This window comes from Kitasatospora sp. NPDC043950 (assembly GCF_056435345.1).
Genome location: NZ_JBWKER010000028.1, coordinates 1 through 47,829, shown reverse-complemented (window position 1 = coordinate 47,829; position 47,829 = coordinate 1). Strand labels below are relative to the sequence as shown.

41 protein-coding genes and 3 pseudogenes are annotated in these 47,829 nt (G+C 74.0%); 25 read left to right on the top strand and 19 right to left on the bottom strand.

The window, feature by feature from the left end; translation table 11 throughout:
* Positions 1-156: 156 nt before the first annotated feature.
* Positions 157-2,646, bottom strand: coding sequence for a Tex family protein (locus AC07BF_RS19985; protein WP_363630215.1), 2,490 nt, complete (start codon positions 2,644-2,646; stop codon positions 157-159).
* A gap of 167 nt (positions 2,647-2,813) precedes the next feature.
* Here AC07BF_RS19985 and AC07BF_RS19980 point away from each other — a divergent pair, with 167 nt between their 5' ends.
* From AC07BF_RS19980 to AC07BF_RS19950, 7 genes are all read left to right on the top strand, one after another.
* On the top strand, positions 2,814-3,233 hold the full coding sequence (locus AC07BF_RS19980) for a PPOX class F420-dependent oxidoreductase (protein WP_363584025.1): 420 nt from the start codon (positions 2,814-2,816) through the stop codon (positions 3,231-3,233).
* 64 nt (positions 3,234-3,297) lie between these two features.
* Positions 3,298-4,197: an aminoglycoside phosphotransferase family protein gene (locus tag AC07BF_RS19975; protein WP_363584027.1), complete on the top strand. Its 900-nt coding sequence runs from the start codon at positions 3,298-3,300 to the stop codon at positions 4,195-4,197.
* 148 nt (positions 4,198-4,345) lie between these two features.
* The gene (locus AC07BF_RS19970; RefSeq protein WP_478333677.1) at positions 4,346-4,846 is read left to right on the top strand and encodes a DUF6232 family protein; all 501 of its coding nucleotides are present in this window, start codon (positions 4,346-4,348) and stop codon (positions 4,844-4,846) included.
* The gene (locus AC07BF_RS19965) at positions 4,843-5,166 is read left to right on the top strand and encodes a hypothetical protein (protein ID WP_400334463.1); all 324 of its coding nucleotides are present in this window, start codon (positions 4,843-4,845) and stop codon (positions 5,164-5,166) included. Before AC07BF_RS19970 ends, AC07BF_RS19965 begins: the two co-directional genes overlap by 4 nt.
* Positions 5,167-5,280: 114 nt before the next feature.
* Positions 5,281-5,937 (top strand): TetR/AcrR family transcriptional regulator, encoded by a 657-nt coding sequence (locus tag AC07BF_RS19960; protein WP_363584033.1) that lies wholly within the window; start codon positions 5,281-5,283, stop codon positions 5,935-5,937.
* Between the two features lie 25 nt (positions 5,938-5,962).
* Positions 5,963-6,694, top strand: a complete 732-nt coding sequence (locus tag AC07BF_RS19955; protein WP_478333676.1) for a tyrosine-protein phosphatase — start codon at positions 5,963-5,965, stop codon at positions 6,692-6,694.
* A 148-nt stretch (positions 6,695-6,842) separates the two neighbouring features.
* Entirely contained in the window at positions 6,843-7,103 is a 261-nt protein-coding gene (locus AC07BF_RS19950) for a hypothetical protein (RefSeq protein ID WP_363584037.1), read from the top strand.
* An 87-nt stretch (positions 7,104-7,190) separates the two neighbouring features.
* Here the strand turns inward: AC07BF_RS19950 and AC07BF_RS19945 are convergent, their stop codons facing one another.
* The gene (locus AC07BF_RS19945) at positions 7,191-8,165 is read right to left on the bottom strand and encodes a pentapeptide repeat-containing protein (protein WP_478333675.1); all 975 of its coding nucleotides are present in this window, start codon (positions 8,163-8,165) and stop codon (positions 7,191-7,193) included.
* A gap of 160 nt (positions 8,166-8,325) precedes the next feature.
* On the opposite strand from AC07BF_RS19945, the gene AC07BF_RS19940 reads away from it, so the two are divergent.
* Positions 8,326-9,015, top strand: coding sequence for a GNAT family N-acetyltransferase (locus AC07BF_RS19940; protein WP_363584040.1), 690 nt, complete (start codon positions 8,326-8,328; stop codon positions 9,013-9,015).
* On the opposite strand, the gene AC07BF_RS19935 is transcribed toward AC07BF_RS19940, so the two are convergent.
* Positions 8,952-9,794: an SGNH/GDSL hydrolase family protein gene (locus AC07BF_RS19935; protein WP_363584042.1), complete on the bottom strand. Its 843-nt coding sequence runs from the start codon at positions 9,792-9,794 to the stop codon at positions 8,952-8,954. The two genes, AC07BF_RS19940 and AC07BF_RS19935, sit on opposite strands and share 64 nt — an antisense overlap.
* A 146-nt stretch (positions 9,795-9,940) precedes the next feature.
* Positions 9,941-10,294, bottom strand: a pseudogene (locus AC07BF_RS19930) (winged helix-turn-helix transcriptional regulator); the annotation flags it as partial.
* 97 nt (positions 10,295-10,391) lie between these two features.
* Here AC07BF_RS19930 and AC07BF_RS19925 point away from each other — a divergent pair.
* Positions 10,392-11,606: a pyridoxal phosphate-dependent aminotransferase gene (locus AC07BF_RS19925; protein ID WP_380429136.1), complete on the top strand. Its 1,215-nt coding sequence runs from the start codon at positions 10,392-10,394 to the stop codon at positions 11,604-11,606.
* Positions 11,607-11,624: 18 nt separating this feature from the next.
* Positions 11,625-11,957: a YnfA family protein gene (locus AC07BF_RS19920; protein ID WP_063347058.1), complete on the top strand. Its 333-nt coding sequence runs from the start codon at positions 11,625-11,627 to the stop codon at positions 11,955-11,957.
* A 99-nt stretch (positions 11,958-12,056) separates the two neighbouring features.
* Here AC07BF_RS19920 and AC07BF_RS19915 read toward each other — a convergent pair whose 3' ends face one another.
* From AC07BF_RS19915 to AC07BF_RS19905, 3 genes are all read right to left on the bottom strand, one after another.
* Positions 12,057-13,724 carry a purple acid phosphatase family protein gene (locus tag AC07BF_RS19915; RefSeq protein ID WP_478333674.1) on the bottom strand — a complete coding sequence of 556 codons (1,668 nt, stop codon included), beginning with the start codon at positions 13,722-13,724 and terminating at the stop codon, positions 12,057-12,059.
* Between the two features lie 195 nt (positions 13,725-13,919).
* The gene (locus AC07BF_RS19910) at positions 13,920-14,174 is read right to left on the bottom strand and encodes a hypothetical protein (protein ID WP_063347060.1); all 255 of its coding nucleotides are present in this window, start codon (positions 14,172-14,174) and stop codon (positions 13,920-13,922) included.
* Positions 14,175-14,324: 150 nt separating this feature from the next.
* On the bottom strand, positions 14,325-14,729 hold the full coding sequence (locus AC07BF_RS19905; RefSeq protein ID WP_363584044.1) for a (2Fe-2S) ferredoxin domain-containing protein: 405 nt from the start codon (positions 14,727-14,729) through the stop codon (positions 14,325-14,327).
* A 111-nt stretch (positions 14,730-14,840) separates the two neighbouring features.
* Between AC07BF_RS19905 and AC07BF_RS19900 the strand changes: the two genes are divergently transcribed.
* The gene (locus tag AC07BF_RS19900) at positions 14,841-15,191 is read left to right on the top strand and encodes an ArsR/SmtB family transcription factor (protein ID WP_063347062.1); all 351 of its coding nucleotides are present in this window, start codon (positions 14,841-14,843) and stop codon (positions 15,189-15,191) included.
* Positions 15,192-15,249: 58 nt separating this feature from the next.
* Here the strand turns inward: AC07BF_RS19900 and AC07BF_RS19895 are convergent, their stop codons facing one another.
* On the bottom strand, positions 15,250-16,905 hold the full coding sequence (locus AC07BF_RS19895; RefSeq protein WP_363584046.1) for an FAD-binding dehydrogenase: 1,656 nt from the start codon (positions 16,903-16,905) through the stop codon (positions 15,250-15,252).
* Positions 16,906-17,216: 311 nt separating this feature from the next.
* Here AC07BF_RS19895 and AC07BF_RS19890 point away from each other — a divergent pair, with 311 nt between their 5' ends.
* On the top strand, positions 17,217-18,155 hold the full coding sequence (locus AC07BF_RS19890) for an SGNH/GDSL hydrolase family protein (protein WP_363584048.1): 939 nt from the start codon (positions 17,217-17,219) through the stop codon (positions 18,153-18,155).
* A 60-nt stretch (positions 18,156-18,215) separates the two neighbouring features.
* On the opposite strand, the gene nicT is transcribed toward AC07BF_RS19890, so the two are convergent.
* Positions 18,216-19,337 carry a Nickel transporter NicT gene (nicT, locus tag AC07BF_RS19885; RefSeq protein WP_363584050.1) on the bottom strand — a complete coding sequence of 374 codons (1,122 nt, stop codon included), beginning with the start codon at positions 19,335-19,337 and terminating at the stop codon, positions 18,216-18,218.
* Positions 19,338-19,662: 325 nt separating this feature from the next.
* On the opposite strand from nicT, the gene AC07BF_RS19880 reads away from it, so the two are divergent.
* Positions 19,663-21,531, top strand: a complete 1,869-nt coding sequence (locus AC07BF_RS19880) for a CocE/NonD family hydrolase (RefSeq protein ID WP_400810765.1) — start codon at positions 19,663-19,665, stop codon at positions 21,529-21,531.
* Positions 21,532-21,579: 48 nt separating this feature from the next.
* Positions 21,580-22,272 (top strand): aspartate/glutamate racemase family protein, encoded by a 693-nt coding sequence (locus AC07BF_RS19875; protein WP_363584054.1) that lies wholly within the window; start codon positions 21,580-21,582, stop codon positions 22,270-22,272.
* Positions 22,273-22,321: 49 nt separating this feature from the next.
* Here the strand turns inward: AC07BF_RS19875 and AC07BF_RS19870 are convergent, their stop codons facing one another.
* Together AC07BF_RS19870 and AC07BF_RS19865 are read right to left on the bottom strand one after the other, a co-directional pair.
* Positions 22,322-22,720 (bottom strand): type II toxin-antitoxin system VapC family toxin, encoded by a 399-nt coding sequence (locus AC07BF_RS19870; protein WP_363619026.1) that lies wholly within the window; start codon positions 22,718-22,720, stop codon positions 22,322-22,324.
* Positions 22,721-22,787: 67 nt separating this feature from the next.
* Positions 22,788-23,246, bottom strand: a complete 459-nt coding sequence (locus AC07BF_RS19865) for a MarR family winged helix-turn-helix transcriptional regulator (protein WP_400844254.1) — start codon at positions 23,244-23,246, stop codon at positions 22,788-22,790.
* Between the two features lie 130 nt (positions 23,247-23,376).
* Here AC07BF_RS19865 and AC07BF_RS19860 point away from each other — a divergent pair, with 130 nt between their 5' ends.
* Entirely contained in the window at positions 23,377-24,633 is a 1,257-nt protein-coding gene (locus tag AC07BF_RS19860; protein WP_478333673.1) for an alpha/beta hydrolase, read from the top strand.
* 78 nt (positions 24,634-24,711) lie between these two features.
* Here the strand turns inward: AC07BF_RS19860 and AC07BF_RS19855 are convergent.
* From AC07BF_RS19855 to AC07BF_RS19845, 3 genes and pseudogenes are all read right to left on the bottom strand, one after another.
* A pseudogene (locus tag AC07BF_RS19855) lies at positions 24,712-25,431 on the bottom strand (putative Ig domain-containing protein); the annotation flags it as partial.
* Between the two features lie 213 nt (positions 25,432-25,644).
* Positions 25,645-26,241 (bottom strand): annotated as a pseudogene (locus AC07BF_RS19850) (S1 family peptidase); the annotation flags it as partial.
* Positions 26,242-26,518: 277 nt separating this feature from the next.
* Positions 26,519-27,469, bottom strand: a complete 951-nt coding sequence (locus AC07BF_RS19845; protein ID WP_363584064.1) for a hypothetical protein — start codon at positions 27,467-27,469, stop codon at positions 26,519-26,521.
* 156 nt (positions 27,470-27,625) lie between these two features.
* Between AC07BF_RS19845 and AC07BF_RS19840 the strand changes: the two genes are divergently transcribed.
* Positions 27,626-28,744 (top strand): alpha/beta hydrolase, encoded by a 1,119-nt coding sequence (locus AC07BF_RS19840; RefSeq protein ID WP_363584066.1) that lies wholly within the window; start codon positions 27,626-27,628, stop codon positions 28,742-28,744.
* Positions 28,745-28,878: 134 nt separating this feature from the next.
* Positions 28,879-31,404 carry a glycosyltransferase family 39 protein gene (locus tag AC07BF_RS19835; RefSeq protein ID WP_478333672.1) on the top strand — a complete coding sequence of 842 codons (2,526 nt, stop codon included), beginning with the start codon at positions 28,879-28,881 and terminating at the stop codon, positions 31,402-31,404.
* Positions 31,405-31,510: 106 nt separating this feature from the next.
* Here the strand turns inward: AC07BF_RS19835 and AC07BF_RS19830 are convergent, their stop codons facing one another.
* The 3 genes from AC07BF_RS19830 to moaA all read right to left on the bottom strand — a co-directional run bounded on the left by AC07BF_RS19830 (position 31,511) and on the right by moaA (position 35,017).
* Positions 31,511-33,082, bottom strand: a complete 1,572-nt coding sequence (locus tag AC07BF_RS19830) for an alpha/beta hydrolase (protein WP_363584070.1) — start codon at positions 33,080-33,082, stop codon at positions 31,511-31,513.
* Between the two features lie 60 nt (positions 33,083-33,142).
* Positions 33,143-33,901, bottom strand: a complete 759-nt coding sequence (locus tag AC07BF_RS19825) for an HNH endonuclease family protein (protein ID WP_478333671.1) — start codon at positions 33,899-33,901, stop codon at positions 33,143-33,145.
* 120 nt (positions 33,902-34,021) lie between these two features.
* Positions 34,022-35,017 (bottom strand): GTP 3',8-cyclase MoaA, encoded by a 996-nt coding sequence (gene moaA, locus AC07BF_RS19820; protein WP_363630234.1) that lies wholly within the window; start codon positions 35,015-35,017, stop codon positions 34,022-34,024.
* 146 nt (positions 35,018-35,163) lie between these two features.
* On the opposite strand from moaA, the gene AC07BF_RS19815 reads away from it, so the two are divergent.
* The 5 genes from AC07BF_RS19815 to AC07BF_RS19795 all read left to right on the top strand — a co-directional run bounded on the left by AC07BF_RS19815 (position 35,164) and on the right by AC07BF_RS19795 (position 40,314).
* A complete protein-coding gene (locus tag AC07BF_RS19815) occupies positions 35,164-35,775 on the top strand; it encodes a nucleotidyltransferase family protein (protein ID WP_478333670.1) in 612 nt (203 codons plus the stop codon).
* A 164-nt stretch (positions 35,776-35,939) separates the two neighbouring features.
* Entirely contained in the window at positions 35,940-36,791 is an 852-nt protein-coding gene (locus AC07BF_RS19810) for a hypothetical protein (RefSeq protein WP_478333669.1), read from the top strand.
* A gap of 243 nt (positions 36,792-37,034) precedes the next feature.
* Positions 37,035-37,937: a tetratricopeptide repeat protein gene (locus AC07BF_RS19805; protein WP_400810775.1), complete on the top strand. Its 903-nt coding sequence runs from the start codon at positions 37,035-37,037 to the stop codon at positions 37,935-37,937.
* Between the two features lie 168 nt (positions 37,938-38,105).
* A complete protein-coding gene (locus tag AC07BF_RS19800) occupies positions 38,106-39,041 on the top strand; it encodes a (2Fe-2S)-binding protein (protein ID WP_363584080.1) in 936 nt (311 codons plus the stop codon).
* 214 nt (positions 39,042-39,255) lie between these two features.
* Positions 39,256-40,314: a DUF2637 domain-containing protein gene (locus AC07BF_RS19795; RefSeq protein ID WP_350881565.1), complete on the top strand. Its 1,059-nt coding sequence runs from the start codon at positions 39,256-39,258 to the stop codon at positions 40,312-40,314.
* A gap of 6 nt (positions 40,315-40,320) precedes the next feature.
* Here the strand turns inward: AC07BF_RS19795 and AC07BF_RS19790 are convergent, their stop codons facing one another.
* On the bottom strand, positions 40,321-42,669 hold the full coding sequence (locus AC07BF_RS19790) for a SpoIIE family protein phosphatase (RefSeq protein ID WP_363584082.1): 2,349 nt from the start codon (positions 42,667-42,669) through the stop codon (positions 40,321-40,323).
* Between the two features lie 370 nt (positions 42,670-43,039).
* A complete protein-coding gene (locus AC07BF_RS19785) occupies positions 43,040-43,555 on the bottom strand; it encodes an ATP-binding protein (protein WP_107452835.1) in 516 nt (171 codons plus the stop codon).
* A gap of 590 nt (positions 43,556-44,145) precedes the next feature.
* Here AC07BF_RS19785 and AC07BF_RS19780 point away from each other — a divergent pair.
* Genes AC07BF_RS19780 through AC07BF_RS19770 form a run of 3 tightly spaced genes read left to right on the top strand, consistent with a single transcriptional unit; the run spans position 44,146 to position 47,665 of the window.
* On the top strand, positions 44,146-44,856 hold the full coding sequence (locus AC07BF_RS19780; RefSeq protein ID WP_363584084.1) for an urease subunit gamma: 711 nt from the start codon (positions 44,146-44,148) through the stop codon (positions 44,854-44,856).
* Positions 44,853-46,568 carry an urease subunit alpha gene (locus AC07BF_RS19775; protein WP_363584086.1) on the top strand — a complete coding sequence of 572 codons (1,716 nt, stop codon included), beginning with the start codon at positions 44,853-44,855 and terminating at the stop codon, positions 46,566-46,568. Before AC07BF_RS19780 ends, AC07BF_RS19775 begins: the two co-directional genes overlap by 4 nt.
* Positions 46,569-46,618: 50 nt before the next feature.
* Complete coding sequence (locus AC07BF_RS19770; protein ID WP_400844271.1) at positions 46,619-47,665, top strand: agmatine deiminase family protein; 1,047 nt, start codon at positions 46,619-46,621, stop codon at positions 47,663-47,665.
* Positions 47,666-47,829: the final 164 nt, after the last annotated feature.

The window sequence follows — 47,829 nt, the reverse complement described above, 5'->3', positions numbered from 1 at the left end:
CCGACCCCGCCCCACCCCACCCCCCCCCCAGCGCAGACGTGGCCCGGGGGCCCCACCCCCCCCCCCCCCCCCCCCCCGCGGCGATAAGCCGCTCAGCACCTCAGTACCTCAACCGCTCAGCCGCTCAGCCGCTCAGCCGCTCAGCGCCTCAACCGCTCAGCGCCGCCCGGAGCGGCGGTCACCCGAGGCGTCGCCGCCGGTCAGGCCCGCCCGGCGCAGCGCGTCCGCCATCGCGCTGTTCGCCAGCGGCGCGCCGCCGCCCGAACCGCCCGAACCGCCGGAGCCGCCGCCCTGGCCGCGCCGGTCCTGGCCGCCGCCCCGGCGCTCCTGGCGCGGCGGGCGGGCCTGCCGGTCGCCGCGCTCGCCGCCCCGGCCACGGTCGCCACCACGCTCGCCGCGCTCGCCCCGGTCACCGCGGTCGCCGCCCCGGTCGCGACCGACCTCGTCGTCCAGCCGCAGGGTCAGCCCGATGCGCTTGCGCGGCACGTCCACCGAGACGACCCGGACCTTCACGATGTCGCCCGGCTTGACCACCTCGCGCGGATCCTTGACGAAGGTCCTCGACAGCGCCGAGACGTGCACCAGCCCGTCCTGGTGGACGCCCACGTCGACGAAGGCGCCGAACGCGGCCACATTGGTGACCACGCCCTCCAGCACCATCCCGACCTCCAGGTCGCCGATCTTGTCGACGCCCTCCTTGAAGGTCGCGGTGCGGAACGCCGGGCGCGGGTCGCGGCCGGGCTTGTCCAGCTCGCCGAGGATGTCGGTGACGGTCGGGATGCCGAAGACCTCGTCGGCGAAGTCGCCCGGTCGCAGGGCCCGCAGCCGTTCGCCGTTGCCGATCAGCCCGCTCAGCTCCCCGCCGGTGGACGCCAGGATCCGGCGCACCACCGGGTACGCCTCGGGGTGCACGCTGGAGGCGTCCAGCGGGTCGTCGCCGTCGGGGATGCGCAGGAAGCCCGCGCACTGCTCGAAGGCCTTCGGGCCCAGCCGGGAGACGTCCTTGAGCTGCCGGCGGGTGCGGAACGGGCCGTTGGCGTCGCGGTGGGCCACGATGTTGTCGGCGAGCGTGCCGGTGATGCCGGAGACCCGGGTCAGCAGCGGCGCCGAGGCGGTGTTGACGTCCACGCCCACGGCGTTGACGCAGTCCTCGACCACCGCGTCCAGCGAGCGGGAGAGCTTCACCTCGCTCAGGTCGTGCTGGTACTGGCCGACCCCGATCGACTTCGGGTCGATCTTGACCAATTCGGCCAGCGGGTCCTGGAGGCGGCGGGCGATCGAGACCGCGCCGCGGATCGACACGTCCAGCTCCGGCAGCTCCTGCGAGGCGAAGGCGGAGGCCGAGTAGACCGAGGCGCCCGCCTCGCTGACCATCGCCTTGGTGAGCTTCAGCTCGGGGTGGCGCTTGAGCAGGTCCTCGGCGAGCTTGTCCGTCTCCCGGGAGGCGGTGCCGTTGCCGATCGCCACCAGGTCGACGTCGTGCTTCTTCGCCAGCGCGGCCAGCGAGGCGAGCGCGGCGTCCCACTTGTTGGCGGGCTGGTGCGGGTAGATCGTGTCGTACGCGAGGACCTTGCCGGTGGCGTCCACCACCGCGACCTTCACCCCCGTCCGGAAGCCCGGGTCCAGGCCCATGGTGGCGCGGGTGCCGGCCGGCGCGGCCAGCAGCAGATCGCGCAGGTTGGCGGCAAAGACGCGCACCGCCTCCTCCTCCGCCTCGGCCCGCAGCCGCGACCGCAGGTCGATGCCGAGCCGGACCAGGACGCGGGTGCGCCAGGCCCAACGGACGGTGTCGCCCAGCCACTTGTCGGCCGGGCGGCCGTGGTCGGCGATGCCGAAGCGGGCGGCGATCCGCCGCTCGTAGTCGTTCTCGCCGGGCAGATCGCCCTCCTCACCGTCGTACGGCGAGAGGTCGAGGTCCAGCACCTCCTCCTTCTCGCCGCGCAGCATCGCCAGGATGCGGTGCGAGGGGAGCTTGGTGTACGGCTCGGCGAAGTCGAAGTAGTCGGCGAACTTGGCGCCGTCCTGCTCCTTGCCGCCACGCACGGTGGCCACCAGCCGGCCCCTGGTCCACATCCGCTCGCGCAGCGAACCGACCAGGTCGGCGTCCTCGCCGAAGCGCTCCACCAGGATCGCCCGGGCGCCCTCCAGCGCGGCGGCCGGCTCGGCGACGGACTCGTTCAGGAACCGGGCGGCCAGCGCCGCCGGATCCTGCGAGGGATCGGCGAGCAGCGTCTCGGCGAGCGGCTCCAGGCCCGCCTCGCGGGCGATCTGCGCCTTGGTGCGCCGCTTCGGCTTGAACGGCAGGTAGATGTCCTCCAGCCGGGCCTTGGAATCGGCGGCCAGCACCTGCGCGCGCAGCGCGTCGTCCAGCTTGCCCTGGGCCTCGATCGACTCCAGGACGGCCGCCCGGCGCTCCTCCAGCTCGCGCAGGTAGCGCAGCCGCTCCTCCAGGGTGCGCAGCTGGGCGTCGTCCAGGGAGCCGGTGACCTCCTTGCGGTAGCGGGCCACGAAGGGCACGGTCGCGCCGCCGTCGAGCAGCTCGACGGCGGACTTCACCTGCCCGTCGCGAACGCCCAGTTCCTCGGCGATCTTGCGCTCGATCGCCTGCTGGGCCTGCCGGGCCACCTGTTCGACTGGCGTGGTCACGAAGCCGGTCACCTTCTCCTTCAGTGCTTTCGCCGTACGCCCTGCATTCTGGCAGGTACCGGGGACAGCTCCCGGCCGCGCCCGGGGCGCCCGGGCGTGGCGCCCTCCGCCCGCGGCCCCAACCAGACTCAAGCAGTGCCCCGTTGCGCCTTCCTACGCTGACGCGCATGGACACCTCCCCCGCACTGGACGCCTCCCGCGCGCCGGACGCCGCCGCCCGGCTGAGCGAACTCGCCGCCGCCAAGTACCTGCTGTTCACCACCCACCGCAAGAACGGCACCCCCGTGCCCACCCCGGTCTGGGTGGCGCGCGACGGCGACGCGCTGGTCTTCACCACCGTCACCCGCACCGGCAAGGTCAAGCGGCTGCGCAACCGCTCCGACGTGCTGGTCGGGCCGAGCGACATCCGCGGCACCCTGCTCGGCGAGCAGGTCCCGGCCACCGCCGTCCTCGACCCCGGCCGCGCGCCCGCCTACCGGAAGCTGCTGCGCCGCAAGTACGGGCTGCTGTGCGCGATCGCGCTGACCGCGAACGTGCTGCGCTTCGGCAGGGGCGGGACGATCGGCGTGCGGGTCACGCTGAGCTGAGGCCGGCCGTACGCATTCCGGGAATCCGCTGAAGGGCACCGATCCGCGCTGTACGCTGCCGGGCATGTGCGCTGCCACCCGGATGCACCCCGACGGACTGGTCATCGACGCGGCCCTGGTACGGCGGTTGATCTCCGCCCAGTTCCCGGACTGGGTCGGGCTGCCGGTCACGCCGGTCCCCTCCACCGGGACGGACAACGCGATGTTCCGCCTCGGGCCCGAACTCGCCGTCCGGCTCCCCCGGGTGGAATGGGCGGCCGGGGACGTCCGCCGCGAGAAGCAGTGGCTGCCCGCGCTGGCCCCCCGACTGCCGCGGCCGATACCCGCCCCGGTCGCGGTCGGCCGGCCCGCCGCCGGCTACCCCTGGGAGTGGTCGGTGCTCCGCTGGTTCGAGGGCGCCAACCCGGTCGTCGGCGCCCTCGCCGCTCCCGGCGCGCTCGCCCGTGACCTCGCCGCCTTCGTCAACGCCCTGCGCGCCGTCAACCCGGCCGGCGGCCCGGCGGGCCACCGCAGCGTCCCGCTCGCCTCCCGCGACGGCGCCACCCGCGCGGCCATCGCCCAACTCGCCGGAGCGGTCGACACCCACGCCGCAACCGCCCTGTGGGACAAGGCGCTTCGCCTCTCCGAGTACGCCGGCCCGCCCTCCTGGATGCACGGCGACCTCACCCCCGGGAACCTCCTGCTCGACCGGTCCGGCCGGCTCGGCGCCGTCCTCGACTTCGGCCTGATGGGCGTCGGCGACCCCACCGCCGACCTGATCGTCGCCTGGAACCTGCTGCCCGCCTCGGCCCGCCCCGCCTTCCGCGCCGCACTCCACGCCGATGACGCCACGTGGGCCCGCGGCCGTGCCTGGGCCTTCTCCATCGCGCTGGTGACGATCCCCTACTACCGTCACACCAATCCGGGCCTCACCGCCAACGCCCGTCACGTCGTCCGCGAGGTGCTCGCCGACCGCAGCACCTGACCGGCCCCGCTGCCGACCGGGCCCTGATGCTGACCGCGCACCGCCGCCTGACCAGCGGGGCGGCACTCCCGTCGGCACCGTCGGCGGCCGTTGCTATGGTTCTCCCCGCCACTACGGGTAGGGGGACGACTTGGCACGCAGAAGCAGTGTGATCGACGTCAGAGTCAGCCGGCGGGTGCTGTGGGTGGGCGGCGACGCCTATCCGCTCCACAACATCGCCCGGGCCCGGCGGTTCCAGCTGCTGCCGCCCAAGCGCACGCGGGTGATCATCCGGTTCGCCCGGCAGGTGATCGGCCTGCTGGTGGCCACCGCCCTCCTCGGTTCGCTGCTCGGGCGCGGCGCGAACCAGGAGACGACCAAGAACGTGATCGGCCTGGTGGCGCTCGCGCTCTTCGCGGCCAGCCTCTACCGGATGGTCAAGCGGCTGCAGATGCGCACGGTCTACCAGCTGATCATCGAGACCTCCAGCTCCTCGAACACGGCGGTGGTCAGCCACGACGCCCAGCAGGTCGGCAACCTGATCCAGCTGATCATGGAAGCGATCGACAACCCGCTGGCCGAGTTCGCGCTCCAGGTGGAGAACGTCCACATCGGCGACCAGATCAACCAGTACGGCGACCACAACACCGGGAAGAAGGTCAGTCTGTGAGCGGCGGCATCCACTTCGGGGACTCGGTCACCCAGCACGGCGACCACAACATCGGCATCATCAAGCACCAGGGCCCGGCCGACCCGCAGGCCGCGATGCGTGAACTCATCGCCGCCGTAGGCCAGTTGCGCGAGCAGGTGCCGGCCGAGGACCGCGAGGTGCTGGACGAGTCGCTGGCGGACCTCGGTGGCGGGCAGGCCACCCCGCCCGCCACCCTGCGCCGCGCCCTGCGCAACATCTCCGGCGTCGCCGCCCTCGCCGCCGCCGGCGCCCCGGTGGTGGAGTCGATCCGCCGCATCCTGGACTCGCTGAGCTCCTGAACTCCTGAACTCCTGAGCAGCTGATGGCGGGCAGCAGGCGACATCCCACCCGGGGTAAATGTCATACCGGGTCAGAAATCTGCCCGGGTCAAGGCCTGCTGCTAGCCTGACGCCATGAGCGGACTGCGGGAACGGAAGAAGGAACGGACGCGACGGTCGATCTCCGAGGCCGCGATCGCGCTCTTCCTGGAGCACGGCTTCGACCCGGTCTCGGTGGCGGACGTCGCGGCCGCCGCCGAGGTGTCGAAGCCGACGCTGTTCAGCTACTTCTCCACCAAGGAGGACCTGGTCGTCCACCGCTTCGCCGACCACCAGGACCAGGCCGCCGGCGTGGTCCGCGGCCGGGCGGCCGGCGAAACGGTGCTGGCCGCCCTGCACCGGGACTTCCTGGACGGGCTTGCCCGGCGCGACCCCATCACCGGGCTCAACGACGACCCCCGGGTCCTGGCGTTCAGCGATCTGGTGTACTCCACGCCGAGCCTGAAGGCCCGGGGCGCCGAATACCTCGCCCGCGCCGAACAGTCCCTCGCCCGGGCGTTGCACGAGGCCCCCGACCTGGCCCCGCCCCGGCGCCTCACCGCCCCCCTCCTCGCCGCCCAGGTCACCGCCACCCAGCGGGTCCTCGCCGAACACAACTGGCACCGGATCCGGGACGACGGCCGGACCGCCGACGAACTCCACTTCGAGGCCACCACCAACGCCGACCGCGCCTTCGAACTCCTCACCGCCGGCTACGAAGGCGCCGGGCACCCGGGCCCCACCGGGCGCTGAGGCCCCACTGGTTAGAGTGCCGCGCATGACAACGCGTCAGCTCACCTTCGAACGGCTGCACAACTTCCGCGACCTGGGCGGCCACCCCGCCGACGGCCGGTCCGTCCGCCGGGGCCTGCTCTACCGCTCCGACTCGCTCGGCAAGCTCACCTCGCCCGCCGACCTCGACCGGCTCCAGGCCCTCGGCGTGCGCACCGTGATCGACCTCCGCTACCCCTGGGAGATCGCCGCCAAGGGCCGGGTGCCCGACTACGAAGGGCTCGTCTACCACAACCTCTCGATCGAGCACCGCACCTACGACCAGGCCGAGATCGACCCGGACGTCGACCCCTGGCGCTACCTCGCCGACCGCTTCGCCGAGGTCACCGAGGACGGGGTGGAGGAGATCCGCGAGACCCTGGAGGTGATCGCCGCCGCCGAGAAGCCCGTGGTCTTCCACTGCGCCTCCGGCAAGGACCGCACCGGGCTCATCGCCGCCCTGGTCCTCACCCTGCTCGGCGTCTCCGAGGACGACGTCGCCGCCGACTTCGCCCTCACCGAGCTGGCCACTCCGCACCTCGTCGCCGAATGGCACGCCGCCCATCCCGGCCGCACCCTCCGCTGGCCCGGCTACGGACGCGCCCCCGAGACGGTCATCCGCCTCGCCCTCGCCGACCTGACCGCCCGCCACGGCTCGGTCGAGGGCTACGCCACCGGCACCCTCGGCTTCTCCCCCGCCCGGACAGCCGCCCTCCGCTCCCGCCTGCTCACCGCCTGACATCACCCGACGGACCGTCAACGGCCAGGAAGATAAAGGGAGTTCACTCGAACAAAGGTTGACCTAAACATGTCATGCCGCGTTGCCCCCGCCTCCGCCGCGCTGCCAGGATCGGGCCACTGCCCAGACGAACCAACGGGAGAAAACCATGAGGATGCGTTCCGTTCTGCCCGTCGCCCTGCTGGCCGCGGCCGGCCTGTTCGCCGGCGTCAACACCGCCTCGGCGGCGGGGTACCCCGGCTACCAGTGCTTCAAGACCGCAGACCGCGTCGAGTACTGCAGCGACGCCAAGGTCAAGAACCACGCCGCGGGCACCAACTGGATCAAGACCTGCCCGGCCGACGTCGTGGCGCACATGGGCAAGCCGTACATCGCGGCGAAGCGCCCCGACGCCGCGCACAGCTGTTAGCACCAGGCACCGAGCCGTCCGCGGACGGCACCGGGCCCGTCCGGCAGACACCTGCCGGGCGGGCCCGGTCGTCGCGGCGGGCGGCCGCTAGCGGCGGCGCGGGCCGCCCGGACGGCCGCCGCTGCGCGGCTTGCGGGGGCCGCGCGCGCCGGTGGCGGCGGCCACCGGGGCGGAGGCCACCGGGGCGGAGGCCACCGGGGCGGAGGCCACCGGGGCGGAGGCCGTGGCGGGCCAGTGGGTGGGCCGGGTGAGGATACCCGGCAGGCGGGTGGTGGCGTCGCCGCGGGCCGCGTTCAGCTGGGCCTGGGTGAGGAAGAGGGCCTCGGTGAGGTCGGCGCCGGAGAGGTCGGCGTCGCGCAGGTCGGCGCCGACGAGGTCGGCGAGGCGCAGATCGGCGCCGCTGAGGTCGGCGGCGACGAGCAGGGCGCCGCGCAGGTTGGCCCCGCGCAGGTCGGCGCCGCGCAGACGGGCGCCGAAGAGGTCGGCGCCGCGGTGTTCACGGCGGCGGGGGACGGCGGCGCGGACGAGTTCGCTGGCGCGCAGCAGCAGGTCGCTGACCCGCTGCCGGTGGGCGGGGACGTCGACGGCGAGGATCTCCTCGGGGGTGCCGCCGGCGAGCCGGTCGGTCTCCTCCAGGGCCTGCCGCAGGTCGGCGTGGACCGGGCGGGCGGGGGCGTAGCCGAGCGCCTCGGTGAGGTACCAGAGCAGTTCGTGGAGCTGGCGCACCACCGGGAAGACGTCGTACATGGGCTTGGCGTCGGCCGGTGCCTCGCGCCAGCTGCGGCCGCCGAAGGTGACCTGGGAGACGCGCTGCCCGGCGCCGAAGCAGTCGTAGACGGTGCAGCCCTGGAAGCCCCGGTCGCGGAGGCGTTCGTGGATGCCGCAGGTGAAGTCGGTCTGCAGGTTGCGGCACGCGCTGCCGGCGGCCTTGTCGACGGCGAAGTCCGTGCCGGCGCCGAAGGGCAGGGCGACGCAGCAGAGGCCGAAGCAGCTGGTGCAGTCGGAGCGCAGCTCGGTCGGCTGAGCCGCCGTGGGGTGCTGCGGCGGCTCGGTCTCGCGCACGTCGCGTGGTCCTTCCAGCGTGGGCACCGGCCGTCCGGTGCGTCGAACTGCCAAGCCTACTGGGCACTGGCCACACCCGCCCCACCATCGGTAAGGTGTCAACTGGCAGTGCACCTATTACGAGGTGCGCGCCCATCGCATATGGCATACGGGGGTAGGAGTGCAGGACCCGAGCATCAACGAACTCGTCCGGATGTGGATCGCCGGCTGGAGCGTCTCGCGCGGCGCGGCCGAAGCGGTGGACGAGCCGTGGGGCTGGACGATCGACGTCGGCGTGGTCGGCCACGTCGCCCGGCACGTGCTGCCCGAGCCGGCCGAGCCCGACGTCCGCAAGATCGCCGAGGCCACCACCGCACCGGGCACCTGGCTGAAGCTGTTCATCGAGGACGCCGTCGCCCGGCCCTGGCTGGGCCCGCAGTGGCGGCTCGACCAGCCGGGGTACCTGATGACCCTCCCGCTGAGCGCCGAGCGGCCCGAGGTGCCGGCCGGCTACACGGTGACCACCTGGACCCGGGGCGGGACCGTCCGGACCCTGGTCCGCACCGAGGCCGGACACCTCGCCGCGCGCGGCCAGGCGGGCCTGGCCGGCCCCGTGGCCGTCCCGGACCAGATCCTGACCGCGCCCGAGCACCGGCGCCGGGGCCTGGGCGCCCTGGTGATGCGGACCCTCCAGAGCGCCGGGCACGAGGCGGGCGCCGACACCGCCGTCCTGGTCGGCACCCCGGACGGCCGGGCGCTCTACACCTCGCTCGGCTGGACCACCCGCTCCTCGATGGCGAGCCTGGTCTACGAGCCCGCGGCCGTGCCCGCCGCCGCGCCCGCAGCCGGAGCCGGGTCCGGAGCCGAGTAGGGCAGCAGCTCGGCCCGCTTCGGCGGCCGGCCGTCGCCGGAGGAGCGCCCGGTGAGCCGGCGGCCGATCCACGGCCCCAGGTGACCGCCCAGCCAACGGGCGTCGGCGCGCAGCCGCTCGGCCCGGCCGGGCGGGGCGGCGGGCGGCAGCGGGGCGCGCCAGTCGAAGGCGGCGGGGCGGCCGAGCGCCTCCAACACCCCTTCGGCGACCCGGCGGTGGCCCTCGGGCGACAGGTGCAGGCGGTCCTCGCCCCAGAGCCGGCGGTCGTCGAAGCAGGGAGCGGCGAACAGGTCGACGACGGCGACGCCCTCGTCCTGGCCGAGCTCGTGCACGAAGGCCTTCATCCGCAGGATGGCCGGGAGCAGCCGGGCGCTGCCCGCCATCCTGCGGGTCGGGTCGGTGCTGGTGAACAGCACCACGGTGGCGCCGGTGGCGCGCAGTTCCTCGGCGCAGCGGCCGAGCAGCCGCTCGACCCGGGCGATGTCGCAGCCGGGGCGCAGCGCGTCGTTGAGGCCGCCGACGAGGGTCACCAGGTCGGCGCCCATCGCGGTGGCGGCGGGGAGCTGCTCGTCGTGGATCTGGCCGATGAGCTTGCCGCGGACGGCGAGGTTCGCGTAGCGGAACCCGCCGTCGCCGCCGTCAGCGCCGGCCTCAGCGGCGAGCGCGTCGGCGACCCGGTCGGCCCAGCCCCGGTAGTGGCCGTCGGGCAGCAGGTCGTCGCACATGCCCTCGGTGAAGGAGTCCCCGACGGCGACGTAACTGCGGTAGGTGGTGGGCACGGGCGGTCTCCGCTCTCCTCCGATGGCTCCGTGGCCCGACGATGCTACGCGCGGCCGGTCCGGGCACCGGCATCGGACCCCGGCACCGACACCGGCATCTGCGCCTAACCCGCGACGGGCGCCCCGTCGTCCGCCGTGCGGGGGGTGAACCAGTGCTCGCGGACGGCGTCGGTGGGCCGCTGCTCGCCGAGGGCGGGCAGGCCCCACTCCCCCAGCGCCTCGATCACCGGGCGCAGTTCGCGGCCGCGTTCGGTGAGCTCGTAGACCGTGGCGTTGGCGGGCCGTTCGAGCCGGCGGCGCAGGGCCAGGCCGTCGCCCTCCAACTGCTTGAGCCGGGCGGCGAGGATGTCGGTGGAGACGCCGGGCAGGTCGGCGTGCAGATCGGTGTAGCGGCGCGGGCCGCCGAGGAGTTCACGGACGATCAGGAGGCTCCAGCGCTCCCCCACCGCGTCCAGGGCGCGGGCGACGGCGCAGTACTGGTCGTAGCTTCGGCGTGACATGCGGATCAGCATAGCCAAAAGGTTGGACTTTCCAAGTGCCAACTTGGTAGAACAAAGCATCAGCAACGATGCGGTGGTGACGGTCGGGAGGCCGCAAGTGGAGTTTCGGCAGTCCAGCAAGCTGAACAACGTGTGCTACGAGATCCGCGGCCCGGTGGTCGACCAGGCCAACGCCCTGGAGGAGGCCGGGCACAGCGTGCTGCGGCTGAACACCGGCAACCCGGCCCCGTTCGGCTTCGAGGCGCCCGAGGAGATCATCCAGGACATCATCCGCAACCTGCCCAAGGCGCACGGCTACAGCGACTCGCGCGGCATCCTGCCCGCCCGCCGCGCGGTGGTGCAGTACTACCAGCAGCGCGGCGTGACCGGAGTCGGCGTCAACGACGTCTACCTCGGCAACGGCGCCTCCGAGCTGATCCAGATGGCCGTCACCGCGCTCGTCGACGACGGCGACGAGGTGCTCGTCCCGATGCCGGACTACCCGCTGTGGACGGCCGTGGTCCGGCTGGCTGGCGGCAAGGCCGTGCACTACCTGTGCGACGAGCAGGCCGACTGGTACCCGGACCTCGACGACATCGCCGCCAAGATCACCGCCCGCACCAAGGCCATCGTCGTCATCAACCCCAACAACCCCACAGGCGCGGTCTACCCGAAGGAACTGCTGGAGGGCATCCTCGACCTGGCCCGCCGCCACCAGCTGATGGTCCTGGCCGACGAGATCTACGACAAGATCCTCTACGACGACACCGAGCACCACTGCCTCGCCGCCCTCGCCGACGACGTCCTCACCCTCACCTTCAACGGCCTCTCCAAGGCCTACCGGGTGGCCGGCTTCCGCAGCGGCTGGCTGGTCGTCTCCGGGCCCAAGCAGCACGCCGCCGACTACCTGGAGGGCCTGACCATGCTCTCCGGCATGCGGCTGTGCCCCAACGTGCCCGCCCAGTTCGCCGTCCAGGCCGCGCTCGGCGGCCACCAGTCCATCAACGACCTGGTGCTGCCCGGCGGCCGGCTCACCGAACAGCGCGACGTCGCCTTCAAGGCCCTCAACGAGATCCCCGGCGTCAGCTGCGTCAAGCCCAAGGGCGCCCTGTACGCCTTCGCCCGGCTCGACCCGGCGGTGCACCGGATCGTCGACGACGAGCAGTTCGTGCTGGACCTGCTGCTCCGCGAGAAGATCCACGTCGTCCAGGGCACCGGCTTCAACTGGCCCCGCCCGGACCACTTCCGCTTCGTCACCCTGCCCCGCGCCGACGACCTGGAGACGGCCATCAACCGCATCGGGCGCTTCCTCGCGACGTACCGCCAGTCCTGACGCCTAGGCTTGCCGGTCATGACCGTCCTGCGTTCCGTCGCCCTGTTCGTCGTCGCCGCCCTCGCCGAGATCGGCGGCTGCTGGCTGATCTGGCAGAGCGTGCGCGAGCAGCGGCCGTGGTGGCTGGCCGGGCTGGGAGTGGTGGTGCTCGGCGGGTACGGCTTCGTCGCGGCGCTCCAGCCGGACAGCCACTTCGGCCGGGTGCTGGCCGCGTACGGCGGGGTGTTCGTCGCCGGGTCGCTGCTCTGGGGCGTGGTCGTGGACGGCTTCCGGCCGACCCGCTACGACGTGGTGGGCGCGCTGGTCTGCCTGGCCGGGGTCGCGGTGATCATGTACGGGCCCCGGCGCTGAGCGCACTGGGCCCTCCACGCACGGGGTTCTCCACGCACGGGGCCCCGGCGTCGAGGTGCGGACTCCTCGACGCCGGGGCCCGGCAAGCCGGTTCGGGGACTACCAGCCCCAGCCGCCGCCCTGACCGTCGTCGTCGTGGTCCGAGTCCCAGCCCTCGCCGACCTTGCGCAGGATCGTGTAGTTGTCGATCTGCGTGCCGTCCTCGGCCAGCGCGGTCACCTTCATGGACGACTTCTGGCCCAGGTGGGCCGGGGTGACGTCGACCTTGATGAAGGAGTAGCCGGTGTAGCGCACCCGCGACCACTGGATGGTCTCGGGGACCTTCACCTTGCCCTTCCCCCAGTAGTAGGTCTTCACCTCGTCCTGGTGGTTCTCGTGCCCCTCGTAGGTGTCCGGCACGTCGAACTTGTACAGGCTGCGGCCGGCCGCGCCCGCGGTCACGTAGACGACGCCGTCCTTCGCCGGCTCGATGGTGGCGCCGCTCGGCACCTGCTTCGAGACCTTGTTGCCGAGGATCGCGTCGGTGCGCTCGTAGATGTGGTTGTGGCCGTTGATGACCAGGTCCACCCGGAACTTCTCGAACAGCGGCACCCAGGCCTCGCGGACGCCGCCCTCGGAGGCGTGCGCGACGGTGGTGGAGAAGGCGCAGTGGTGGAAGAAGACCACGACGAAGTCGATCGTCTCGTCGTTGCGCAGGTCCTTGAGGGTGCGCTCCAGCCACTTGGTCTGCTTGTTCGCCGAGATCCCCAGGTTGGCCGGGATCTCGTAGGAGACGTCGTTGGCGTCGAGCGAGATGACGCCGACGTTCTTGTAACGGAAGGTGTAGACGCCGGGGACCTTGCGCGGGTCCGGGCCGTTGTCCGGGAGGAAGAAGCGGGTGTTCTCGCCGCCGTACCCGTTGGGCGAGTACCAGGCCTCGATGTCGTGGTTGCCGTAGACGACCATCCACGGCACGGTCGCCGCGACCGTCTCGGTCTGGACCAGGAAGTCGTCCCAGGTCCTGGCGTTGTACACGGACTTGTCGGGGTCCGTGCCGGAGCCCGCCGGGTCGGCGTAGCAGATGTCGCCGGCGTGCAGGTGGAAGGACGGCTTCTGGGCCAGGATGACGTGGTCGTTGCCGGCCGCGTGCGAGCTGACGCCCTGGTCGCCGAAGGCGGTGAAGGTGAACGGCTCGTAGACCTTGCCCCAGCGGTGGTCGCGGGAGGGCGCGGTGCGGAAGGTGTGCAGGGTGGAGATCTGCTGCTGCGAGGCCGGGTCGAAGCCCTCGTGGCCGACACCGTAGTAGTAGGTGGTGTCGGGGTGCAGGTCCTCCAGCGCCACGTGCAGGTAGTACTGGTCCACCGGCTGGCTGTTCGGGCTCAGCGCCGGGGTGTGCAGGGTGCGGACCTCGGCCTGGAGCTTGTGGCTGAGCTCCCACGGGGTCTTGCCGAAGCGCAGGAACGGCTTCTTGACCGGCGCCGGGACCTGCCAGGAGATGCGGAACTGGGTGTCGGGCTCGGGGCCGAACTGGAGGTGGCGCCCGATCGGCGCGACCAGCGAACCGTCGACGCCGGCCGTCGTGGCACCGGTCAGCAGCTGCGGGCTCGCCGGCGCGGCGAAGGCCGTTCCGCTGCCCAGCGCGCCGCCGACGGCGACGGCGCCGACGGTCACGGCGCCGGCGCGCAGCATCCGGCGGCGGGAGAAGCGGGCCCGCAGGTACTCGTGCTGCTCGGCCGTGCTCATGCGGTCGGCGAGCTTGGCCGGTACGCCCATGTGAGGGATATCCATGCGCGGGACTCTTCCAGCGGCGCGTTGACCGCACACGGACGCGGGGTGAACGGGCCGCAGCGCGCCGCCCATTCGAACACCAATGTTCGACCATGATCAGGTAAAGAAACGCGCCCGCACCGGGCCGACCCCGGATCATGGCCCCCGCCGGCGGCACGGCCTGAGCCACCGTCGGCGCCGCCGCGGACGGGGCGCTCAGCCGGAGGGCTCGTCCCAGGTGGAGGGGGACCGGTTGCCGGTGCCGTCGCAGGTGCGGCAGATCTCGTCCCGGTAGGCGTGCTTGGCGCCGGTCGCGTCCACCCGGTAGCGGACGTACACCCCGGTGCCGTCGCAGAGGAAGCAGTTTCCGCCCCCACCGCCCACCTCGGTGGTCCCGGTGCCCTGACAGGTCCGGCAACTGAGACCGGCGGTCCGGCCGGTGCCCGCGCAGATGCGGCAGACCGTCGTCATCGTCGTCCTCCCTGGGCGGAACCGCTGGCAGCCACCGGTCATGCTAGTGGGACCGCCGAGGGCGGCGTCCAGCGGATCCTGCTCGGCCGCCGGATCGGCCAACCCCGCTGCGTCCCAACCGTGATGAGGACGGATCGGCTCCACCGTCCGCTACTCCGCCAGGCCCTCGCGGACCCGGCGGGACACCGAGATCAGCTGGAGGTCGAGCAGTCCGGGCGGGTCGGCCAGCCCGGGGCCGCCCGCGTGCACCCAGGCGGCTATCTCGTCGATCATGTCGTCCGCCAGCACGAAGCCCAGCCAGACCGGACGCCCACCCGCCGCCCGCCCCTCCCCGGAGGGGCCGACCACCACCACGTTGGACTGGGTGCACACGTCCAGGCACTTGACCGCGCGGACCCGGCCCGCCGCACCCACCGCGGCCCGCAGCCGCTCGTACTGCCCGGCGTGGTCCACCCCCGGGTGCTTGGCCTCGGTGCCGCAGCAGCAGCCCCGGCAGACGGTGACGGTCACCGGGGAGGCGACCGCCTGCTTGCGGTCCCGGTCTCGGCGGCTCATCGGCTCTGGAACTCCTCCTGGTCACGGGGCACGCTGCACGCGCAGCCTACCTGGCATGCCAAGAACCACTGCCGGGTGCCGGGGTTCGACGGCGGTCCGTAGGATGCCCCCATGGGACACGCGACCACCGAGAAAGCCGTACCGCGGATGCGTCTGGACGCCTCCAACGCGGCCAAGGTCGCGACCACCCTCCAGGCGCTGGCCACCCCGTCCCGGCTGCTGATCCTCGCCGAACTGCGCGAGGGCCCGCGCGCGGCGACCGAACTCGCCGACGCCGTGGGCATGGAGCAGTCCGCCTGCTCCCACCAGCTGCGGCTGCTGCGCAACCTCGGCCTGGTCGTCGGCGAGCGCCGGGGCCGCTCGGTGGTCTACTCCCTGCACGACGACCACGTCGCCGCCCTCCTCGACCAGGCCGTGTACCACGTCGAGCACCTGCGGCTGGGCCTCACCGACGAGCGCTGAGGCCGAACGCACCGACCTCCACCACCGCCCCCTACGCCGCCGCCTCCACCACCGTCCCCTACGCCGTCGCCTCCGCCGCCGCGCGGCCGGCGGTGCGGCCGGAGAAGAGGCAGCCGCCGAGGAAGGTGCCCTCCAGGGAGCGGTAGCCGTGGACGCCGCCGCCGCCGAAGCCGGCGGCCTCGCCGGCGGCGTAGACGCCCGGGAGGGGTTCGCCGTCGGGGCGCAGGACGCGCGCGGAGAGGTCGGTCTCCAGCCCGCCGAGGGACTTGCGGGTGAGGATGTTGAGCCGGACGGCGATCAGCGGGGCGGCGCCGGGGTCGAGGATGCGGTGCGGCGGGGCCACCCGGATCAGCTTGTCGCCGAGGTAGCGGCGGGCGCCGTGGACGGCGGTGACCTGGAGGTCCTTGGCGAAGGGGTTGGCGAACTGCCGGTCGCGGGCCTCGACGGTGCGGCGCAGTTCGGCGGGGTCGATCAGCGCCTCGCGGGTCCTGGCGTTCATGCCGCGGGCGAGGTCGGCGAGGTTGCTCGCGACGACGAAGTCGGGCCCGTGCCGCAGGTGGCTCCGGACCGGACCGGGGGCGCCGGGCAGGGCGCGGCCGAGGACGCCGCGCACGGACTTCCCGGTCAGGTCCGGGTTCTGCTCGGAGCCGGAGAGGGTGAACTCCTTCTCGATGATGCGCTGGTTGAGCACGAACCAGGTGTGCCCGTAGCCGGTGGACATGATGTGGTCGAGCGTGCCGAGGGTGTCGAAGCCGGGGAAGAGCGGGACGGGCAGCCGGTTGCCGCGCGCGTCCAGCCAGAGCGAGGACGGGCCGGGCAGGATGCGGATGCCGTGCCGGGCCCAGATCGGGTCCCAGTTCTCGATGCCCTCGGTGTAGTGCCACATCCGGTCGCCGTTGATGAGGCTGGCGCCGGCGTCGCCGGCGATGCCGAGCATCAGCCCGTCGACGTGGGCGGGGACGCCGGAGAGCAGCTTGGCGGGCGGGGTGCCGAGCCGGGCGGGCCAGGCCTTGCGGACGAGGTCGTGGTTGCCGCCGATGCCGCCGGAGGTCACGATCACGGCCTGGGCGCGCAGTTCGAACCGTCCGGCGGCCTCGCGCGAGCTGGCCTCGCCGCGGGCCGCCGGACTGGGCACCAGCACCTCGCCGGTGACGGTGTCGGTGACGCCCGCGGTGGCGGCCAGGCCGGTGACCCGGTGCCGGAAGCGCAGGTCGACCAGCCCGCGGGCGGCGGCGGCGCGGACCCGGCGGACGAAGGGCTCCAGCAGTCCGGGCCCGGTGCCCCAGGTGATGTGGAAGCGGGGCACCGAGTTGCCCGGGCCGTCGGCGAGGAGGCCGCCGCGCTCGGCCCAGCCGACGACGGGGAAGAACCGGACGCCCAGGCCGTGCAGCCAGGAGCGCTTCTCGCCGGCCGCGAAGTCGACGTAGGCCTCGGCCCAGCGGCGCGGCCAGGCGTCCTCGGGCCGGTCGAAGCCGGCGGTGCCGAACCAGTCCTGACGGGCCAGGGCGTGCGAGTCGCGGATCCGCATCCGGCGCTGCTCGGGCGAGTCGACCAGGAAGAGGCCGCCGAAGGACCAGTGCGCCTGGCCGCCGAGCGAGGCCGCGGGCTCCTGGTCGAGCAGGATCACCTTCCGTCCGGCGTCGGCGAGTTCGGCGGTGGCGGCGAGTCCGGCGAGTCCTGCTCCGATGACGATGACGTCGGCGTCTAGGGCCATGCGCAGTCCTCCGTCGCGGCGAGCGGGACGGCGCGCGCGGGGTGGGCGCCGTCGCTGTGCGCCCGATACTGCGGCCTGCGGTGACGTCCGGTCAACCGGCCGGTAACAACCGACTGCGGCAATTCCGCTCCACACCGTTTCGGAAATGTCCTCGATACACGGCGGAGCGAAATGCGAAATGCGATCTGACGGAATTTCGGAAATTTCCGCGCACGGCATGGACGTCCACGAAACCAACAAGTAACTTACCTGCGAGTAGCCGCGGCCCGGCACGACCCCCACCCGTCGTTTCTCTCCCCCCAGGAGGAACCGTGCTCCCCCCTGCCCGGAAACCCCGACGCCTGCGCAGCTCCACCGCACTCGCCACCGTCGCACTGGGCGCCGCCCTCGCGCTCACCTCCACCAGCGCCCAGGCCGCCACCCCGGCGCCCAAGCACCTCGTGGCGCTCGGCGACTCCTACGCCGCCGGCGCGGGCGTGCCCGGCCAGTCGGCCGGCCTGTGTCTGCGCTCCGACCGCAACTACGGCCACCTGGTCGCCGCCGCCCTCAAGGCCGGCGCGTACACCGACGTCACCTGCGCCGCCGCCAAGGTCAAGGCCATGACGCAGCCGCAGTACGACGCCTTCATCCGGGTCAACGACCCGCAGCTGGACGCGGTGACCCCCGACACCGACCTGGTCACCCTCGGCATCGGCGGCAACGACCTCGCGGCCAGCGACCTCGGCCTCGGCGAACTCGTCGCCACCTGCATCGCCGGCGCGGTCGTCAACCCGCTCGGCACGCCCTGCAAGGACGTCTACCACCACGGCTACTGGGACTGGCGCAGCTGGTCCTGGCAGTACGGCGACGACGACCTGGCCGAGCGGATCACCGGCAGCATCGCGCCGCAGGTCGCCGACACGCTGCGGCGCATCCACGCCAAGGCGCCGCGGGCCCGGGTGCTGCTGGTCGGCTACCCGTCCGTGCTGCCCGCCGACGGCCGCTCGTGCATCCTGCGCCAGCCCGTGACCCCGGGCGACGTCGAGTACATGCACGGCGTGCTCGACAAGCTGAACGCCGCGCTCAGGAGCACCGCGGCGGCCGGCGGCGCGACGTACGTCGACACCGCCACGCCCACCGCCGGGCACGACGTGTGCTCGGACGACCGCTGGATCGAGGGCGCGCTGCCCGGCTCGCCCGCCGTGCCGTTCCACCCGAACGCCACCGGCGAGAAGGTGATGGCGGACGCGGTGCTCGCCGCGCTGCGGTAGGCCCCGGAACGCCGAGGGGGCGGCGACCGGACTCCGGTCACCGCCCCCTCCGCCCCATCGCTACTCCGACTTGGCGGCCGCGGCGGCCAGGCCGGCCGACCACTTCTCCTCGACCTTGCCGAACTTCCAGTAGGCGATCGCCCCGACCCAGGTCAGCACGAACAGGCCGACGATCGCGTAGCCGACGAAGTTGAGGTCCAGCCCGCCGATCCAGGCGATCGGGCCACTGGTGATGTCCAGCTTCTCGCCGAGCAGGCCGATCAGCTCGACCAGGCCGATCACCAGCGCGACCAGCACCGACAGGCCGGTGACGGTCAGGTTGTAGTAGATCTTGCGGACCGGCTTGGAGAAGGCCCACTCGTAGGCGAAGTTCATGAACGAGCCGTCGATGGTGTCCAGCAGGCTCATCCCGGCCGCGAACAGGATCGGCAGCGTGAGCAGCGCGTACCAGGGCAGCGAGAACGCGGCCGCGCCGCCGGCCAGCACCAGCAGCGACACCTCGGTCGCGGTGTCGAAGCCGAGGCCGAACAGCAGGCCGACCGGGTACATGTGCCAGGGCTTGGTGACGGCCCTGGTCACCCGGCCGAGGATGCGGTTCATCAGCCCGCGCCGCTCCAACTGGCGCTCCAGCTCGGCCTCGTCGTACTCGCCCACGCGCATCCGGCGGAACACCTTGAGGATGCCGTTGAAGGCGCCCAGGTTGATCAGGCCGAGGAGCAGCAGGAACGTCCCGGAGACGGTGGTGCCGATCAGGCCGGTCATCGTGTGCAGGGTCGAGTCGTCCGCCTCCACCTGGTCGGCGAGCGAGCGGATGCCGAAGGCGAGCAGCGCGCAGAGGCCGAAGACGATCGAGGAGTGCCCGAGCGAGAACCAGAAGCCGACCGACAGGGGCCGCTTGCCCTGGCCCATCAGCTTGCGGGTGGTGTTGTCGATCGCCGCGATGTGGTCGGCGTCGAAGGCGTGCCGCATCCCGAGGGTGTAGGCGGTCAGGCCCATGCCCGCGCCGAACACCTGGCCGCCGACGTCGTAGTGCTCGGGCGCGACCAGCGCGAGCAGGGTGAACCAGCCGACGACGTGCAGCACGAGGATGAAACCGCCCATCCCGGCCAGGCGCATCCACTCCTCCCGGGTGAGCCGGTCACGCCATCTGACGGGCGAGGCACCTGCGGCGGGGCTGGACATCCTGTGGTCCTTTCGGGTGGTCCGGGCGAAGCTGGGCCATCTTTCCCCCCTCGGGGAAGCAGTTGCAAGTCATGTGCAAATGCCGGACCGCGGCGAACAGGGGCACGCGGGCGCGGACGGGGGGCGTACGGCGGCGGGCACACGCCCGCTCGCGCCGGGCTCCACCCGGCCGCGCCGACCGGCGGACCGCGACCGCCGCGCAGCCTTCGTCAGGAAATCGGACGATTCCTCCCCTAGGGTCGAGATGCCGACACCCGCGGCGCGCTCCCCGTACGCGCCGCGGGCCCTCCGGCGCTCACCGGCCCGGGATCCGATGGGAGCGGCCATGCCGTCCTACCCCTTCCGCACCACCCGCGAGGACGTCCGCATCCCGCTGCCCGACGGCACCCGGCTGGCCGCCCGGCTGTGGCGCCCGGTCAGCGACGAACCCGTCCCCGCCGTGCTGGAGTACTCCGCCGGCCGGCTCACCGACCGCACCGCCGCCGAGGACGCCCGCCGCCACCCCTGGTACGCCGGCCACGGCTACGGCGCCGTCCGCGTCGACACCCGCGGCCACGGCAACTCCGACGGCCTGCCCGGCGAACCCGGCGGCGGCCAGGAGCTCGACGACGGCGCCGCCGTCCTCGACTGGCTCGCCCGCCGCCCCTGGTGCAGCGGCCGGGTCGGCCTGCTCGGCGTCGGCGCCGCCGGCACCACCGCCCTGCTGCTCGCGGCCCGTGCCCCCGACACCGTCGGCGCCGTGGTCACCGTCTGCCCCGAAGGCGGCCACCGCCTCGGCGGCGCCCTGCTCGCCGCCGACCTGCACACCCGGCTCACCGCCCTGGTCGCCGACGCCGCCCTCCCGCCCGACCCCCGGCACGTCGGCGACGCCTGGCGCACCGACTGGCTGGCCCGCCTCGAATCCCTGGACCCGCCCGTCGACGCCTGGCTCGCCGCCGGCGAGACCACCGTCCCCGTCCCCGCCCCCACCTTCGCCGTCGCCGGCTGGGGCGACCCGTCCTGCTCCTTCGTGCTGCGCCTGCTCGCCACCTCCCCCACCGCCCGCGCCCTGCTCGGCCCCTGGCCGCACGGCCTGCCCGAGGACACCCTCCCCGAGACCCTGCGCTGGTGGGACCACTGGCTGCGCGACCTCGACACCGGCGCCCTGGCGGAGCCCGCCCTGCGCAGCTGGATCGGCACCCGCTGGACCGGCGAGGAGACCTGGCCCTCCCCCGACGTCCGGGAGATCCACTACGGCCTCGACGGCCCGCTGCGCACCGCCGGCACCGCCTCCGACGACCGCCACGTCCGCGTCCGCTCCCCGCAGCACACCGGCCTCAACGCCGGCGCCTACGTCCCGCGCGGCCGCCCCGCCGACCAGCCGCCCGACCAGCGCGAGGAGGACGGCCGCTCGGTCTGCTTCGACTCCCACCCGCTGCCCGAACCGGTCGAAGTGCTCGGCACCCCGACCGTACGGCTGCGCCTGCGCGAGGGCGGCCCGCCCGCCCAGATCACCGCCCGGCTCTGCGCCGTCGGCCCGGACGGCACCTCCACGCTGCTCACCCGGGGCGTCCTGGTCGCCACCGGCCCCGACGCGGACGTCGAGCTCGCCGCCTGCGCCGGCACCCTCCCGGCCGGGCACCGGCTGCGGCTCGCCCTCTCCTCGGTCTACTGGCCGTGGGTGTGGCCCACCCCGGACGACGCCGGCTACGCGCTCGACCCGTCCCGCTCCGCCCTCACCCTGCCCACCCGGCACCTCGCCGCCGACGTCGGCGCCGCCCCCGTCGCCTTCGAGGCCCCCGCCCTGCCCGAGCCGCTCGACATCCACCGCACCGAGCCGCTGACCGCCCGGCCCGAGCACGTCACCGTGCACGACATCGGCCGCCGGGAATGGCGCGCCGAACTCTCCCCCGCCACCGACGGCAGCCGCACCCACCCCGACGGCCTGGTCCGCGACGAGCACACCGTCACCGCCTACCGGGTGCTCACCGACGCCCCGCTCAGCGCGCAGGCCCGCACCGACCACACCGTGCGCCTCGAACGCCCCGACATCGGCTGGGACGTCACCGTCCAGACCCGCACCCAACTGCGCTGCGACGCCGGGCACTTCCTCAGCATCGTGCAGCTGCGCGCGCTGGAGGCCGGTTCGGTGGTGTTCGCCCGGGAATGGCAGCACCGCGTGCCGCGCTGGATTCCGCAGGGCGATTCCAAGTAATCCTTATACCTTTGCTTTCAATTCCCTTATTGCTTTATAAATGGCGGCATGAAGACCCTCGGCCTGATCGGCGGCATGAGCTGGGAATCCACCGCCGAGTACTACCGCCTCCTCAACGAACTCACCCGCGACCGCCTCGGCGGCCTGCACTCCGCGCCGCTCGTGCTGTACTCGGTCGACTTCGCCGCCATCGAACGGCTCCAGGCCGACGGACGCTGGACCGAGGCCGGCGAGATCCTGGCCGGCGCGGCGCGGTCCCTGGAGGCGGCCGGCGCCGAACTGCTGCTGATCTGCACCAACACCATGCACAAGGTCGCCGACCAGGTCGCGGCCGCGACCCCCGTCCCGCTGCTGCACCTCGCCGACGCCACCGCGGACGCCGTCCGGGCCGCCGGACTGCACCGGATCGGGCTGCTCGGCACGGCCTTCACCATGGAACAGGACTTCTACCGCGGCCGGCTGGCCGCCCACGGCCTCGACGTCCTCGTCCCCGGCCCCGACAGCCGCGCCCTGGTCCACCGGGTGATCTACCAGGAGCTGTGCCTCGGCCTGGTCCGCGAGGAGTCCCGCGCGGCGTACCGCCGGGTGATCGACGAACTGGTGGCCGCCGGCGCCCAGGGGGTCATCCTCGGCTGCACCGAGATCGAACTGCTCGTCCGCCCCGAGGACAGTCCCGTCCCCACCTTCCCCACCACCCGCCTGCACGCCGAAGCCGCCGTCACCGCCGCCCTGGCCCCGTGACGGCCCGGCGGGTCGGGGGCCCTCGCGCCGGGTCGGCGGAGGCCGCGCCCTAGGCGGTCAGGGCCTCGACGGGGGCGACGGCCACCAGCTCCTCGGCGGCGCGGGCGACCTCCAGGTCGAGCGTGATGAACGCGTCGGCCTGAAGCCGGGTCAGCGCGATGTACTCGGCGTCGAGGGTGTCGGGCCAGCCGAGGCGCTCGGCGATCCCCCAGGCGGTGGACTGCAGGACGCGGTCCCCGAGGAGCCGGATCCTCAACGCGCGCAGGTAGTCCAGCCGGCGGTCGGCCTCCGCCCTGGTCAGCCCGCCCTGGCGGACGGCCTGGTAGAGGAGCGACAGCACCTGCGAGCGGAGCAGCGTCGGGGCCAGCAGCCGGTGCTCCTGCGGGATGACGGCCCGCTCGCCGGCCAGGCGCAGCGCCACGGCCGGCGCGATCACGTACTTGGTCACGGGCGCTCGCCTCCAGGAAGGGCCTCGCGCGACCTTGCCGCGCCTTCCGCAGGGTAGGCCCTCCCGGTCAGAGCCGGTCGTAGATGGCGACCAACTGCCGGAGCACGTCGGTCGCGGCGTCCAGGGCGGGGGCGTCGTGGTGCGCCAGTGCGGTGTCGAGCGCCTGCGCCAGGGTGGTCTGGCGTTCGTCGTGGCGGCGCCGGCCCGCGTCGGTGAGGGCGACCAGGACGGACCGCTTGTCGCCCGGGGGGCGTTCCCGGGTGACGTAGCCGGCGGTGGCGAGGTTGTTGACCAGCTGGGTGGTGGCGGCGCTGGTGGTCTCGGTGGCGGCGGCGAGCTGGCCGATCGACAGCGGGCCCGTCTCGGCCAGGACGCGCAGGGCCCGGGCGTGGGTGAGGGAGAGCGCGCCGGGGGTGCGGGTGGCGCGTCCGCGCAGTCGGGAGTCGGCGGCGCTGAGGCTGTAGGCGGCGCGGGCGAGCTGGTCGAGGGCCTGCTCGCGGGCGGGGGTGGGTTGGGGCTGCGACATGGGGGCGGCCTCCGCGGCTCGTATCGACGGTCGGGTTGACAACAGAATATCCTAAGTACTTAATAGATAAGTACTTAGCGACTCGGCGGCACAGCCACCGAGCCCCCTATCGACACGGAGGACACCCGTCATGACCGTTCGTTCGACCGGACAGAACTGGGCCCTGGACATCGCCCTCGCCCAGGGCGGCTTCGACGCCCTGCACCCCCAGGCCAAGGGCACCCTGGAGCAGCTCGGCCACGACCACACCGACTTCGACAAGGTCTTCGCGCTGGTGCAGAGCGGCGTGATGCTGCCCAAGGCCTGGGCCACCATCGCCGGGCAGGCCGAGGAGCGCGCCGCCCACCACGAGCGCGGCGGCTTCGCCCAGACCGCCGCCGACCTCTACGTGCGCGCCTCGGTGATGTGGGGCCGCGCGCAGTACTCGATCTTCGACGCCGCCGACCCGCGCAAGCTCGCCTTCCGCGAGCACGCCAACCACTGCGTGGAGCGCCTGGGCGCGCTGCGTGGCAACCGGGTGCGCCGCGTCGTCCTCGACTTCGAGGGCAAGCAGATCTTCGCCCTGCTGCACCTGCCGGCCGGTGAGGTCCGCAATGCGCCCGCGGTGATCCTCGGCCCGGGGATGGACATGATCAAGGAGGACTACATCTACGCGGCGGAGCGGTACTACACCTCGCGCGGCATCGTGGCCCTGTCCATCGAGGGTCCGGGCCAGGGCGAGAGCCGGGCCAACGGGCTGACCGTCGACCTCACCAACTACGAGCGCGCGATCAGCCGCTACATCGACCACCTGGCCTCGCTGCCCGAGGTCGACGCGGCCCGCATCGGCATGTTCGGCATCTCGATGAGCGGCTACTGGGGCTCGCGCGCCGCCGCCACCGACCGCCGCCTCGCCGCGCTGGCCGCCTTCGAGGCCGTCACCGGCGACTTCACCACCATCTTCGAGCGCGCCCAGCCGACCTTCAAGAACAACTACATGTACATGGCCGGCTACACCGACGAGGACGCCTTCGACACCGAGTTGGTCGCCCGGATGCCGCTGGGCGACCTGGTCCGGGAGATCGCCTGCCCGGTCGTCTACGGCATCGGCGAGTTCGACGAACTCACCGTGCTGGAGCAGGCCCTGGCCAACTACGAGCGCATCCGCGCGCCCAAGGAGATGCGCGTCTACGAGAACGAGTTCCACCCGCTGGGCGGCACCGCCGCCGAGGTCTTCCGCTTCGGCGCCGAATGGGTCGAACGCGCCCTGAACGGCGAGTTCGCCGAGCCCGGCCGCGACGTCCGGCACTACGTCCACAGCGACGGCCGCACCACCGACGGCACCGCCAACCCCACCTGGTGGCTCGGCACCACCCCGGCCGTGATCGCCGACGCCCGCCGGGCGTGACACCGGGCGGCCTCCGGCGCGCACGGTCCGGCCCCGGGGTGTGGGATCCCCGGGGCCGGACGGTGTGCTGGTGGTGCGTCAGCCGGTCTGGATGGAGGTGTCGTCGATCACGAAGCTCGTCCGCAGCGAGGCGTCCTCGGTGCCGGTGAACTTCAGGGTGACGCTCTGGCCCGCGTAGGACGAGAGGTCGAAGGTCCGCTGCTGGTAACCCGCCGCGGCGTCCGCGTTGGAGTACGTCTTCAGCGTGGTCCCGTTCACCGACACGGCCAGCTTGTCGTACGCGGTGCTGCCCGACTCAGCGGTGTCGATGTGCAGCCAGAAGCTCAGCGTCGCCTTGCAGCCCGCCGGGATCGTCACCGTCTGCGCCAGCGTGTCCGTGTGCGAGGAACCGTAGCCGTTCAGCCACGACTTCCACGAACCACCGTGCGCCGCCTGCGAGGAGCTGTTGTCCACCACGCCGGAGCTGGTCGTCCACGGCGCCGCCGAGCCCGTCTCGAAGCCCGTGTTGCCCAGCAGCTGCGCCGGCGTGCAGGTGCCGCCACCGCCACCGGTCACCGTCCACGTGAAGCTCGCCGTACCCGACTTGCCCGCCGAGTCCTTCACCGTCACCGTCACGTTCGACGAACCCGCCGTGGTGGCCGTACCGGTGATCGCACCCGTCGACGCGTTGATCGCCAGCCCGGCCGGCAGACCCGTCGCGCTGTACGACAGCGGCGCGGTACCACCGGAAGCGTTGATCTGGAGGTTCACCGCACCGCCGACCGCGGTCGACTGGTCACCGGGGCTGCTGACGGAGACGGCGCCGCTGCCGGCCGGCTTGGTGAGCAGGCAGCCGGCCACGTTGAGGTCGATGACCCGGCCGTTGCCGAGGCAGGTGGTGAACCAGTAGGTCTCCTCACCGTAGCTCTGGCCCTTGGTGGCCGTGGTGGTGCCGTCCGCGGCGACCTCGCACGGGTTGTCCAGGGTGCACATCTCACCGTTGTCGTTGCCGGTGTTGTTGATGCCGATGATCCGCCCGCTGGCGGAGTCGATGATCGGCGAACCGGAGGTGCCGTGCGTGGTGTTGCAGCCGGAGCTGTAGCGCAGCGAGTCGTGCCAGGTCCACTGGTCCTCGCGCAGGGTGGGCACGAACCCGTTGACGGAGCAGTTCCACACCTGCTTCCAGTACGAGGAGGGTATGTACATCGCGGCGCCGTCGGTCGGGTGCGTGTCGTTGACGGTCAGCGCGGTGGCGCCGTACTTGGAGCTGATCGAGCCGTAGGTGTCGGTGAGTTGGTAGAGCGCGACATCGGTGCCGGTCATGGTCGCGTAGACGACCTTGTCGGCCTGGACGGTGCCGAGGCTGTTGCCGGCGCCGTCCAGCAGGGTGCCGCTGCGGCTCGCGCTCGCGTTCTGGATGACCTGGCCGGCCGTGGGCATGGTCGGCAGGCAGTGGCCGTTGGTGAGCATCAGGGCCCGGTCGCCGGCCACCGATGTGGGGTAACGCACCAGCGAGGCCGAGCAGTTGCTCAGCGCGATGGTGGAGGTCAGGTCGCTGGCCTGGACGGCGTGCGCGGGGACGGCGGCGAGGGTCAGCCCGCCCGCGACGACGGCGCCGACGCCGGCCATCGCGGCAAGTCTCTTGAACATGGCTCTCCTTGTGGGGGATCGCGGGGTGTACGACTGGTCGCCGAGGCCCGCGCCGCACGAAAGTGCCATGGTCACTTCAAGTGGTCAACCGTATTGGCCGAACTCGCCGACGGCAATCGGCCGTTGCGGCCCGGGGCGGCAACCATCCGCCCCGGTATGCCCGTTAAGGGCGGGCGCGATGGCACCCCACGGCACCGGCCGTGCCCGCCCGCCGGAGCGTCATGTCCACCCGTCGGCCCGCCCGCTCCGGCTGCGGCTACGGCTGCGGGAAGGAGTCCGCTCCCACCTCGTCGGTCTTGGCGTTGCCGCCGACCGTCGGCTGGAGGGTGATCGACCAGGACGTCGCGGTGCGCCCGGTCTCGAACGCCAGCGTGTCCTGGAACTTGGTGAACCGGCAGCTCTGCGTGAACGCCTTCGCGTCGGAGTCCCAGTCCACCCCGCCCGCGAAGTACACCTCGTACGTGCCGTCCTCGACGCCCTCGATACTGGCCTTCTGCCCCTTGGTCACGTACACCGAGTGCACCGACTTGCCGTTCAGCGCGAGCGAGACGACCGCGTCCCCCCTGCCGCCGTTGTCGACCTTGAACACGCCCTGGCCGCGCAGCCGCCCCTCGCGCACCAGGGTGCCGTTGTCCAGCGAACGGGACTGCTGCTTCGGGGTCTGCGGGACGGCGAAGGTCGTCGGGTAGCCGGCCGCCGCCATCTTGGCCAGGGCCGCCGACACCGCCGCCAGGCCCTCCGAGGCGCCCAGCTCGGCCTGCGCGGAACCCACCGCGCAGACGCCCCTGCTCTTGATGTCGCCGCGGACCTTCGTCGCGTCGGCGGCCAGCGAGGTCAGCGCCGCCACCAGCTCGGTCCGCGCCGTGGTGACCGCGGCCGGCTCGTCCGCCAGGCCCAGGCTCCGCCCGGCCGTCCGCGCGCTGGTGGCGATGCCGCCGAGCACGCCGTCGAGGTCGCCCAGGGTCTTGGCCCCGGCCACCTGGCCGAGCGCGGTGTTCACCGGGTCGATGTTCGTGCCGAGCACCGGGCCGTACGGCGGCGGCGTCGGGGTGGGGGTCGGCGTCCGCGTCGGCGCGGGCGGGGCCGGGGCCGCGCCGGTGGACGGCCCGCCCGCGGCACTCCCCCCGCCGCCCCCGGTGCCGCTGGAGCAGGCCGCGAGCAGCAGTACCGTGCCGACGGCCAGACCGGCCTTGGTGATGGACTTCATGAATCCCGCCCCCGTGACGCCCCGCGCACACAGCGTGCACGTGTCCGCCGCCATGCTGGCGGGCCCGCCCTGCGCGGTCAACCGGATTCCGAGGGCGCGCGGAGGGCGCGCAGGGGGCGCCCGGGGGCGCTGATCGAGGTCAACTACGATCGGGGCGTGCTCAGCCTCACCGGACTCCCCCTCCAGATCGTCGCCTCGCTCGTCGCGATCCTCGTCTTCGGCGCCACCATGTGGCTCTGGCCGCGCTTCGGCGGGAAGGGCTGGAAGTCCTGGACGGGCCGGCTCGGCGCCTTCCTCGCCACCCAGATCGCCGTGCTGGTCGCCATGGGCCTGATCGCCAACGGCTACTTCGGCTTCTACAGCTCCTGGAGCGACCTGCTCGGCACCGACGGCAAGCCGGGCACGGTCGTCGACCACACGCCGAACGCCTCCGTGGCCGTCACCGGCGAGCAGAAGTTCTACTCGGCCCAGGGGTCCGACCGGGAGCGCTCCGGGCTGATCCAGCAGGTCGCCGTCAAAGGAGCCTCGACCGGCCTGAGCACCGAGGCGTTCGTCTACCTGCCCCCGCAGTACTTCCAGCCGGACTACGCGCAGCAGCGGTTCCCGATGGCCCTGGTGCTCACCGGCTACCCGGGCACCCCGGAGAAGCTGATCTCGCTGATGCAGTACCCGGCCTCCACCCTCACTGCGATCGAGCAGAAGAAGCTGCCGCCGACCGTCCTGGTGATGATGCGCCCCACGGTCGTCGGAAACCGGGACACCGAGTGCGTCGACGTGCCGGGCGGCCCCCAGGCGGAGACCTTCTTCACCACCGACCTGCCCAAGGCGCTCGCCACCACCTACCGGCTCGGCACCGACCCGGCGAGCCGCGCCGTGATCGGCAACTCGACCGGCGGCTACTGCGCGCTCAAGTTCGCGATGCGCAAGCCCGACTCCTACCGCGCGGCGGTCGCGCTCTCCGGCTACTACAGCGCGGCGCACGACGAGACCACCGGCGACCTCTTCGGCGGCAACGACCAGCTGAAGCAGCAGAACGACCTGCTGTGGCGGCTGAAGAACCAGCCGGCCGCCCCCGTCTCCCTGCTGCTCACCACCAGCTACGACGAGAACAACTACGCCGACACCCAGGCCATGGTCGGCGCCTTCAAGGCCCCCACCAAGCTGTCCACCATCACCCTGGACACCGGCGGCCACAACTTCCACACCTGGACCCGGGAGATCCCCCCGGCCCTGGAGTGGCTCGGCCAGCACCTCACCATGCCGAAGGCCGCCTGACCACGCCGAAGGCCGCCTGACCGATCCCCCGGCGGCCCGCCCGATCACCCGATCACCCGAACGCCCCGCAGATCACACCCGTCTCACAGCCTCGTCTCACGCTCCTCTCAGCCACACCACGCACGGTATGGCGCATGACCACGACCAGCTACTCCACTCCGGCCGGCGAACCGTGGCCCGAGGCCGCGGACTTCCCGCCGCCGGAGGTGCCGCAGCCGGACCCCGCCCGGCCGGACCCGGCGCCGCTCTTCCCCGAGCAGCCCCTGCCGCCCACCGGCCCCAAGGGCCCCGCCTCCTGGTCCGGCCGGCTGCGCACCCTCCCCGCCCGCGCCTGGCGCGGCCGCGCGGACGACCCGCGCTGGGTGCGCCCGGCCCTGCTGGCACTGCTGGCCGCGACCGTCGTCCTCTACCTCTGGGGCCTGAGCGCCTCCGGCTGGGCCAACGCCTTCTACTCGGCCGCCGTCCAGGCCGGCAGCCAGAGCTGGAAGGCCTTCTTCTTCGGCTCCTCCGACGCCGGGAACTTCATCACCGTCGACAAGCCTCCGATGTCGCTGTGGCCGATGGCCCTCTCGGTGCGGGTCTTCGGCCTGTCCTCCTGGTCCGTGCTCGCCCCGCAGGCCCTGATGGGCGCCGCCACCGTCGGCGTCGTGTACGCGACGGTGCGCCGGCGCTTCTCCCCGCTCGGCGGCCTGCTCGCCGGGGCCGCCCTGGCGCTCACCCCGGTCGCGGCGCTGATGTTCCGCTTCAACAACCCCGACGCGCTGCTGGCCCTGCTGCTCACCCTGGCCGCGTACGGGCTGGTACGGGCCATCGAGGCGGCGGGCACCCGGTGGCTGGTGTTCACCGGGGCGATGTTCGGCCTGGCCTTCCTCACCAAGACCCTGCAAGCCTTCCTCGTGCTGCCCGCCTTCGCGCTGGTCTACCTGGTCGTCGCGCCCACCGGCCTCTGGCGGCGGGTGCGGCAGCTGCTGCTCGCGGGCGCGGCCATGGTGGTCGCGGGCGGCTGGTGGGTCGCGGTGGTCGAGCTGCTGCCGGCCTCGGCCCGCCCGTACGTCGGCGGCTCGCAGGACGACAGCTTCCTCTCCCTCACCTTCGGCTACAACGGCCTCGGCCGGATCAACGGCGACGAGACCGGCAGCGTCGGCGGCGGCGGGCGGCTCCCGGCCGGGCTCGACCTGCCGGCCGGGGCGATGCGCGGCGGCCGCGGCTGGGGCCAGAGCGGCCTCACCCGGCTGTTCGGGAGCGACATCGGCGGACAGATCGCCTGGCTGCTGCCGGCCGCGCTGATCCTGCTGGTCGCCGCCCTGTGGGCGACCCGCCGCTACGCCCGCACCGACACCGCCCGCGCGGCGTTCCTGGTCTGGGGCGGCGCGATGCTGTCCACCGCGCTGGTGTTCAGCTTCATGTCCGGGATCTTCCACCAGTACTACACGGTGGCGCTCGCCCCGGCCGTCGCGGCGCTGGTCGGCATGGGCGTGGACGGCCTGTGGCGGGCCCGGCACCGGCTTCCGTGGGCGCTGGTGCTGGCCGGCACCCTCGCGGTGACGGCGGTGTGGGCGTTCGTCCTGCTCGGGCGGAGCGCGGAGTTCCTGCCCTGGCTGCGCTGGGCGGTGCTGGTCGGCGGGCTGGTGGCGGCGGCCACGCTGGTCGCCGGACAGCTGGCCGGGCGGGCCGACGGGCGGCTCGGGGCCCGGATCGCCTCGGTCGCCGGCCTGCTCGGCCTGGCGGCGGCGCTCGGCGGGCCGGCCGCGTACGCGGTGGACACCGTCGGCACGGCGCACAGCGGCTCCATCGTGACGGCCGGGCCGGCCGTCCAGGGCGCCTCCGGCCCGGGCGGCGGCGGCCGGCACGGCGGGCAGGGCTTCCCGGGCAACGGGCGGGCGTTCCAGCCCGGCCAGAACGGCGGCGGGCAGAACGGCGGCTGGCAGAACGGCGGCGCACCCGGCTTCCCCGGCGGGGGCGGCGGGCAGAACGGCGGCCGGCCGGGCACCCAGGGCGGGGGCAACGGGTTCAACGGCGGGGGCAACGGCGGCCAGGGCGGCTTCAACGGCGGCAACGGCGGCAACGGCGGCTGGCCGGGCGGCGGTTCGGGCAAGGGCCCGGGCGGCGGCAACGGTCACCGCGAGCGCGGCACGGGCGCCAACCCCGACACCGGCAACCCCGACACCGGCAACCCCGGCAGCGGCGAGGATCCCGGCGCCTTCGGCCCGGGCGGCGCGGGCGGCCCCGGAGCGGGCGGCATGGGCGGCGCGGGCGGCATGGGCGGCCTGCTCGGCGGCACCAAGGTGAGCGAGGAGGCCTCCGCCCTGCTCAAGGAGAACGCCGACCAGTACACCTGGGCGGCCGCCACCAGCGGCTCGCAGAACGCCGCCAGCTACCAACTCGCCACCGGGAAGCCTGTGATGGCCCTCGGCGGCTTCAACGGCACCGACCCCTCGCTCAGCCTGGCCGGCTTCCAGAAGTACGTCCAGGAGGGCAAGGTGCACTGGTTCATCGCCGGCGGCTCCCACCGCGGCTTCGGCGGGGCCGAGAGCGGACGGGGCGACACCGGGGAGAAGGAGTCGGAGACCTCCCAGATCGAGAGCTGGGTGACGAGCCACTTCACCGCGAAGACGGTCGGCTCCACCACCTTCTACGACCTGACGGCCCCGACGTCCTGACCGTCCGACCTCCTGACCGTCCCACCCCAGGGGGCGCACCGCAGCCGGCGGTGCGCCCCCTTCGCGTTGCCCCTGGCCAGCTCCCGCCGGCCCCCGTCAGCTCCCGTCAGGCGGACGGGCAGTGCGTCCCGGCGGCGGGCAGCGTGCCGTCCACCAGGAACGCGGCCACCGCGTCCCGCACGCACCCGCTCTTGTCGTAGCCGGTGTGCCCGTCGCCGTCCCGGGTGAGCAGGACGGCGTCGGCGAGGGCGGAGGCCATCCGCTGCGCCCACGGGTACGGCGTGACCGGGTCGGCGGTGGAGCCGACCACCAGGATCGGGGCGCTGCCCTCGGCCCGGATCCGGGCGGGCCGTTCGGCGGTGCGGTACGGCCAGGAGCGGCAGTCCGGGGCGAACAGCGCCGCCGAGGTGTCGTGCCGGCTCATCAGCGGGGCGCGGGCGGCGAGTTCGGCGCGGTCGGTGCGCAGGTCCCCGGTGCCGGGGGCCATCAGGGCGTCCGCGCAGCTGATGGCGACGAAGGCGTCCGCCGCGGTGGAGTAGCCGCCGTCCTCGGCGCGGCCGTTGGCGCCGTCGGCGAGGGCGAGCAGTTCGGCGGCGTCGCCGCGGGTGATCGCCGGGTCGAGGGCCTGGCGCAGCCGCTCCCAGGAGCGGTGGCCGTCGTAGAGGGTGTCGAGGGTGCCGTTCCAGGCCAGGGTGGCGGTGAGGCGGCGGCCGTCGGCGGCGGGCAGCGGGTGCGCGCGCAGGCCGTCCAGGAAGTCGGCGAGCCGCTGCGGGGCGGCGGCGCGGTCGCGGCCGAGCGGGCAGCCGTCGCGGCCCGCGCAGTCGGCGGCGAAGTCCCGCAGCGCGGTCTCGGTGGCGGCGGCGGCCTCGACGTTCATCCGGACCGGGTCGAGGCTGCGCTCGAAGGCGCCGTCCAGGGCGAGGCGGCCGGTGCGGGCGGGGAACTCCTCGGCGTAGAGGGCGCCCAGGTAGGTGCCGTAGGAGCTGCCGAGGAAGTCGAGCCGCCGTTCGCCCAGGGCGCCGCGCAGCACGTCCAGGTCGCGGGCGGTGTCGCGGGTGGAGAGGTGGGGCAGCAGCGTGGCGTACCGGGCCTGGCAGGCGTCGGCGAGCACCCGGCCGCGGTCGTAGCCGGGGTCGTCGGTGCTGGTCCACTCGTCCCGGGTGCGGTCGTCGAGGCAGTGCACGGGGGTGGTGCGGCCGGCGCCGCGCGGGTCGAAGCCGACCAGGTCGAAGTGGTCGGAGAGGGTGCCGCGGTAGTCCTCCCAGCCCCAGACGACCCGGTCCACACCGGAGTTGCCCGGCCCGCCGGGGTTGAGCACCAGTGCCCCGATCCGCCGGTCGGCCTCGGTGGCGCGGATCCGGGAGACGGCGACGTCGATCGTCTCGCCGCCCGGATCGGCGTAGTCCAGCGGGACCTTGAGTCCGGTGCACTGCGCAACCGGCTCCCCGGCCGGGCGCTCGGGCCGGTCCGGGCAGTCCTTCCAGTCCAGCGGCTGGAGGTACAGGGCCGCGAGCGCGGGGGCGGCCGTGCCGGGCACCAGGTCCTGGGGCCCGGCCGCGGCCGCGGTGCCGGGCCGGCGGGCGCCCGGGTCCGACGGCCCGGTGCAGCCCGCGGCGAGCACGAGGAGGGCGACGGTGAGCAGGGCGCGGAGCGGGCGCCGGGGATTCGACGAGTGCACCGCCCACGAATACCACCCGGCGCCCGCTGCCGTCACACCAGCACCTGCCGTAACGATTCCTCAGCCGCCGCACTGCTGCAGCATGGCCTGCTTGTCGGCCGCGGTGACGGGGAGCTGGTACTTCAGGGAGACCTGGGCGAAGCGGACGGCGTAGGAGCAGCGGACGGCGGTGTTGGCGGGGAGCCAGGTGGCCGGGCCGGAGTCGCCCTTGGAGCCGTTCTGCGAGCCGTCGGCGGGGATCAGGTTGAGCGGGTCGTTGGCGATCTGGACGCGCTTGGCCTTGTCCCACTTGGCGGCGCCCAGCTGCCAGTCGTAGGACAGCGGCATCACGTGGTCGATCTGGATCTTCGTGGCCTGCTGCTTGGTCCACTGGACGTTCTTGCCGGTGTACGGGTCGTAGATGGTCATCGCGGTGACGACGCAGTTCGATCCGTCCTTGCGCTCGACGGCGGTGCCGTCGCGGGCGAGCAGGTCGTTGCGGGTGTCGCAGTTGTTGTGGCCGAGCGGGACGCCGTCGACGTTGTCCGTCCAGGCGGGGCCGAACTCGTTGCGGTCGTAGCCGTCCTTGGGGCCGGCGGCGGCGGTGGCGACCTTGGCTATCACGTCCCGGCCCGCCTTCTGCTCCTCCGGCGTGGTCAGCGGGGCCAGGCCGGGCTTGGTGCCGTCCGGGTTCTGCAGCGGGCTGGTGCCCAGGCCCCCGGCGGGCGCGGCGGAGTCGCCGCTCTTGTGGTCACGGCCGCCGAGCAGCCAGCCGACCAGCGCGAGCGCGCATATCAGGAACACGGTGGCGGCGGACAGGGCGGTGCGGCGGGCGGGCACGGATAACTCCCGGGATCTGGGGCGGGTTGACGGCGAACCAGCAGATCAGCCACCCCGAGAGCAGGTCAAGGCGACGCCACGCGAACCCCGCCGACCATGTCGAAGCTCACACCCCGGGCGTCAGCCGCCGATGGCGGACATCGGGCGGTCGGGCCGGACGAAGCCGGCGGAGTTGACGGCGTGTCCGGGCCCCTTCCCGGCCACCGAGGCCCGCCAGGCCGCCTCGATCCGGTCGTCGTCGGCACCGCCGCGCAGCAGCGCGCGCAGATCGGACTCCTCCGTCGCGAACAGGCAGTTGCGCAACTGACCGTCGGCGGTGAGCCGGACCCGGTCGCAGCCCCCGCAGAACGGGCGGGTCACGGAGGCGATCACCCCGATGACGGCGTCCGTGCCCGCGACCCGCCACTCCTCCGCCGGGGCGTTGCCCCGCCGCCCCACGGGCAGCAGGTCGAAGCGCTCCCCGAGCCGCTCCAGGACCTCCGCGGCGGTGACCATCGCCGAACGGTCCCAGGCGCCCTGCGCGTCCAACGGCATCGACTCGATGAACCGCATCCGGTACCCGTGCTCCACCGCGAAGGCCGCCAGCTCCGGGATCTCGTCCTCGTTCACCCCGCGCACCGGCACCGCGTTCACCTTCACCGGCCCCAGCCCCGCCGCCCGCGCCGCCGCCAGGCCCGCGAACACGTCCGCGATCCGGTCCCGCCGCGTGATCCGCGCGAACCGCTCCGGGCGCAGCGTGTCGAGGCTGACGTTCACCCGCTCCAGCCCCGCCGCCCGCAGCGCCACCGCCGTGCGGGCCAGCCCGATCCCGTTCGTCGTCAGCGACACCTCCGGCCCCAGCGCGGCGATCCGCCCCACCAGTTCCGGCAGGCCCCGCCGCAACAGCGGCTCCCCGCCGGTCAGCCGCACCGAGGCGATCCCCAGCCGCCCGACCGCGATCCGCACCAGCCGCACCACCTCGTCGTCGCCCAGCGTCTGCGCCCTCGGCAGCCAGTCCAGGCCCTCGGCCGGCATGCAGTAGGTGCAGCGCAGGTTGCAGCGGTCGGTCAGCGAGACCCTCAGGTCGGTGTGGACCCGGCCGAAACGGTCCAGCAGCGGGCGCGGTGCGGTGTTCATCGACCCAGTACAGGGGCCGGCGGGCCGCAGGACCAGCGGCCGAACCGCCGGGGGGCGGCCACCACCTGCGGGTTCCCCTTGTGCATTCGTACAACTGTGGGTTCGTACGGCTGCGCGGCGGCGGCACCGGCGGGCAGGCTGGGCCCATGCAGACCACCGAAGACCCGACCGGGCCCGTTGCCGCGCTGGTGCTCGCCGCCGGGGGCGGGCGACGCCTCGGCGGGCGGCCCAAGGCCCTGATCCGGTACGCGGGCCGCCCGCTGGTCGAGCACGCGGTGGCGGTGGTGCGGGCGGGCGGCTGCGCGGACGTCACGGTGGTGCTGGGCGCGGCCGGCGAACGCGTCCGCTCGACGGCGCACCTGCCGGGCTGCCGGCTGGTGGCCAACCCGGACTGGGCGGGCGGCATGGGCTCCTCGCTGCGCGCCGGGCTGGCCGCGCTGGCGCCGGAGGTGTCGGCGGTGCTGGTGATGCTGGTGGACACCCCGGGCGTCACCGCGGCCGCGGTGGCCCGACTGCTGGCCGCGCACCGGGCCGGCGCGGAACTGGCCGCGGCGGCCTACGGAGGACGGCGCGGGCACCCGGTGCTGATCGGCGCCCGGCACTTCGCGGAGGCGGCCGCCGGCGCGTCCGGCGACGCCGGGGCCCGCAGCCTGCTGGCCGCGCACCCGGGCGCGGTCACGCTGGTCGAGTGCGCCGACGTCGCCGTCCCGGACGACCTGGACACCCCCGCCGACCTGGCCCGCTGGTCCGCCGGCTGACCGCACCCGGCCGGCCCGGGTGCCCGAAGCACCCGTGGCGGGCACCGGCCGGGCGCACACCCCTGATCCGACCCTGAGGATTGCCCCATTCCGTGCCAAGGACCCAACGTTTCGGGGAGCATGGAAACCGTTCCACCACCCGACTCGAACGGACGGAGCCCGCGATGGCCGGACTGCCCGACGACTTCACCGGACACGACCCCGCGAGGCCAGGGCACGGGGCGGGCGGTGGCGCCCGGGCGATCCGCTGCCCCGCCTGCCGCCGCGAGCACCTCTACGAGCCGCCGTCGCTGCCCTGTCCGTGCGGCGCCTCGCTGAAGGTGCCGCTGCTGCGCGGCGGGGTGCCGGTGCAGGTGCGGTTCCGCTCCTGGGAGGACTCCTGGCTGAGCATGCGCTGTCCGCACTGCGGCCGCTCCGACCAGTGGCCGCAGCCCGAGTTCACCTGCAACTGCGGCGCCACCGTCCGGCTGCCGGTGGACCGCACCACCCGGCTCGGCGGCGGCACGGCCGGCCCGCTCGCCACCCCCGGCCCGCAGGCCTCCCGCCCGTACCCGGCCCACCCGATGGGCGCCCCGGTGCCCGCCCCGCCCGGCGGCTCCGGCGGCCAGCCCAAGCCCTTCCGCCACCGCGCGCCGTTCCGCCCGCACCCGGTGCGCACCTCGCAGGACGCGGTCTTCACCGCCGCCCGCTACCTGGAGTGGCTCGGTTTCGACGACCTGGAGCTGACCGAGGCCCAGGAGCGCGACGGGGTGACCCTGCTGGGCAGCCGGATGGTCGCCCAGGTGGACACCTGGACCGAGCCGGCCGACGTGAAGTCGGTCGAGTGCCTGTGGCTGCAGACCTTGCACGCCGAGGAGATGGCCGCCGCCATGTTCACCCTGGCCGGCTACTCGCACCAGGCCACCGTGCGCGGCGAACAGCTGCTGGTCGCCCTGTTCAGCCTGGACCTGGCGGGGGTGCCGCAGCCCGCCAACGGCGCCGCCGAGGCCCTGATGGAAACCGGCTGGACGTCCTGACCGACCGGAGGCCGCCGGGGCGCGTCCGCCAGGGCGTGCCTTGTGGATCAGGCCAGGCCCTAGATCATTTCCCCCGCGAATGCAAGAACCTCCGCTCGTGATCTGGTGCACAAGCTCACCCCCGTGTTGAATTGCCGCCACAGCGCGGGCCCTTGCGCTGCCGTCGCCGTGCCGCCGACAGTCGACGGCGGCGACGCCGGGCAGGGCCGCGCCCCGCTGGATGGCGCACACAAGGAGGTGGCGTTGTCAGAGCACGGATGGGGCCCGAACGGCCCGAACGGGCGGGGGCGGGCGGCAGCGGAGGAGCCGGGCGACACCGTGTGGCGACTGAGGTCCCGGGGGTGCTGGCAGGAGGCGGCCGAACTGCTGCGCCCGGCCGCCGAACAGGACCCGACGGCGGCCCTGGCACGGGCCGAACTCCTCATCGAGCAGTGCCTGTTCACCGCCGCGCAGTGGACCCAGGCGGAACAGGCGCTGCGCCTCGCGGAGGCCGTGGTGGCCAGCACCGAACAGCGCGCGGCCGCGGCCTGCGCCCGCGGCTTCCTGGCGTACGTGGCCAGCGTGCTCGGCCCCCGGGACCGACTGGACGAGGCGCAGGCCGCGCTCGGACGCACCTCGGCACTGCTGCCGCCGGACGCGCCGGGCCGCCCGCTGCTGGACTTCCGGCGCGGACTGGTCGCCGAGAACCTGCTGCGCGACCGCGGCGCCGCCTGGATCGCCTACCGCCGGGCGCATGACGGCGCGGGCGAACGCGGGGACGAACTGCTGCGCTCGTACACCTGGCGCCACCTGGCGGCACTGGCCCTGGCCCGCGGGGACCGCGACCACGCCCGCGAGGGCTTCGACGCCTCGCTGCGGCTGCGCGAGCAACTCGGCTTCACGGTGGGGGTGGCGCCGGCGCTCGCGGCGCTCGCCGAGGTGTCCGAGCCGGCCGAGGCCGCCCGGCTGCGCGCCGAGGCGGCCCGGCTCGTCCACGCCCTGGGCGGCGTGCCGGTCTGGCTCGCGCGCCAGTTGGGCACCACCCGCACGCCGGGGCCTGCCCCGGAAGGGGCCCGCACGCCGGGGCTCCCCCCGGACGGGGCCCACACGCCGGGGCCTCCCCCGGACGGGCGCATCACCCGCGAGACCTGGGGGACGATCAGCTAAGGTGAGCCTAACCTGGCCGGGGTGAGCAGTACCCCGGCCGGGTTCGCCTTGCCGTTCCCCGGGCACCGCCATGCCCCGGTCCGGCCGGGCCCGGGCGGGCCACCACCCCGACCGGGCACCGCCGGGCGGTCCATGGGCGGTCCCCGGTCGACCCGATGGGGCCCGCCCATGACCGCGAGCAGCACCCGGCCCGGCCCCACGCCGTGCGCCCCCCGCACCACCGAGGCGCACGCCCTCACTCCCACGCCGCCCGCCGACGCCCCCGGCGCGACCTCGTACCACCGGCTCACCGCGCTCGCCCCCGTCCTGCGGGTGCGCTGCGCCCCGCCCCGCCGCGGCGACGGCTGGATCCCCGCCGCCGACCTGACCACCCGGCCCGAGGCGGTCCGCGAGCTGATCGCCCACGACGCCCGGCAGGGCCTGGCCCGCTACGGGCGGCCGCTGCGCCCGGACGTGGCGGCCGGATTCGGCCTGCACCGCGTCGTGTGGCCGCTCTCGCTGCTGTTCACGCTGCCGTGGTTCCTGGAGCGCCGGGTCCTGCTGCTCGGCCCGGAGGACGTCTCGGTGCGCCGCGGTGCCGACCGGGTGGAGCTGACGGTCCGCCCGGAGGCGTTCGCCTGTCTGCCCGACGACCCGGCGGGCGGCGTGCCGCAGGCCCGTACGGTGCCGGACGCGAACGCGTTGGCCACCGAACTGCGGTGCGCGCTGGGCGGGTTCCTGGAACCGGTGCTGGCCGCCTTCCGGCCCGAGGTGCGGCGCGGGCCGCGGGTGCTGTGGGCGATGGCCACGGACGCGGCGGTGGAGGGGCTCTGGTACGCCGGCGGGCTGCTCGGGGAGCAGGAGCGGGCGCGCGCCGAGCTGTCCGCGCTGCTGGAGCCCCCGCAGGCGGGCGGCGCGGCGGCGGCACCGGCGTGCGCGCCCGGCGTGACCGGCGGCCCCGCTCCGGCCCCGTCCCCCTTCACCCCGGGTGCCGGTTTCGCCGCGCCGGCGGCCGGGTGCGGGGATGCTTCGGGCACCGACCGGGCCCGGGCCAGCTGCTGCCTCGTGTACACCGCCCAACCGGAGGACATCTGCGGCGGCTGCCCCCGCGTCATGCGGGGTTGACGAAAACACGTGCGAGGCCGGATCCGGAAAGCCCGGAATTCCGGGAATAACCCGCTTCAAATGCATAAGAAAATGCGATTGTCGCGGGGTCAGAAATCCCTCTACTCAGCGCATTGGCACCGAATCGGCCATTCCCCCGCCGAGCATCCGCCATGATGGTCCCCGCCATCACGACGCAGGAACGCGACGCAGGAAAGCGAGGCTGGTTCCGGCGATGAAATTGTCCGACATACCGCTCGGCTGGGCCGTCACCGGAGGTGCGGGGCTGCTGGTCAGCGCGCTCCTGGTGGCCCTGGTCCGGAGCCGGGGATCCGCCGCCGCCGGAGGGCCGGATTCCTGGGAGCGTTCCGAGGAACGGCGCCGCCGCAAGGAATCCCTGTACGGCGGCGCCTCGTACACGCTGCTGTTCTGCTGCGCCGGTGTCGCCGCCGCGCTGTCCTTCCACGGGCTGGTCGGCTTCGGGGTGCAGAACCTCGGGCTGTCCGGCGGCTGGGAGTACCTCGTGCCGTTCGGCCTCGACGGCGCCGCGATGTTCTGCTCGGTGCTCGCCGTCCGCGAGGCCAGCCACGGCGACGCCGCGCTCGGCTCCCGGCTGCTGGTCTGGCTGTTCGCCGGCGCCTCGGCCTGGTTCAACTGGGTGCACGCCCCGCGCGGCTTCGGCCACGCCGGCGCCCCGCAGTTCTTCTCCGGCATGTCCCTCTCGGCGGCCATCCTGTTCGACCGGGCGCTCAAGCAGACCCGCCGGGCCGCGCTGCGCGAGCAGGGACTCGTCCCCCGCCCGCTGCCGCAGATCCGCATCGTGCGCTGGCTGCGCGCCCCGCGCGAGACCTACGCGGCCTGGTCGCTGATGCTCCTGGAAGGCGTCCGCAGCCTCGACGAGGCGGTGGACGAGGTCCGCGAGGACAAGCGGGAGAGGGCCGTGGAGCGGGAGCGCCGCAGGCTGGCCGGCCGCCGCGAGCGGGCGGAGATCCGGGCGATCAGCCGCAGCAACAGCGCCTGGCGCGGTCGCGGCGGCGGCGCACGGCAGTTGGAGTCCGGTTCGGAACCCGCCATAGCCGGCGGGCCCGCGGCGGAGCGGCCCGCCGGGCCGCGCGAGGTCGAGGCCGCCGAGGGCGCGGTGGTGCCCGCCGAGGGCACGGTGGCGCAGCCGGGCCTGCCCGCCCGCCCGGAGCGGCGCACCATCGACCTGACCGTCGACGAGGACACCGTGACGCTGCCCCGGCTGGACTCGCTGGAGCGCAAACTGAAGGACCTGGAGCAGCAGTTCGGGTGACCGGACCTAGGTTGCGGGCGTGCCGCTGAGCTCGAACCACATCCGCTTGCCGGAGCCGCGCGGCTCCACGCCCCAGGCGTCCGCCAGCGCCTCGACGAGCATCAGCCCGCGCCCGGAGGAGGCCTGCTCCCCCGGGGTCCGGCGGGTCGGCCACAGGTCCGACTCGTCCTCCACCTCGACCCGCAGCCGGGCCCGGCCGCCGTCCGAGGCCGGCTCCCGGTAGAGCCGGGCGGTGAACATGGCGTCCCGGTCGGTGTGCCGGATGGCGTTGGTGACCAGTTCGGAGGAGAGCAGTTCGGCGGTGTCGATGAACTCGGCGACGCCCCAGCGGCGCAGCGCGTCGCGCAGTTCGGCCCGGACCTCGGAGATCCGCGCCAGGTCGGCCTGGCCGATCCGGCGGCGCAGCTGCTGGGCGGCCAGGCCGCCGGCCGGACCGTCCCAGCGCAGGAGCAGCAGCGCTATGTCGTCCTCGCGCTCGCTGGAGTCGGCGGCCTGGGAGGCGATCCGGTCGGCCAGGTCCTCCAGCGGGTCGCGGGCCGCCTCCTCGGCGGGCGGCAGCGGACGGGCGAGCGCCCGGGTGAGCCGGGCGATGCCCTCGTCCAGGTCCATGCCGCGCGCCTCGACCAGGCCGTCGGTACAGAGCAGCACCGTCTCGCCCGGGTCCAGGCTGAACCGGGTGACCCGGTACTCCTGGTCCGGGTCGATGCCCAGCGGCAGCCCGCCGGCCACCGGCACCACGGCGGCGGTGCCGTCCGCCCGGCGCACCACCGGGTCGAGGTGGCCGGCCCGGACGGCGTAGACCACGCCGTAGTCCACGTTGACCTCGGCGTAGGCGCAGGTCGCGAAGTGATCGGTGTCCAGGTCGGCGAGGAAGCGGGAGGCGCGGGCCATCACCGCGGCCGGCGGGTGCCCCTCGGCCGCGTAGGCGCGCAGCGCGATCCGCAGCTGGCCCATGATCCCGGCGGCGTGCACGTCGTGGCCCTGGACGTCCCCGATCACCAGGCCGACGTGCCCGCCCGGCAGCGGCACCACGTCGTACCAGTCACCGCCGATCTGCAGGCCGGAGCCGGCCGCCAGGTAGCGCACGGCGGTCGTCACCCCCGGCACCGACGGCACGGTGCGCGGCAGCATCACCCGCTGGAGGCCGGCCGCCAGTTCGTGCTCGGCGTCGTGCAGCCGGGCCCTGGCCAGGGACTGGGCGACCAGCCCGCCCAGGGTGGACAGCAGGGTGCGCTCGTCCGCGTCCAGCTCGCGCTCGTCGTCGAAGCTGACCACGCAGACGCCGATCGCCCGCCCGCTGGCCACCAGCGGCAGGAACGCCCAGGAGCCGCGCCCGGTACGGCTGGTCGGCTCCCAGACCTCGGGGTAGGACGCGCGGAACTCCTCGCGGGTCGGGATGAACACCGGCGCCCGGTGGCGCACCGCCTCGGCGGCCGGGTGCCCGGCCGGCAGCACCGTGCGGTCCCAGACCGCCAGCGCCTCGGTCCGGTAGCCGGAGGCGCCGAGCACCTGCGCCCGGCCGGCCTCGAAGGAGGCCAGCACCAGGCCGTCCGGCGGCAGTCCGGGAAGCGGCAGTCCGGTGAACACCCGGGCCACGTCGCGGACGGTGACGGCTTCGGAGAGGGCGCGGGCCGCCTCCTTGATGAACCGGGAGCGCTCCTCGCGCAGCAGGGCCATCCGGTCGGCGCGGTCGCGCTTGTGCAGTTCGACGGTGGCGTCCCAGACGAAGCCCACCATCCGCGAGGCCCGGCCGAAGGCGTCCGCGAGCACCCGGCCGCGGAAGCGCACCGCGCGCATGGTGCCGTTGGGCCCGACGGTGCGGTAGTAGGCGCCACACTGGCCCAGTTCGGCCACCGCGCGCTCGACCCGGCGGCGTACCACCGGCGCGTCCTCGGGGTGCAGCAGGGCCAGGAAGGAACCGGCGGTGCGGTCGAAGCGGCCCTGGTCCATGCTGTCCAGGCCGATGATCGCGCAGGCCCGGTGGTCGCCCTCCAGGACGTCGCGGCGGATGTCCCAGTCGAAGGAGCCGATGCCGTTGGCGGCCATCGCGGGCTCCAGCCAGTCCGGCATGGTGTCCGCGGAGGCGGGCGGCAGGCTGCCGGGGAGCACCGTCGCCAGCCGTCCGGCGGCGAGCGCGGGCGCCGGACGCGGCACGGGCCGGCGCACCGCCTGCGCGGGCGGCTTCGCCCGGCCCGGCCCGGCCGCGGTGGGGCCGGCGGGGGGCTGGTCGACCGTCACGGGAGCGGGACCGGCGGGGTTCGGACCGGTGGTGTGGGTGGAGGCTGCCTGCTGCGGTTCGGCGGTGGGCGCACCGGATGGAAGCGCCGGCCCCGGCGACTCGGGCTCAGTGGGCATGCTGCTCCTGCCGCTGCCGTGGCGGACCGCGCCGACCGTCCGGACGGGCCGCGTGGCGGTGTGATGGGTGGTGCTGGATCGGACGGTGTCGACGGGCGGGGTCGGTCGAGGTTCGGTCTCCCCGCTGCTTCCCGCACGTGGACACACATTCCCACCATCCTGTCCAATGTTGGGCCGAGCGGCAATGGTAACGGGCCGGAAATCTTCCGCTCCGCCTTCTGTTCTGGGCATGCTTCGAAGGCGAATGAATCGACGGCGAACGGTGCGGCGGGCCGCGTACCCCCACATGCCCCGCGCCCCGAGCGCCCCGGGCCCGTGCTCCGCGCTCCGCGCTCCGTGCCCGCGCCCCGCGCCCCGCGAGCGGCCGGGCTCAGGGCAGGGCGAGCTCGAACCAGGTGACCTTGCCGTCGCCCCGCAGCTGCACGCCCCACGCGTCCGCGAGCGACTCCACCAGCAGCAGGCCGCGCCCCGAGGTCGCGTACTCGGCGTCCGGATCGCGGCGCCGGCCGGGCAGCCGGGTCGTGCCGTCCTGCACCTCGATCCGCAGCCGGTGGTCCGACCCGAGCACCGCGTCGAACACCGCGCCCTTGCCGGTGTGCAGCAGCGCGTTGGTCACCAGCTCGGAGGAGAGCAGTTCGGCGGTGTCCGACAGCTCCGGCACCCCCCAGTGGCTGAGCGCCGTCCGCAGCCGCCGGCGGACCGAGCCGACCGCGACCAGGTCGGCCGGGTCGAGCGTCAGGTGCAGCCGGCGGTGCAGGGCGCAGCCGGGGGCCGAGGTGCCCGGCAGGGTCGTCCCGGTGCCGCCGGCCGCGCCCGGGGCGGGCCCGGACCGGTAGGCGTCACCCGAACTCGTCCGCTGCCGCGGGAATCGCGACTGACCGTCCATCAACACATGCCCCCGCCCTCGAATCCGAGCCCCCGCCTCCGGATCCCCCGCCGGCCGGGTGGCCCCCACGTTCTGACCACCCATCCTCATGCCCAGTTGACGGCGTTTGCAACAGTGTGCGTCCGATCACGTGGGGTGAAAGGGGCACGGGGAGGTTCACGTGATCCAACTGCCCGCGCCGGACAGGTTTGCGAAGCGCAGAGCCTGTTTTCGAGTCCGCCCCCGCCCGATCCCGCGCACACCCGGCGCCCGGGCGCCGGCCCGCGCCGCCCTCCCACTCCCCGCCGCACCCCGCCGCGCGCCGGGCCCCGTCCTGCTCCGCGCGCCCGGCGCACCCCGGCCGCGCGCCCTCCCCTCCAGGGCTCCGCCACCACCGTGACGGGGCCCTCGCCCCCGCCCCCTCCAGGGCTCCGCCCCCGCCGCTCCGGGGCTTCACCCCCGCCGCGCGCCCGGCGGGCCGAACCCCTGCGGACCGGCAACGCTGGACACGGCGGCCCGGTCCGGGTTCAATGGCCCGAGATGTTTGAACGACGTTCTAACATCGCCCCCGAAAGCCGACCCCCTCCCCCGGCGACCGCGAGCGAGGAACCGTGCGACTGACCCCCACCGAGCGGGACCGGCTGCTGATCTTCACAGCAGCCGAACTGGCCCGCGCCCGCCGCGCCCGGGGCGTACGCCTCAACATCCCCGAGGCCACCGCCCTGATCGCGGACACCGTCTGCGAGGCCGCCCGCGACGGCCGGCGCCTGGCCGAGGCCATCGAGGCCGGCCGCAGCGTGCTCACCGCCGCCGACGTGCTGCCCGGCGTGCCGGACGTCGTCACCGTCGTCCAGGTCGAGGCCGTCTTCGACGACGGCACCCGCCTGGCCGTCGTCAACGACCCGTTCCGGGGCGCCGGCTCGCTCGGCGACGAGGCCCCCGGCGGCGCGCTGATCGGCGACGGCGCCGGCTACGACCCGGTCGAGGAGACGGTGCTGCTGCCCGTCCACAACACCTCCCAGGTGCCGATCTCGGTCACCTCGCACTTCCACTTCTTCGAGGCCAACCCGCGCCTCGCCTTCGACCGCGCCGCCGCCTACGGCACCCACCTGGCCGTCCCGGCCGGCTCCTCGGTGCGCTTCGACCCGGGCGCCACCGTCCAGGTCGGCCTGGTGCCGATCGGCGGCGAGCGCGTCGCGATCGGCTTCGCCGGCCTGGTCGACGGCCCGCTGGACGCGCCCGGCGCGAAGGAGGCCGCCCTGGCCAAGGCCCGCGCGACCGGCTACCTGACCACCTTCGACGACGCGGAGGTGCCGTCATGACGTCCATCACCCCCCACGACTACATCTCGGTGCACGGCCCCCGGGCCGGCGACCGGATCCGGCTCGGCGACTCCGGCCTGATCGTCCGCGTCGAGTCCGACTCCCAGGCCCCCGGCGAGGAGTTCCTGGCCGGCTTCGGCAAGACCGCCCGCGACGGACTGCACCTCAAGGCCGCCGCCGTCCGCGACACCTGCGACGTGGTGATCAGCAACGTCCTGGTGATCGACGCCATCCAGGGCATCCGCAAGACCTCGATCGGCCTGATCGGCGGCCGGATCGCCTCGATCGGCCGCGCCGGCAACCCCGACACCCTCGACGGCGTGGACGTCGTCGTCGGCACCGGCACCACCATCGTCTCCGGCGAGGGCATGATCGCCACCGCCGGCTCCATCGACACCCACGTCCACCTGCTCTCGCCGCGGATCATGGAGGCCTCCCTCGCCTCCGGCGTCACCACGATCATCGGCCAGGAGTTCGGCCCGGTCTGGGGCGTCGGCGTCAACTCCCCCTGGGCCCTGCGCCACGCCTTCAACGCCTTCGACGCCTGGCCCGTCAACATCGGCTTCCTGGGCCGCGGTTCGTCCTCCGACGCGGCCCCGCTCGTCGAGGCCCTGGCCGAGGGCGGCGCCTCCGGCTTCAAGGTCCACGAGGACATGGGCGCCCACACCCGCGCTCTGGACACCGCGCTGCGCGTCGCCGAGGAGTACGACGTCCAGGTCGCCCTGCACACCGACGGCCTGAACGAGTGCCTGTCGGTGGAGGACACGCTCAAGGTGCTGGAGGGGCGGACGATCCACGCCTTCCACATCGAGGGCTGCGGCGGCGGACACGTCCCCAACGTGCTGAAGATGGCGGGCGTGCCCAACGTCATCGGCTCCTCCACCAACCCCACCCTGCCGTTCGGCCGCGACGCGCTCGGCGAGCACTTCGACATGATCGTCTCCGCCCACGACCTCAAGACCGACCTGCCCGGCGACGCCGCCATGGCCCGCGACCGCATCCGCGCCGGCACCATGGGCGCCGAGGACGTCCTGCACGACCTCGGCGTCATCGGCATCACCTCCTCCGACGCCCAGGGCATGGGCCGCGCCGGCGAGACCGTCCGCCGCACCTTCGCCATGGCCGGCAAGATGAAGGCCGAACTCGGCCCCCTGGACGGTGGTTACGGCACCACCGAGAGCGGCGACGACAACGAGCGCGTCCTGCGCTACATCGCCAAGCTCACCATCAACCCCGCCATCGCCCACGGTCTCTCCCACGAGGTCGGCTCCATCGAGGTCGGCAAACTCGCCGACATCGTGCTGTGGCGCCCCGACCACTTCGGTGCCAAGCCGCAGCTGGTCCTGAAGGCCGGCTTCCCCGCCTACGGCGTGGTCGGCGACCCCAACGCCTCCACCGACACCTGCGAACCCCTCGTCCTCGGACCGCAGTTCGGCGCCCACGGCGCCACCGCCGCCGACATCTCGGTCGCCTTCGTCGCCCAGGCCGCCGCCGACGGCGCCTACCTCGACCGCCCCGCCGACGGGCTGCCCACCCGCCGCCGCCGCGTCGGCGTCCGCAACACCCGCGGCATCGGCCCGCGCGACATGGTCCGCAACGCCCGGGTCGGCCGCGTCGACGTCACCCAGACCGGCCTGGTCTCGCTGGACGGCGAACCGCTGCGCTCCGAACCCGCGGACAGCGTCTCGCTCAGCCGCCTCTACTTCCTCTGACACTTCCGCTGACACCTCCGCCGAACGCCTCCCCCCACTAGGACTCCCGGATGACCACCCCCACGCCCGCCTCCCTCGGCTACCGGATGCCCGCCGAGTGGCACCCGCACGACCGCACCTGGATGGCCTTCCCCACCGCCAACCCCACCTTCGACACCCCCGAGAACCTGCACGCGGGCCGCGAGGCCTGGGCCGCCGTCGCCAACACCATCGTCCGGTACGAGCCGGTCACCCTGGTCGTCAACACCGGCGAGACCGCGGACGCCCGCCGGTACGTCTCCGAGCAGGTCGAGATCGTCGAGCGCCCGCTCGACGACGCCTGGATGCGCGACATCGGCCCGTCCTTCCTGATCGACGGCAAGGGCTCGCTGGCCGCCACCGACTGGATCTTCAACGGCTGGGGCGCCCAGTCCTGGGCCCGCTGGGACCACGACCAGCACATCGCCGAGCACATCAGCGAACTGACGGGCGTCCAGCGCTTCGCCTCCCGGCTGATCAACGAGGGCGGCGGCATCCACGTCGACGGCGAGGGCACCGTCCTGGTCACCGAGACCGTCCAACTCGGCGAGGGCCGCAACGCGGACTGGACCAAGGAGGAGGTCGAGGCCGAGCTGCACGCCTTCCTCGGCACCACCAAGGCGATCTGGCTGCCGCGCGGACTCACCCGCGACTACGACGAGTTCGGCACCCGCGGGCACATCGACATCGTCGCCTCCTTCGTGCGCCCCGGCGTCGTCGTCGCCCACGTCCAGCCGGACCCCGCCCACCCGGACCACGCGGTCTGCCAGGAGCTCGTCGCCGTCCTGCGCGCCGCCACCGACGCCCGGGGCCGGGCGCTGGAGGTCATCGAACTGGCCGCCCCCACCGTCCTGCTGGACGAGGACGGCGAACCGGTCGACTACTCCTACATCAACCACTACGTGGCCAACGGCGCCGTGATCCTGTGCGCCTTCGACGACCCGCGCGACCAGGAGGCCGCCGCCGCCCTCGGCCGCGCCTACCCGGGCCGCACCGTCGAACTCGTCGACGCCCGCGAGATCTTCGCCAACGGCGGCGGCATCCACTGCATCACGCAGCAGCAGCCGAAGTCCGTCTGATCCCAGGCCACTTGAGGCACCTGGGCCACCTTGGGCACCTGGGCCACCCGGCTGGGGGGGGGGGGGGGGGGGGCCCCCCCCCCCCCCCCCCCCCCCCCCCCCCCCCCCCCACACAACCCCCCACCCCCCCCCCCCCCCCCCCCCCCACCCCGCCCCCCCCCCCC

What these genes read in the sequence shown, in the direction of transcription:
- moaA (WP_363630234.1), bottom strand. Translation starts at nt 35,017, where the DNA reads ATGAACACCGCACCGCGCCCGCTGCTGGACCGTTTCGGCCGGGTCCAC.
- AC07BF_RS19915 (WP_478333674.1), bottom strand. Translation starts at nt 13,724, where the DNA reads ATGGATATCCCTCACATGGGCGTACCGGCCAAGCTCGCCGACCGCATG.
- AC07BF_RS19980 (WP_363584025.1), top strand. Translation starts at nt 2,814, where the DNA reads ATGGACACCTCCCCCGCACTGGACGCCTCCCGCGCGCCGGACGCCGCC.
- AC07BF_RS19800 (WP_363584080.1), top strand. Translation starts at nt 38,106, where the DNA reads ATGACCGCGAGCAGCACCCGGCCCGGCCCCACGCCGTGCGCCCCCCGC.
- AC07BF_RS19810 (WP_478333669.1), top strand. Translation starts at nt 35,940, where the DNA reads ATGGCCGGACTGCCCGACGACTTCACCGGACACGACCCCGCGAGGCCA.
- AC07BF_RS19875 (WP_363584054.1), top strand. Translation starts at nt 21,580, where the DNA reads ATGAAGACCCTCGGCCTGATCGGCGGCATGAGCTGGGAATCCACCGCC.
- AC07BF_RS19905 (WP_363584044.1), bottom strand. Translation starts at nt 14,729, where the DNA reads ATGAGCCGCCGAGACCGGGACCGCAAGCAGGCGGTCGCCTCCCCGGTG.
- AC07BF_RS19950 (WP_363584037.1), top strand. Translation starts at nt 6,843, where the DNA reads ATGAGGATGCGTTCCGTTCTGCCCGTCGCCCTGCTGGCCGCGGCCGGC.
- AC07BF_RS19770 (WP_400844271.1), top strand. Translation starts at nt 46,619, where the DNA reads ATGACCACCCCCACGCCCGCCTCCCTCGGCTACCGGATGCCCGCCGAG.
- nicT (WP_363584050.1), bottom strand. Translation starts at nt 19,337, where the DNA reads ATGTCCAGCCCCGCCGCAGGTGCCTCGCCCGTCAGATGGCGTGACCGG.
- AC07BF_RS19865 (WP_400844254.1), bottom strand. Translation starts at nt 23,246, where the DNA reads ATGTCGCAGCCCCAACCCACCCCCGCCCGCGAGCAGGCCCTCGACCAG.
- AC07BF_RS19960 (WP_363584033.1), top strand. Translation starts at nt 5,281, where the DNA reads ATGAGCGGACTGCGGGAACGGAAGAAGGAACGGACGCGACGGTCGATC.
- AC07BF_RS19880 (WP_400810765.1), top strand. Translation starts at nt 19,663, where the DNA reads ATGCCGTCCTACCCCTTCCGCACCACCCGCGAGGACGTCCGCATCCCG.
- AC07BF_RS19895 (WP_363584046.1), bottom strand. Translation starts at nt 16,905, where the DNA reads ATGGCCCTAGACGCCGACGTCATCGTCATCGGAGCAGGACTCGCCGGA.
- AC07BF_RS19860 (WP_478333673.1), top strand. Translation starts at nt 23,377, where the DNA reads ATGACCGTTCGTTCGACCGGACAGAACTGGGCCCTGGACATCGCCCTC.
- AC07BF_RS19795 (WP_350881565.1), top strand. Translation starts at nt 39,256, where the DNA reads ATGAAATTGTCCGACATACCGCTCGGCTGGGCCGTCACCGGAGGTGCG.
- AC07BF_RS19900 (WP_063347062.1), top strand. Translation starts at nt 14,841, where the DNA reads ATGGGACACGCGACCACCGAGAAAGCCGTACCGCGGATGCGTCTGGAC.
- AC07BF_RS19790 (WP_363584082.1), bottom strand. Translation starts at nt 42,669, where the DNA reads ATGCCCACTGAGCCCGAGTCGCCGGGGCCGGCGCTTCCATCCGGTGCG.
- AC07BF_RS19775 (WP_363584086.1), top strand. Translation starts at nt 44,853, where the DNA reads ATGACGTCCATCACCCCCCACGACTACATCTCGGTGCACGGCCCCCGG.
- AC07BF_RS19920 (WP_063347058.1), top strand. Translation starts at nt 11,625, where the DNA reads ATGACCGTCCTGCGTTCCGTCGCCCTGTTCGTCGTCGCCGCCCTCGCC.
- AC07BF_RS19785 (WP_107452835.1), bottom strand. Translation starts at nt 43,555, where the DNA reads ATGGACGGTCAGTCGCGATTCCCGCGGCAGCGGACGAGTTCGGGTGAC.
- AC07BF_RS19845 (WP_363584064.1), bottom strand. Translation starts at nt 27,469, where the DNA reads ATGAAGTCCATCACCAAGGCCGGTCTGGCCGTCGGCACGGTACTGCTG.
- AC07BF_RS19955 (WP_478333676.1), top strand. Translation starts at nt 5,963, where the DNA reads ATGACAACGCGTCAGCTCACCTTCGAACGGCTGCACAACTTCCGCGAC.
- AC07BF_RS19975 (WP_363584027.1), top strand. Translation starts at nt 3,298, where the DNA reads ATGTGCGCTGCCACCCGGATGCACCCCGACGGACTGGTCATCGACGCG.
- AC07BF_RS19835 (WP_478333672.1), top strand. Translation starts at nt 28,879, where the DNA reads ATGACCACGACCAGCTACTCCACTCCGGCCGGCGAACCGTGGCCCGAG.
- AC07BF_RS19910 (WP_063347060.1), bottom strand. Translation starts at nt 14,174, where the DNA reads ATGACGACGGTCTGCCGCATCTGCGCGGGCACCGGCCGGACCGCCGGT.
- AC07BF_RS19815 (WP_478333670.1), top strand. Translation starts at nt 35,164, where the DNA reads ATGCAGACCACCGAAGACCCGACCGGGCCCGTTGCCGCGCTGGTGCTC.